We start from the raw sequence: 55,338 nt of genomic DNA, 5'->3' as shown, positions 1-55,338 counted from the left end.
ATATGCTCGAGGCCGGCGCCGTTCGCGACGAGAAGATCAAGGTCCTCAAGGCGCTGCGTCCGATCGTCGGGCCCGACGTCCAGCGCTTCACGGTGCGCGGCCAATACGTCGCCGGCCAGATCGATGGCCAGCGCGTGCGCGGCTATGCCGACGAACTCGGCCATGCCAGCAACACCGAGACTTTTGTGGCCATCCGCTGCGAGATCGACACCTGGCGCTGGGCCGGCGTGCCGATCTATCTGCGCACCGGCAAGCGCATGGCGCAGCGCTATTCCGAGATCGCGGTGACCTTCAAGCCGGTGCCGCATTCGATCTTCGGCGGCGGCTCGTGCGACCGGCTCGATGCCAATCGCCTCGTCATCCGGCTCCAGCCCAATGACGGCGTCCAGCTCCAGCTGATGATGAAGGTGCCGGGCTCGGGCCGGCTCAAGGTCGTGCCCCGCCAGCTCGACCTCCGCTATTCGACCGCCTTCGACGAGCGCACGCCCGACGCCTATGAGCGCCTGCTGACCGATGTGATCCGCGGCGACCAGACCCTGTTCATGCACCGCGACGAGGTCGAGCAGGCCTGGACCTGGGTCGATCCGATCATAGCCGGCTGGCAGGATTACAGCCCGCAGCCGCATCGCTACGCGGCTGGCTCCTGGGGGCCCTCGCAGGCAATCGGCCTGATCGAGCGCGAGGGCCGCTCCTGGGCCGATCCGGATCTCGTGTGATGCAGCCGATCCCTCCGATCGGCGGCACCGTCGCCTGGCATCGCTTCGCCACTTTGGCCGACGCCTCGGAGGCGCTGGCGGAAGCCGTTTCGATCCGGCTGAGCGCGCTTCTGGCAGAGCAGAGCAGGGCGTCGCTCGCCGTGCCCGGCGGCACCACCCCGGCGCGGTTTCTCGCCGCGCTGGGAGAGCGTGATCTGGCTTGGGAGAACATCACGCTGCTGCCGACCGACGAGCGCTTCGTCGCGGCCGATGACGCGGCTTCCAACGAGCGCATGATCCGCGAGCAGTTCGCGCCGCTGCGCGACGGACGCGTCGCGTTCCTCTCCTTCCACGGCCATGGCAGCGACATCGAGGCCGCCGCCGCGGTGCTTTGCGCCAAGCTGGCGGAAGCGCCGCCGCTCGACCTGCTGGTCAGCGGCATGGGCACGGACGGCCATATCGCCTCGCTGTTTCCGGGCAGCGAGTCCGCCTTCTCGGCAGCGCCCGACAGCGGCATCGTCGTCGCCCGCCCGCCGGGTCTGCCGCCGCGCATCTCGCTGTCGCCTGGCCGGCTGACCGGCGCCGGCTGGGCGAGCCTGCTGGTCTCGGGTACGGTCAAGGAAGCGGTGCTGAAGACCGCTGCCGAACGCGCCGCACCCCTGCCGGTGGATCTCCTGCTGGCGCGCGGGCAGGGGCTCGACGTCTATTGGGCGAAAGAGTAGACCCAGCCAAGCTTCGGCCGCATGGATTGCCGTTCAAATCGATTGAAAGACGAGACGATGGACGAGACTGCCGCGATTGCCCGGCTCAAGGCCTGTGGCGTGATTCCGGTCGTGGTGATCGAGGACGCCTCGCGGGCCGTCGATCTCGCCCATGCTCTCGTCGCCGGCGGCATCGATGTCGTCGAGGTCACGCTGCGCCGCCCCGCGGGGCTTGCGGCGCTCGAGGCCATTGCGAAGTCGGTGCCCAAGGCGCTTGCCGTTGCGGGCACGGTCGTCACCCCGGCTCAGGTCGCGCAGGTCAAGGATGCCGGCGCGCAGGCCGTCGTCAGCCCCGGCTTCAGCGAGAGCGTCGACGAGGCGCTGAAGCAGGCCGGCCTGCCCTGGTTGCCCGGCGTCGCGACGGCTTCGGATTGTATGCGCGCCGTCGCCGCCGGCCGCACCGTCGCCAAGTTCTTCCCGGCCGAGCAGGCCGGAGGGCCTTCGGCTCTGAAGGCCCTGTCGGGGCCGTTCCCCCAGATGAGCTTCTGCCCGACCGGCGGCGTCGGTCTCTCCAACCTGTCCTCCTATCTGGCCCTGCCGCAGGTCATCTGCGTCGGTGGCTCCTGGCTCGTCCCGGCCGATGCCATCGCGGCGGGAGACTGGCAGCGCGTGACGCAACTCGCGCAGGAAGCGCACGAGGCGTTCAAGGTGCTGCGGGGATAGTTCAGACGGCCCTCGGAGCCGCCCATCCGAGACGATGGGCGTGGTTGCGGATATCGACCGGCCAGGCTGCGGTCTCCGTCTGGAACCGCGCTTCATCGCCTACGAAAAGCGCCCGGGACGCCTCCTCGAAGCCCGGCTGGTTTCCCGCCATCGCCGACATGAAGCGATAGGACGCCTCCCGTGCGAGGCGTAGGCGGCTTTGCCCGCCGTCACGCAGACGCGCTTCTTCCACCAGCCGCCGCAAGGCATGGGACGCGCCACCCTGTTGCGTCGCCAGCCAGTCCCAATGCCGCGGCAGCAAGGTGATCTCGCGCGCGACCACGCCGAGCTTGGGGCGGCCCCTGCCTCGCATTCCGTTCTCCGGCGCCGCTGTCCCTGCTTCAGCGACCGCAGCACTCGCGTCATGGAAAGCCGAATACCGCGCCTGCACGTCCTGGGCCGAGCCGCGTAGGTCGAGATCGATCACCGCGCCCGTCTGGTCGTCGAAGGTCACGATCGCAGCTTCGGGGTTCTCCGCGATGGCGGCCCGCACGGCGGCGGCGACATCTGCCAAAGCGCCCTCGGCCAACAGGTGATCGTCCTGAAATGCCCAGCAGGAGCGGGGTGGCGGCGACATGGTGTGCTCTGTCATGAATTTTGATCCGGATAAAAATCTTGCGCAATTAATACCCGGGTGATATTTGCCTGTCCAGTGAAAAGCGTTTTAGATGGACAGGGTGCATGACGAGTTTGGATAGGAGGGCTGCGCTTGCGGCCTACAAGGAACGCAAGGTCGCAGCTGGCATTTATCGGGTCCGTTGCCTCGCGAATGGCGAGATGTGGCTAGGTCAGACCCCCAACCTCGACAAGATCGAGAACCGCATCTGGTTCACGCTGCGCCAGGGCAGCCATCGCCATCGCGCGCTGCAGGAGGCGTGGCTGCTGCACGGCGCCGAGAGTTTCGTGCTGGAGACCGTCGAAGCGTTGGAGGAGGAGAGCGATCCCTATCTGCGGGACCGCATCCTGAAGAGCCGTCTTGCGCATTGGCAAGCGGAACTCGGCGCCGCCGTGATCTGAGATCAGCGGACCGCCAGCCGCTCGACCACGAGATCCGCGATCGCCAGCGAACTGGTCAGTCCCGGGCTCTCGATACCCAACAGGTTGACGAGCCCGGCGACGCCATGGACCTCCGGCCCGTCGATGCGGAAATCCGGCATCGGCTCGGTCGGCCCATGCAGCTTCGGCCGGATGCCGGCATAATCGGCGACGAGCGAGCCGTCGGCCAGTGCCGGCCAGTAAGTCCGGATCGCGGCGTAGAATTTCTCGGCCCGCTGGGGATCGACGACCAGGTCCTGGTCGTCATCGACCCATTCGACATCCGGCCCGAACTTGACCCGCCCGCCCATGTCGATGGTGGCATGGATGCCCAGCCCCGCCGCCTCGGGCACCGGATAGACCAGATGCGAGAAGGGCTGCTTGCCCAGCAATGCGAAGTAATTGCCCTTGGCGAAGGACTGCTTTGGAATGTGCTCAGGCGGAAACCCGTCGAGCGTCCGTAGCAGCCGCGGCGCGCCATGGCCGGCCGAATTGACGATCGTCTTCACCGAATAGGTCGTCGGGTCCTCGCCGCCGAAATCGACGCTGAAACCATCAGCCTCGCGCCGCCAGCCGGCGATCGGCGTATTCAGCGCCAGTGACCCTCCCGCCGCCTCGCATTCGCCGAGCAGCGACAGCATCAGGGCGTGGCTGTCGACGACGCCGGTGTCGGGGGAGAGCAGGGCGATCTCGCAGCGCACCTCCGGCTCCATCGCCTTGGCCTCGCCGGCATCGAGCCAGCGCAGCGTCTCGACGCCGGACGCCTGCGCCCGGGCCATGATCGTCTCCAGCGCCGGCTTCTGCGCGGCCGACGTAGCGACGATCAGCTTGCCGCAGGCCTTGTGCGGCAGGCCGCGCTCGCGGAGATAGATGTAGAGTTGCTTGCGCCCCTCGACGCAGACCCGAGCCTTCAGCGAGCCCGGCGGGTAGTAGATCCCGGCATGGATGACCTCGCTATTGCGCGCGGAGGTCTGCGTGCCGATGCCGTCCGCCGCCTCGGCGATGACGACATCGCGGCCGGCCAGCGCCAAAGCGCGAGCCGCAGCGAGCCCGACGACGCCGGCCCCGATCACCAGGCAATCGATGTCATGCATGTAGACGTGCCCCTCAGGTCCGGGCCGGCATCGCGGTCTCGATCAGGTTGGCCCAATAGGTCACGCCGACCGGGATCACCGCATCGTTGAACTCGTAGGCCGGGTGATGGAGGCCGGCCGAGTCGCCATTGCCGATATTGATGAAGGCGCCGGGGCGCTCCTCCAGCATGTAGGAGAAATCCTCCGAGCCCATGGTCGGCGGCACGGTGGTGTCGACGGTGCCCGGCCCGAAGGCGGCCTCGATCGTGCCGACCACGAAATCGGCCTGCGCCGCGTGGTTGAAGGTCACGGGATAACCGAGATGGTAGTCGAGTGTGTAGGTCATGCCGAAGGCGGTCAGGATGCCGTCAGTGATCTCCTTGATGCGCTTCTGCGCGAGCTCGCGCATCTGCGGCGTCAGCGTCCGCACCGAGCCCTTGATCTCGACCGTCTGCGGAATGACGTTGAAAGCCTCGCCGGCGAGCAGCGCCGTGACCGAGACGACGATCGAATCCAGCGGGTCGGCATTGCGTGAGGACACCGTCTGCAGGGCAGTGACGAGCTGGCAGGCGGCGACGATCGGATCGTTGACGCGGTGCGGCGCGGCGGCATGTCCGCCCTTGCCCTCGATCTTGAGGTGGATGCGGTCGGCTGCGGCCATGGTCGGGCCCTTGCGCACGTCGAACTGGCCGACGGCCAAGCCCGGCTTGTTGTGCATGCCGTAGACCTCCTGCACGCCGAAGCGGGTCATCAGTCCGTCGTCGATCATCGCCTTGGCCCCGGCGCCGCCTTCCTCCGCGGGCTGGAAGATTACGATCGCCGTGCCGTCGAAGTCGCGCGTCTCGGCGAGGTACTTGGCCGCACCGAGCAGCATGGCGGTGTGGCCGTCATGACCGCAGGCGTGCATCTTGCCCGGCACGGTCGAGCGATGCTCGAGATTGGTCTCCTCATGGATCGGCAGCGCGTCCATGTCGGCACGCATCGCGACGACCTTGCCGGAACCCTGGTTGCGACCCTTGATGACGCCGACGACGCCGGTCTTGCCGAGGCCGGCCACGACCTCGTCGACCCCCCATTCGGTCAGCTTTTGCGCGACGATGCCGGCGGTGCGGTGGACGTCGTACATCAGCTCAGGGTGACGGTGCAGATCGCGGCGGATCGCGGTGATCTCGGGATGAAGCGCGGCGATGAGTTCGGCTTTGGGCATCATGTCCTCGAATGTCGGGAGGTGGTCCGCAGGCGGCGGAGGCGCGGGTCTTGAAGGCTGGCGCAGGGCCGGTCAGGCATCAGCGGGAACGTAGCGGCGCGACAGCTCGTTGCGGTCGTCATAGGACGCCTCGAAGATCGCGGCGGCCAGCGTCGCGCGCACATGGAGCGTCTCGGTGCCGATGTTCTTGAAGCCGTGGCGGGCGCCGGCCGGGATCAGCACCGACTGGTTGGCGGTGACGACCATGGTCTGGTCGCGCAGATAGATTTCCGCCGTGCCGCCCATGACCTCAAGCACCTCCTCGACGGCATGGATATGCATCGGCGCGCCGAGGCCGGGATCGCAGAACTGCTCGAAGATGCAGAGCTGCCGGCTCTGGACGAGAGCCGAGACCCGCATTTCGGTCATCACGCCGTCGCGCCATTTGTCCTGCGGCTGCGTCTTGTGGTCGAGAATCGTCATGTCATCCCTCACAGTCTGTCCGCGCCCGCCGGAACGGCCCCCGCCTGATCGCGCGGGCACGGCAATATATCTTCCAGAACCCCGAACGCCGCGCAGCGTCAAGACATGGCGCCGCGACCCGGATGCGCGCCATCGGCACGTCAGCCTAGACCCCGAACTGCGTCCGCCAGGCGGCGATGTCGTCGAGCGCCACATTCGAGCCGCAGAGCACGAGGCCGACGCGCTCGCCGGGCTTGAACATCTCCTTGCGCGCCTGCGCTGCCGCGACCACGCAGGCCGCCGCAGGCTCCAGCAGCACGCGCCCATTCTGCAGCACCCAGGTGATCTCGCGCACGGCTTCCGCGTCGGGCACGACGATGATGTCCTCGATGAACTGGCGCGCTGCCGCCATCGTCCGCTCCGTCGCGAAGGGAGCGCCGAGTGTCCGGGCGATCGAGGTCGAGCGGATCGGAACCGGCTTTCCGGCCGCCAGCGCCTGCGTCATCGTGGTCGCGCCGTCCGTCTCGACGCCATGGATGCGCAGCGCCGGATCGAGCCCCTTCATTGCAGCGCCGACGCCGGCGGCAAAGCCGCCGCCGCCGATCGAGATGAAGACATGGTCGAGCCGGCCGCCGGCATCGTTGGCGAGTTCGAGCCCGAGCGAGCCATGGCCGGCGATGATCGCCGGATCGTCATAGGAATGGACATGGATCATGCCGCGTGCGGCGTAGTCGTCCGCCCTGGCGAAGGCCGAAATCGAATCCTCTGTGAGTTCGACTTCGGCGCCGAGCGAGCGGGCCATCTCGACATTGAACGCCGCCGCGTTCGCCGGCATCAGCACCAGCGCTCGCACGCCCATCGTCCTGGCCACCAGCGCTACCGCGATGGCATGGTTGCCGCCTGACACCGTGACGACGCCGCGTCCCAGCTCGGCCTCGCTCAGCGACATCAGCTTGTTGAAGCAGCCGCGTACCTTGAACGAGCCGCCGAGCTGCAGGCTCTCGACCTTGACCACGGTCTCGACGCCGAGCCGGGCCGAGAGGCCGGCGCTGTGATAGGTCGGCGTGCGCCTGATCTTGCCTGCGATGCGCGCCGCGGCGGCCTGGACATCGCCCAGAGTGACGTCGAAATTCATGCCTGCGCCTCTTGCTTCGTCCTCCCCTTATAGGGGCGCATTGCTGCTCACGGAAACGCGCCGTTGGCAGGCGGGCTGCGGAAGCCTACAAAATATATCAGAGACCGGCCGGAAGGCCGTCGGCATGAAACCTGCCTTGGGCCGCCTTTTCTGGAGAACCGCCTCGTGACGATGACACCCCAGAAGATGACGCCCAAGGAGATGCTGGCCAGGCTGGTTTCATTCAACACGGAATCGCAGCGCAGCAATCTCGACCTGATCCATTTCTGCCGCGACTACCTCGCGGGCCTCGGCGTCGAGAGCACGCTGGTGCCCAGCGAGGACGGGCAGAAGGCCAATCTTTACGCCACGATCGGCCCCAGGGTGGATGGCGGCGTCGTGCTCTCGGGCCACACCGACGTCGTGCCAGTCGCCGGCCAGGACTGGACCTCGGATCCCTGGACCCTGACCGAGCGCGACGGCAAGCTCTATGGCCGCGGCACCTGCGACATGAAGGGGTTCGACGCCATCGCGCTCGCGCTTGTGCCGGAGATGCTGGCGGCGCCGCTGAAGCGGCCGATCCACATCGCCCTGTCCTATGACGAGGAGGTCGGCTGCCTCGGCGCGCGCCTCCTGGCCAAGGCGATGACGGCGGCCGGGCTCAAGCCCTCGGCGGTGATCGTTGGCGAGCCCTCGATGATGCAGGTCGTCACCGCCCATAAGGGCGGCACCCGCATGCGCACCACCGTGCGCGGCCACGCCGTCCATTCCAGCCGCGTCGATGTCGGCGTGCCCGCCGTCATGATCGCCGGCGAATTGATCCACTGGCACAACGTCGTCATGGCGGAAAACAAGGCCCGCACTTCGCCCGACAATGGCTTCGAGCCGCCCTACACCACGACCCATGTCGGCACCGTCCAGGGCGGCACCGCCGTCAACATCACCGCCGAGCTCTGCAGCTTCGCCCATGAGGTTCGCGTCGTGCCGGGCGACGAGGGCGTCGATTATGTCGGGCGCTACAAGGCTAGGGTGGCCGAACTCGAGGCGCAGATGCAGGCGATCGCGCCCGAAACCGGCATCACGGTCGAGATCACCTCCTCGACGCCGCCGCTTGGCCCCGAGGTCGATGGCGCAGCCGAGGCGCTGGCCCGCCGGCTGACCGGCGACAATGGCAGTCATGTCGTGGCCTATGGCACCGAAGGCGGGCTGTTCCAGGGCGAGGGCTGGTCGACCGTGGTCTGCGGCCCCGGCGACATCGCCCAGGCGCATCAGCCCGACGAGTTCATCACCGTGGCGCAGCTCGACGCCGGGGCCGTCTTCGTGCGCGGGGTCATCGGGGAGTTGGCGCGGTAGGGTGTTGGGTGGGGTGAAGGACGTGACGACGCGAGCGCCTCGCCCTTGTTGCAGGCGTGGGGAGCTCTCCCTCCAGCGTCGTTCAGGCGGCAAATTCAGGTCTCGGCAACGTCGCCCGGCATGAGTTTCAACCGATTGGACGCCCTCTTGCCGCCTGCGTCGGTGTCTCGCCGAACCGGCGTTGGAAGGCGACAGAGAACCGGGCCATGTTGGTGAAACCGTATCGGCGGGCAACGATCGTCATCGCCACGTCCGAAGGGCCAAGAGCCAGTTCGTCGCGCGCCAGGTCGAGCCGGATTGCGTGCAGCACAGCCAGTGGTGTCTTGGCGCGGAAATGCTTGAACACCGCCGTCAAGGTTCGCAAACTGCATCCGGCAGCCGCTGCGACATCCGTCAGTTGGATCGGCTGCGTGGCTGAGGCGTGCATGAAATCCTCCGCGCGCCGAAGATAGGCAGGAACTGCACTCCCGGCTGTGTTCGCCAGCCGATCAGAATAGTTGTGTGCAGCGCCGCGCAGGGCCAGCGAGACCAGAAAGTCAGTGAAGGATGCAAGCGCCAGCGGGTTGCTGGCTATGCCGTCCTCGCGCTGGAACTCATCCATGACGAAGTCGAGCTGATGTTTCAGGCTGGCTACGAGCCCGTTGCTCCAATCGAGATGAGGCGCGAAATCGAGGGGTTGCTGCAGGCGGTCATCGAGAAGATGTTCGAGCGCGCGCTCCATCTCCGCCACCTTGAAGAACACGTTGGTTCGCGAATTGTCGTCGCTGATCAGGAGGCGGCCGCCCGGGCCAGGACGCCAGGCGAGGCCCGATCGGCGTGTGGCAACCGTGGATCTTCCGTCCTTTTCAAGACTTATGCGGCCAGCGAGCATCGTCGTGAAGCAGTAAAGCCCGCCGTCGTCACCATCGACTGAGACAGCCGTGGCGAAGCGGCTATCAGCGTAGCTCGCAAGGATCGTCCCAGCGTGGCGCGACGCAAGCGTGAAGATCGGCTGACTGAATCGCTGGCACCACAACGTGGGATCCCGCAATTCGTAGGTGTAGATGCGGCTTGATTGTGCGGCCCGTTCGGATACCTGAAACTGTCCGTTCAGCGTCTCTGGATCGCTGGCCCGGACGACATCGAACATCGCCAGCGCGCCGGGATCGATCATAGGCGCGGCCATCGATATCCCCAGTGCCGGCCATGTTCGCCTGAGCTTCAGCTTACTAGACAGATCCGGCAGCCGATAGACAGATCCGGCAGGAAAATACGGCTGGGCTCAGAATGCCGTCGCGCTCGGACGGCGCCCACGCCATAGGTCGGCCTTAGCTCTGAGGATCGAGGACGTACGATGGCCACCTACAACGTTGCAACGGGCTTCACCGTGCCGCTCACGATCAACGCTGGCGACATCCTGAATGTCCAAAAGGGTGGCAGCGTCGCCGTCACGGGGCCAGGCGCCAAAGCGATCACTGGCGCGGGGGGGACGAACACGATTTCGATCGACGGCAATGTCATCAGCGCTGGAGCGGGCACGCGTGCCATTGAACTGAGCGGCGCTGGACAGAAGCTCACGATCGGAGCAACAGGCTTTGTCTACGGCGAATATACCGGTGTGCTGCTTAACAATGGCGGTGCATTTGGCAATAGCGGGACAATTATCGGCGACTTTGAAAATGGCGTCGTCTCGTTTGGCACGACAGCCGACATCACCCTTTTCGCGACAAGCAATATCATGGGCCGTACCAACGGAATGACAGTCGGTGGCGTTCAAGGCATCAGTCTTGCTAACACTGGCGTAATCACGGGCCTGACCAACCACGGGCTCCTGATTGGACCCTCAATGAACGCCGTCATTTACAACGGCGGCAGCATATTCGGAAATTCTCTGGGCATCAGCATAGAATTTAGCGGCATTTATACTATCGTCAACACGGGCACCATAGTCGGATCTTCATTTAGGGCCGTCTTTGCAGAAGATTTTTCTTCTAGCCTTAATGTCACGAATTCCGGAACGATTTACGGTATTGCAGGCATATATTCGCTGGGCAACACGCTCGTGACTAACAACGGCTATATCTATGGCACCTCAGAAGCTGCGATTGTTCTTGGCGGGAACAACGATACGATCATCAATAACGGCTTTCTGCAGGGGCCGGCCGCTGTCGCAATGGGCGCCGGAAACGGCTTCTTCGACGGCCGCAACGGCTTGCAGTTCGGACAGGTCGTTGGCGGAGCGGGCAACGACACTCTGTTCGGCGGTGTTGGCGCCGATGACCTCGCAGGCGGTGACGATAACGACCAGTTGATGGGCGGCGGCAATCTCGACCGGCTCGATGGTGGCAACGGCTTCGACTTCACCCGTTACGACCTCGGAGGTGCCGTCACCATCAGCCTCGCCGATTCATCCGCCAATACGGGCGACGCCGCTGGAGATGTCTTCATCTCGATCGAGGGCGTCATCGGCTCGCAGTTCGCCGACGTTATCGTTGGCGACGGCGCCAACAACACGCTGCTAGGCTTGGGCGGCGGCGATGCCATTGCAGGCGGTGGCGGCATCGACACCATCCTCGGCGGCGACGGCATCGACATCCTGTTCGGGGAGGCCGGCAACGACGTCATCACTGGCGGGGCCGGCGGCGACGTCCTGCGCGGTGGCATTGGCTCCGACACCTTCATCTACAATGTCGGCGATGGCGGGGACTTCATTCAGCAGCTCAACGAAGGCGGCAACAAGGACTTCTTCGACCTGCGGCCTTACTTCGACACCATCGGCTACGCCGGCACCGCCCCACGCGCCGCTGGGCTGCTCCAGGTCCTGCAGAACGGCGCCGACACCGACGTCTATGTCCAGGGCAACTTCATGTTCCGCGTCGGCGGCGTCACCGCGGCCGCCATCGACGACAGCTACTTCCTGTTCCAGTAGCCGACGCGGCTCCCAGCTCCGGTCAAACCAGATCAAGGGCTTCGCCTCGTCTTGAGGGTACTCTTGCTGGATAGATTTGAACACAGGCCGACCACCCGTGCCGCGGGAGAGCTTCTGGTCGCTGCGGACCCTGCGTGCGGTCACCGCCGACCGTCCTTCACTATATACCTCCGGCAAATCCGCTGTCCTGCCGCAACATCGCGCACCGCCTGCTTCCACCCATGCATCCCGCGCGCATTCGACCCGTGACTCGCGCGTGGTCTGCCCCTAACATCGGCGGCTTGTCGGGTCCGGCGATCGATCGCCCAGAGGGAGGCATCACCTTATGAAACCTCGTTTTCTTCACGTGGCCGCCATCCTGCTCGGGGTCTCGACGCTGGCGCTGGGCGCCGCCGAGGCCCGGCCGCTGAAATGGGCGGCAGCGGGCGATGCCCTCACGATCGATCCGCATGGCCAGAACGAAGGTCCCACTACCTCGCTCAACCAGCACATCTACGAAAGCCTGACCGAGCGCGACCATGCCGGCAAGCTCCTGCCTCTGCTCGCCTCGTCCTGGCGGGTGCTGCCCGACGATCCGACGACCTGGGAGTTCAAGCTCGAATCGGGCGTCAAATTCCACGACGGCGCGGCCTTCACGGCCGATGACGTGGTGTTCTCCTATGAGCGCGCCATGCAGCCGACCTCCGACTTCAAGGGCTATCTGACCTCGGTCGAGAAGGTCAGCAAGGTCGACGACCTGACGGTCCGGATCAAGACCAAGGGGCCGAACCCGCTGCTGGTCAACAACACCTCCTCGATCCGCATCATGAGCAAGGCATGGGCCGAGAAGAACAACGCCACCAAGGCCCAGGATTTCAAGAACAAGGAAGAAAACTTCGCCGTCCGCAACGCCAATGGCACCGGCCCGTTCACGCTGGTCTCGCGAGAGGCCGATGTGAAGACCGTGATGAAGCGCAACGACGCCTACTGGAACAAGGCCAAGGTGCCGCTCGAGATCACCGAGCTGACCTTGGTGCCGATCAAGCAGGACGCCACCCGCGTCGCAGCGCTGCTCTCCGGCGAGGTCGATTTCGTCCAGGACGTGCCGGTGCAGGACATCGCCAGGCTCAAGACCCAGCCGAAGCTCAGGGTCAATTCGGGCGCCGAGAACCGCACCATCTTCTTCGGCATGGACGTCGCCTCCGCCGATCTGAAGGGCGACGATGTCCAGGGCAAAAACCCCTTTGCCGACAAGAAGGTCCGCCAGGCGCTCAACATGGCGATCAACCGCCCGGCGATCCAGCGCGTCGTGATGCGTGGCGAGTCGGTGCCGACCGGCGTCATCATGCCGCCCTTCGTCAATGGCTGGACCAAGGAACTCGACGCGGCGCCGCCGACCGACGTCGCCAAGGCCAAGGCGCTGCTGGCGGAAGCCGGCTATCCCGCCGGTTTCTCGACCACGCTGCACTGCCCCAATGACCGCTACGTCAATGACGAGGGTATCTGCCAGGCGGCCGTCGGCATGTTCGGCCAGATCGGCATCAAGGTGAACCTGGTCTCGCAGTCGAAGTCGATCCACTTCAACCTGATCCAGAAGAACCCGGCGGAGACCGAGTTCTACCTCGTCGGCTGGGGCGTCCCGACCTACGATTCCGACTACATCTTCTCCTACATGTATCATTCCCGCACGGGCTCGCAGGGCTCCTGGAACGCCACCGGCTTCAAGGATGCCGAGGTCGATGCGATGATCCAGTCGCTCTCCCGGGAGGTCGATATCCCCAAGCGCGACGCGACCATCGCCAAGCTCTGGACCCGGCTGAAGGACGAGACGATCTACCTGCCGATCCACCATCAGTCGCTGAGCTACGCGATGGGCACCGCGCTCGATATTCCCGTCGACGTCGGCAACAACCCGAAGCTCAAGATGGTGAGCTTCAAGGGGTCGTAGGCGTATCCTGCCTGCCCTCGTGAACCTGACCGTCATCCCGGACAAGCCGCGCAGCGGCGTCGATCCGGGATCCATGCCTGAGCCGTTCCGGCATGGATCCCGGGTCTCCGCTTCGCTTCGCCCGGGATGACGGCGTCTGTTTTGCAAGGACGGGCAGAATGGCCTTGTCGATGATCGGAAAGTAACCCCGCGATGCTCGCCTATATCCTGCGCTCGCTGATGCAGGGGCTGGTGGTGATGCTGGCCGTCGCCTTCATCGCCTTCTCGATGTTCCGCTTCGTCGGCGACCCCGTCGTCAACATGCTCGGCCAGGAGGCGACGCTGCAGGACCGTGCCGAGCTCACCGAGCGGCTCGGCCTCAACGACCCCGTTCCGCTGCAGTTCGCCCGCTTCGTGGCTGATGCGGCGCAGGGCGATTTCGGCATCTCCTACCGCCAGGGCCGCAAGGTCTCCTCGCTCATCCTGGAGCGCTTGCCTGCCACGGTGGAACTCGCGGTACTCTCGGCGATCTTCGCCTTCGTGCTGGGCGTCGCGCTGGGCGTCTACGCCGCGATCCGGCGCGACGGCTGGATCGCCAATCTCGTGATGTCGCTCTCGCTGATCGGCGTCAGCCTGCCGACCTTCCTGATCGGCATCGGGCTGATCTACATCTTTGCCGTCGAATTGCGCTGGCTGCCCTCTTTCGGGCGCGGCGACACCGTGGCGCTGGGCTGGTGGAGCACTGGCCTGCTGACCCTCAGCGGCCTCAAATCGCTGATCATGCCGGTGCTGACGCTCGGCTTCCTCCAGCTCACCTTGATCATGCGCCTCGTCCGCTCCGAGATGCTGGAGGTGATGCGGGCCGATTTCATCCGCTTCGCCCGGGCGCGCGGCATCCCCGAGCGCCGCATCGAGTTCCGCCATGCGCTGCGCAACACGCTGATCCCGGTCATCACCATCGCCGGCGTACAGCTCGGCGGCGTCATCGCCTTCGCCATCGTCACCGAGACGGTGTTCCAGTGGCCTGGGCTGGGCGCGCTCTTCGTCAACGCCGTGCAGTTCGTCGACGTGCCGGTGATGTCGGCCTATCTGCTGTTCGTGGCCTTCGTCTTCGTGCTGACCTCGCTCATCGTCGATCTCATCTATGTCGCGCTCGACCCGCGCCTGCGCAGCGGCAATCCGGCGATGGCGAAGTGAGGTCGAGATGAGCAGCACGCCCCTCCCCAAGCAGATCGCACCCGGCCGGCTCGCGCGCTGGTGGGATTCCGATCTCGCCTTCTCCTTCCGCTCCTCGCCGGTCACGGTCGCCGCCACGCTGCTGGCGCTGCTTCTGGTGCTGGCCGCGGTCGCGGCGCCGCTGATCGCCCCTTACGACCCCTTCGATCCCGCCTCGCTCGATCTCTCGGACGGCTTCTCGCGGCCGATGGAGCCCAACGAGATCACCGGCAAGACCTTCTGGCTCGGCTCGGATGCGCAAGGGCGCGACATCTTCTCGGCCATCCTCTACGGCTCGCGCGTCTCCCTGCTGGTCGGCGCCGCCTCGGTGCTGTTCTCGCTGGTCATCGGCGTCGGCCTCGGGCTCGTCGCTGGCTACCTCGGCGGCCGCACCGAGGCGCTGATCATGCGCGTCGCCGACGTCCAGCTCTCCTTTCCCGCGATCCTCGTGGCGCTGCTGGTCTTCGGCGTGGCGCGCGGGCTGATCCCGCCGGCCTTGCAGGAGCGCATGACGCTGCTCGTGCTCGTCGTCGCCATCGGTTTGTCGAACTGGGCGCAATATGCCCGCACCGTGCGCGGCTCGACCCTGGTCGAGAAGAACAAGGTCTATGTCGACGCCGCCCGGCTGATCGGCCTCAAGGCCTGGCCGGTGATGCTCAAGCACGTCCTGCCCAATGTCGCCGGCCCGGTGCTGGTCATCGCCACGATCAACCTGGCGCTTGCCGTCATCGAGGAGGCGACGCTGTCCTTCCTCGGCGTCGGCATGCCCCCGACGCAGCCCTCGCTCGGCACCCTGATCCGCTTCGGCCAGCAATATCTCTTCTCGGGCGAGTGGTGGATCCTGCTCTTCCCCTCGCTGGTGCTGGTGCTGCTCGCCTTGTCGATCAACCTGTTCGGCGACTGGCTGCGCGACGCTTTGAATCCAAAATTGAGGTGATTATGATTACTCTAAATCTTGAGCCTATTGATGTCATACTTCATTCACATAGTGTCTACAAAGATAGACATAGGAAAGATAATCCAGGAAAGTCAATTCCGCATAGGTTCGGAGCTGAGATATTCGCGAGCGCAATCGTTTTGATGTCAGCAATGATGCAATCATATGTAGAAGATGTATTTAAGAGTTCTGTAAAGAAGAAATTCTTGCATATTAAATCAGATGATGATGTCGAAAAATTCTGGAAATTGGTTGGTCATTGGGGCAATCCAACGAAAGACAATATAAACAGGCTTTTTCTTCGCGTAGGAATTATCAATTTGATGGAAGATTTTTGCTTTGATAGTGAAAATTGCAGTGAAGACATGAAATATCTAGGTGTGTTGAATACGATAAGAAATCGGATTGCTCACGGAAAAATAAACTTCGAATACCAAGTGGGAGGTGATGTTTTTAAGATGACTCAGGGTGAAGTTTGGAACTGGCGCTCGTTTGTCGATAATTTTGGCAAGAAATTCGAGGCGCATGTGGAAAATAAGCTCCGTTGAGCACTCCCGTCCTCTCCGTCCGCGACCTTACCGTCGAGTTCGTCACCCGCCGCGGCACGCTGCGCGCGCTGGATCGCATCTCCTTCGACGTCGCGCGCGGCGAGGTGCTCGGCGTCGTCGGTGAGTCCGGCGCCGGCAAGTCCGTGACGGGCTCGGCCATCATCGGCCTGATCGACCCGCCCGGCCGGATCGCCGGCGGGCAGGTCGTGCTCTCGGGTGAGCGGATCGACAACCTGGCCCCTGAGGCCATGCGAAAAATTCGCGGCAGGCGCATCGGCATGATCTTCCAGGACCCGCTGACCAGCCTGAACCCGCTCTATCGCATCAGCGAGCAGCTGATCGAGACGATCCGCGTCCATACCGATCTCAGCGCCGCGCAGGCCCGCGCCCGCGCCATCGCGCTGCTCGACGAGGTCGGCATCCCCGCACCCGAACGGCGCATCGACTCATATCCGCACGAATTCTCCGGCGGCATGCGCCAGCGCGTCGTCATTGCGCTGGCGCTCTGCGCCGAGCCGGATTTCATTATCGCCGACGAGCCGACCACCGCGCTCGACGTCTCCGTGCAGGCGCAGATCATCGCGCTCATCAAGCGGCTCTGCAAGGAGCGCGGCACCTCGGTCATGCTCGTCACCCACGACATGGGCGTCATCGCCGAGACCGCCGACCGCGTCGCCGTGATGTATGCCGGCCGCGTCGCCGAGATCGGCCCCGTCCGCGACGTCGTGAAAGCGCCGCTCCACCCCTATGCCAAGGGCCTGATGGGCGCGATCCCCTCGCTCGAAGGCGAGGCGAAACGGCTTGTCCAGATCCCCGGCACGATGCCGCGTCTCTCGGCGATTCCGCCCGGCTGCGCCTTCAATCCACGCTGTTCGCAGGCCTTCGCGCGCTGCCATGTCGAGCGCCCCGAACTGATTGCGGTTGGGGACCGCAAGGTCGCTTGCCATCTCTACGATGAGAGCAGTTCGGAGATCGCAGCGTGAGTGAAGCGCCCTTCGTCGAGGTCCGCGACCTGCGCCGCGTCTTCGACGTCTCGAAGCCCTGGCTCAACCGGATGCTGGAGAACGCGCCGCGGCAATATCTTAGGGCTGTCGACGGCGTCTCCTTCGACATCCGCAAAGGCGAGACCTTTGCCCTCGTCGGCGAATCCGGCTCGGGCAAATCGACGGTGGCGCGCATGGTCGTCGGTCTCCTGCCGCCCTCCGACGGCACGGTCACGATCGCCGGCGTCTCGATGAATGACGTCGCGGTCGCCCAGGAGCGCCAGCGCCTGCGCCGCCGCATCCAGATGATCTTCCAGGACCCTTACGCCTCGCTCAATCCGCGCTGGCGCGTCGGGCGGATCATCGCCGAGCCGATCCGCGCCTTCGACATCGTCGCGGGCGAGGCGGCGATCGAGGCTCGCGTCGGCGAATTGCTGACGCTGGTCGGCCTCCACCCCGACGACCGCATCAAGTTCCCGCATGAATTCTCCGGCGGCCAGCGCCAGCGCATCGCGATTGCCCGCGCGCTCGCCTCCAATGCCGAGTTCATCGTCTGCGACGAGCCGACCTCGGCGCTCGACGTCTCGGTCCAGGCGCAGATCCTCAACCTGATGCGCGACCTGCAGGAGCAGTTCGGGCTGACCTATCTGTTCATCTCGCACAACCTCGCCGTGGTCCGGCACATGGCGACGCGGATCGGCGTGATGTATCTCGGCCGCCTCGTCGAGGTCTCGGAGAGCCGCCAGCTCTTCTCGAACCCGCGCCATCCCTATACCCGCATGCTGCTCGACGCGGTGCCCGACCTCGCCATGACCGGAAAGTCGCGCGAAGGCGTGAAGGGCGAGATCCCCAACCCGATCAGCCCACCCGCGGGCTGCACCTTCCACCCGCGCTGCCCGCTGGTCTTCGATCGCTGCCGGGTCGAGGCGCCGCCGGTCATCGACGGCGTCGCGTGCCATGCCGTGAACCAGGGGCGCGAGGCGGCGGCCTGAAGCCAAGCTCAGGCGTTCGTGCCAGCCTTGGGGCGGCTGGTGCCGGCGGGCTTCAGCGGCAGCGGCGCGACCGGGCGATCGGTGCGATATTGCCCGCGCGCGATGGCGCCGAACATCAGCACAACCGCTGTCAGCGTCATCAGCCACCAGGGCTGCAAAGTCGCAAAGCCAAGCGCGCTGAGCGCAAACGCGGTGGTGAAGGCGGCAACGCCGCCGGCCGCCAGCGCGCCGGGCATGCGCCCCGCTGCGCGGATCGCGAAATACAGGCAGGACGAGGCGGCCGCCGCGCCGACGACGCCGAGTTCATACCAGGTCTCGAACAGCAGCGTCGTCGGCGCCGGTTGCGGCAGGGCGCCGATCATCCGGCCGCGCAGCACGGTGTCGAGCCCGTGTCCGGTGACGAGGCGGAAGGGTTCGCGGCTGACGACATCGGCCCAGATCGCCAGCGATTGCGCGAAGTCGCCCGATCCCTGCGGAAAGCTGGAGATGATCGGCATCGCCAGGAAGGGCAGCAGCGGCGCGATCAGCATCAGCCCGGCGATGATCGCGGCGATGATGCTCGAGGCCGTCTCGCGATCGGCGCTGACGGCCCCGAAGGCGACGGCCCCGCAGATCATCGCGACGGCTTCGCCGTCCTCGAAGCGCGTCAGCGCGAGCAGGCCGACGACGAGTGCAAGCCCGACCGCGCTCAGGCCCCGTTCGCGCGAGAGCAGCCAGGCCAGAGCGGGCCAGGCCATGATCAGGATGACGCTGATGCCGCGCTCGACCCCTGCATCGGTGTCGGCGTGGCGCAGTGCCGCGATCACGATCAGTGCCAGCGCGAAGGCCCCTGCAATGCCGGTGCCCAGCGCCGCGAGATTGAGATTCGAGGCGCGCATTCGCTCCGGCAGCGCCGCATTGCCGCAAAAGCCGAGCACGACGGCGAGCACGAGATTGCCGGCCTTCTCTGTCGCCGAGGCGGTGAAGGGGCTCCAGACCAGCGACAGCGCCGCCCAGCCGGCAAGGCCGATCAGGATCATGCCGGGCAGGCTCAGCAGCGAGCGCCTCAGCGTCGCGCCGAACCCGCGCGGGTCCTCGATCAGTGCCGCGATGACCAGCAGCACGACTCCGATCGGCGCGAGCACGACGGCGGCGCGGCGCGAGACCAGCGACGCGATTGGCAGCACGAGCGCCAGCGTGCCGAAGCCGATACGGCGCAGCAGCAGGGCCGCGTCGGCGGCGGGGTCGAGCGGGGTCTGGGCGCGGCGATGGGACATGGATTGAAAGACCGAACGAAGCTCTCCGCCGGAAAAAGCGCCGGAGAGAGAACGGTTTTACCGTAACCGGCCGGCGCGGGCGCGACTGTAGGGCCCGCGCAACACTGCGCCGGCATCTCGTATGACTCCGCCTGCGACGAAAGCGCTCTGGCCGCAGAAGCGCTTTCGTGGCGGGCATTTTCATGGGATGACGTCGTCATGACGCTGCTGGCCGCTATCCCCTATTCCTCCGGGTTCCAGATCGACGATTTCATGGCCGCTCTCGCGCTGCGTCTGAAGGCGCGCGGCCTGCGGCTGGGCGGCGTCGTGCAGCACAATGACGGCACCTGTGAGCAGGGCTGCCTGTCGATGGCGCTGGAGGATCTGGCCAGCGGGCACCGCTTTCCGATCAGCGAGAACCGCGGCGCGGCATCGACCGGATGCAGGCTCGACGCGAGCGGCCTTGCCGCGGCCGGCGGCGCGCTGACGGCTGCTCTGGCCGGCGGGGCCGATCTCTTCATCGTCAACAAGTTCGGCCGCCAGGAAATGCTGGGTCAGGGATTGCGCCAGGAAATCGCAGCGGCGCTGATGGCCGGCATGCCGCTGCTGATCGCCGTGCGGCAGGATTTCCTGGCCGCCTGGCGCGACTTTGCCGGCGACGACTGGACCGAGCTTCCCGGCGAGCCGGACCGGATCGAGGCCTGGGCGCTGTCGCTGGCGCGCGCTGACGCCTGACCGCCGCCGACAGGAGCAGTCATCATGGCGCAGGATATGAGCTTTCTCGACGATTACCTCGTCCGGCCCGATCCGCAGGCGCCGCGGCTGGGCGCGACCGTCTCCGGTATCGACCAGACCGGCGCCGCGGTCGAGACCCGCGTCGTCACCGAACGCGCGCTGACGCTCTATCTGAACGCGCAGGAGATCGTCACGATGATGACGATCGGCGACCACCCGGATTCCCTGGCGCTCGGCTATCTGCTGAACCAGAACATGCTCAAGCGCGGCGATGTCGTCGATGCCGTCGATTACGACGAGGAGCTCGAGGTCGTCGTGGTCCGCACGCCGGAGCGTACCAATTTCGAGGAGAAGCTGAAGAAGAAGACGCTGACCTCGGGCTGCGCGCAGGGCACGGCCTTCGGCGATTTGATGGAGGCGATCGACGAGCTCGAGTTGCCGAAGGCGCAACTGCGCACGAGTTGGCTCTATGCGCTGACGAAGAAGATCAACACCACGCCTTCGCTCTATCTGGAGGCCGGGGCGATCCATGGCTGCGTGCTCTGCGAGGCCGACAAGCCCTTGGTCTATATGGAGGATGTCGGCCGGCACAACGCCGTCGACAAGGTCGCCGGCTGGATGTTCCGCAACGATGTCGATCCGGCGAAGATGATCTTCTACACCACCGGTCGCCTGACCTCGGAAATGGTGATCAAGACCGTGCGCATGGGCATCCCCGTGCTGGTCTCGCGCTCGGGCTTCACCGAATGGGGCGTCGAACTCGCCCGCAAGGCCAGTCTCACCCTGATCGGCCGCGCACGCGGCAAGCGCTTCGTCGCGCTGGCGGGAGAAGAGAACATCGTCTTCGACCAGGATCCTGACAGCGTCGAGGAGGAGGGCGGCAGGAGCCGACGCAAGGGCGCTGATCGCGATGACTGAGCTGCGTTGTCATTCCGGGGCGATCCGCAGGATCGAACCCGGAACCCACGACTGGGTTCGATTATCTGACGGCGTTGTAAAGCGCTCACCCAGTCGTGGGTTCCGGGTTCTTCGCTGCGCGAAGCCCCGGAATGACAAGGTAGGATCAAAATGAGTGCCCCTCCCACCCTCGGCCTGCTCCTCGCGGGCGGTCTCGCGCGGCGCATGGGCGGCGGCGACAAGCCGCTGCGGACCATCGCAGGCAAGACCATCCTCGCCCATGTCATCGAACGCCTAGCGCCCCAATGCGAGAGCCTGCTGGTCAACGCCAACGGTGATCCCGCCCGCTTTGCCGACTACGGCCTGCTGGTCGTCGCCGACCGCGTGCCCGATTTTGCCGGCCCGCTCGCCGGCATCCTCGCCGGGCTCGACTGGATGGCGGCGAACCGACCGGAGCTGGACTGGCTCGTCAGCGTCGCCGCTGACACGCCCTTCATCCCGCATGATCTCGTCGCCCGCCTGCATGCGGCGCGGGAAGCGGAGAGCGTCCCGCTCGCCTGCGCCGCCTCGGGTGGCTGGACCCACCCCGTCATGGGGCTCTGGCCGGTGTCGCTGCGCGAAGATCTGCGCCATGCCCTGACCGTCGAGGACGAGCGCAAGATCGACCGCTGGACCGCCCGCCATGGCTGCGCCAGCGCGGAATGGCCGGCCGAGCCGGTCGATCCCTTCTTCAATGCCAACAAGCCCGATGATCTGGCCGAGGCCGAGCGCCTGTTCGCCAGCCTGCCGCGCGCTTGATCCCGCCCGCGCCCGTCGCTATCTCCTAGGGATAAGGACAGCTTATCGCTGCCAAAAATTGGGGGAAGACCATGAAGTCATTCATCGCCGCCGTTGTCGTCGCCGCGATCGTCGCATTTGGGGCGAGCATCGTGCTCAACGACTTCTTCCAGAAGCCGGTCGAGGTCGCCTTCTCGACGAGCGGCGTCAGGCTCTGAGCCTTTCGCGAGCTGCTGAACCGCTCCGTCATCCCGGGCTTGACCCGGGATCCATCGGAGGGCTCCGGCGCTCTAGGATGGATCCCGGAGCTCCGCTTCACTGCGTCCGGGATGACGATCAGTTTCCGAGAAAAATGAAGCTGCGCTAGTCCTCCAGCAGCGCCTTCAGCGCCACCAGATCGCGTGCCACCATCGCGGCGTCGCGCGCCATCTCCTCGTCGGACATCTCGCGCTGGAACAGCGTGAAGACGACCTCGCTGCCGCTGCCATTGGCCAGGACCCGTAGCGGGTTCAGCATCGCCGGGGCTTCCGGCGGAATCACTGTGTGATCCAGGACGCCGTAGGGGTTGGGCTCGCTGAAGGCGATGCGCATCGGCCCCATCGGCGTCTGCGCCGACCAGACCATCCCCTCGACATGGCTGAAGCTGTGGCCGAGCCCTTCGGCCCATTTCGGGAAGTTCAGCGGCTCGGCAAGGAAGGCGTAGACCTCGTCGAACGGCCGCTCGATCGTGATGCTGATATGGCGAATTTGGCTCATAGACATGGTCTTGCCCCCAAATCTGTAGAACAAATGAAGAACATTCGATTGCCTGTCAATCGCGCTTTAGATTGGCACTCAGGAAACTCCCGCCTGCGATCATGCGGTAGAAAGGTGAAATTCCTGAATTCGGCCGACGGAGCGCGTGAGGACTCGTTAACCATGACTCTTCACAAATCGGAGGAAGATCGGCACGAAAGGGATTTATGCGCGTAGCACGATCCGTGCCAGGCGGTTTTTGCGTCGACTCCATTAACCATGACTCCGGAATCCTGATCTGGCACTTACCGGACTTGTGGAGCAGACTTCACTGTGCTAAGAGGCGTCCATGAACTCGCGAACCTCCATCCACGAACTCATCGGCGCTCGCCACAGAGAACTCACTCTGCGCGTAAAGCAGTTGAGATCAGAATTGGTGGAGGCTGAGACCGAGTTGGTGGCTACATCTGCGGCAGCGGAAGCCGTGGGGCTCGATCTGAATAAGGAACATAGAATCGATCAAGCTTCAGAAAATATCGAGCCTGAAAATGAGCCACCTTATAAGCTAATGAAGCCGATATCTTTGAAGACAATGAAACAGGCAGCGCTTGAAATATTAGAGAAGGAGCCGAACGGCCTGACATCTAGCGAAATTATTGAAGTCATGAACCATCGCTTTCGGATGCCATACCCGCGCTCAAGTCTAAGCCCTCAATTGAGTCGGCTAAAACATGAGGGCGCTGTCGTTCAATATAGCGGCAAATGGCTACTCCCAAAATATGCAAACAACGTCTCCGCCGAAAAGTAACCCAGTTTGTCGACTAACTGAGGCGAATGAGAGTTGCTTCCTAAGTCGAAGCGCGGGGCACGATGTCCGCGCCGCCTACCCCGACTGCAAAAGGCCGTGCGCCCGTTGCAGTCGGCAGCCCGAGGCAAAGCTCGGGCATCATGTGGTCTGACGGTCCACAGAAAATACGGCGAGGGTGCGCATGGTAAGCCCTCGTCGAAATTCGGAGGCGAAATGGAACCTCCAATAGTACGCCGCGTCGCCGAGTTGCAGCTTGGCGACGCGGCAATGTATCAAAGCATTGATCCAAAGGCAAGATTCGACCGCTATTGGCCGCGTGCCGTTGCTAGTTAGTTGCCGAATTTCGCTTGGCTGTCACTCGATCACGATACGCGGCGCTGCCCGGACGGTTCCGCCAGCGAGCGAGGCCATGACCTGCCGCGCGATCATCAGATAGGCCTTGGCATGGGCCGAGTCCGGGTCGCTCGCTACGATCGGCCGGCCGGAATCGGAGGTCTCGCGGATCGGCATGGCCAACGGGACCTCGCCGAGGAAGGGCACGCCGAGCCGTTCCGCCTCATGCCGCGCGCCGCCATGGGCGAAGATGTCCGAGCGGTGGCCGCATTCCGGGCAGATGAAATAGCTCATATTCTCGACGATGCCGAGGATCGGCACCTCGACCTTCTTGAACATTGCGACGCCGCGCCGCGCATCGAGCAGAGCCAGATCCTGCGGCGTCGAGACGATGACGGCGCCGGCCAGCGGCGTCTGCTGCGCCATGGTGAGCTGCGCGTCGCCGGTGCCGGGCGGCATATCGACGACGAGCACGTCGAGCTCGCCCCAGGCGACCTCGCGCAGCATCTGGGTGATCGCCGAGATCACCATCGGCCCGCGCCAGATCATCGGCGTCTCCTCGTCGATCAGGAAGCCGATCGACATGATCTTGAGGCCATAGGCCTCCATCGGCGCCAGCGTCCGGCCCGAAACCAGACGCGGCTTGCCGGTGATACCGAAGATCTTCGGCACGGAGGGACCGTAGATGTCGGCGTCGAGCACGCCCACCTTGAGGCCGAGCGTCGCCAGCGCCACCGCGAGATTGGCCGTTGTCGTCGATTTGCCGACGCCGCCCTTGCCCGAGGCCACGGCGATGATCTGCTTGACGCCGGGAATGCCGGCGGCCTTCGGCGTCGGCCCGCCGGGGCCGGCCGCAGGCCGCTGCGCCTGCTGGCGCGCCTGCATCCCGGCTGAAGGAGCCGCCTTGTCGGCGGTTAGCCCGACCAGAACCTGCGTCACGCCGGGCAGGCCGGAGATGGCGCTTTCGGCCGCTTTTCGCACTGGCTCCATCGCCGCTGCCTCGGTCGCGTCGATGCCGATCGCGAAGATCACCTTGCCGCCATCGATCAGGATATTGGCGACGCGTCCCGATGCCGCTAGCGATTGTCCACTCGCCGGCAGCTTCACGAGTTCGAGCGCGCGCAGGATGTCGGCTTGGGTCAGGGCCATGATGGCGCCTCCGTGCTGCGGCTCAGGCCGTGGCTGCTTGCGGGTTGGCCTTGCGGATATGGAAGACGAGCAGGTCGCCCTCCCGGCCATGATGCTCGATCGCGTCGCCGGTCTCGCGCATCAGATTGGGAATGTCGATCGCTGCCATCGGATCGGTGCATTCCACCAAAAGCAAGGCACCCGCCTCGGCGGTTTTCAACGCCTTGCGCACCCGCAGCGCGGGCAGGGGGCATTTCAGGCCGCGCAGGTTGAGAGAGATCGAAGACATGGGCCGTATCGGTTCGAGTCCGGTGCGCTTCATATGATGGCTTTCGCGCTGGGGGCAACCGCGCTTGATCCTTCTCCACTCGGGGGAGAAGGTGTCAGCGAAGCCGGGTCGGATGAGGGAAGCATGACTGCGCGCCGTTTGTCCTTCCCTCATCCGTCTCGGCTCGACCGAGCCACCTTCTTCTCCGAGGGGAGAAGGAAGATCGCTTTTGTCCTGCTGGCCCTGGCGCTGATCTCTCCCGCCTCCGCCCAGGAACTGCGCGGCCATGGCGGTCCGGTGCGTGCGGTCGCGGTCTCTGCCGATGGCCGCTTCGCCATGACGGGCTCCTTCGACCAGTCGGCGATCCTCTGGAGCCTCGCCGATGGCACGGCCGACGCCGTGCTGCGCTTCCATCAGGGCGCGGTGAACGCCGTCGTCGCCATCCCGGGCCTCGGTTTCGCGACCGGCGCGGAGGATGGCCGGATCGCGCTCTGGCGCGGAAACGCCGCCGAACCGGTGCGGGTTCTCCAAGGCCATAAGGGGCCGGTCGCGGCGCTGGCGGTCTCGGCCGATGGCGGAATGCTCGCCTCGGCGTCATGGGACGAAACCGTGCGCGTCACCACGCTCGGCGACGGCACCGCGCGGGTTCTCGAAGGCCATAGGGGTCCGGTCAACGGCGTCGCTGTCCTGCCGGGTGGCGGCATCGTCAGCGCGGGTTACGACGCGACGCTGCGGATCTGGCCGGCCGATGCCGGCGCCGAGCGCATCGTCACTCTGCCGGCACCACTGAACGGCGTCGTGGTCGCGCCCGATGGCGAGATCGCGGTCGCGGCCGCCGATGGCAGGCTGCGGCTGTTCGGGCCTGACGGCGAGGCGCGCGCCGAGATCGAGATCGGCCAGACGCCGTTGATCGCGCTGGCAATCTCCATCGATGGCGCCATCATCGCGGCCGGTGGTCTGCGCGGCCAGGTCGCGCTGGTCGATCGCAAGGCGCGCAGCATCCGCGCGACGCTGGTCGGCCCGGGGCTGCCGGTCTGGTCGCTCGCCTTCCTGCCGGATGGAAGGCAGCTTCTTTCGGGCGGCACCGACAGGTTGGTCCGGCGCTGGAACGCTGTCACCGGCGAGCATGTCGGTACGGTCGTGCCGCGCGCTGGTCCGGATGTGCTGGCGGCGTTTAATGGCGAGCGCGGCGCGCATGTCTTCCGCGCCTGCGCCGCCTGCCACACGCTGACGCCTTCGGACGGCAACCGCGCCGGCCCGACCTTGCACGGCCTCTTCGGCCGCAAGATCGCCAGCGCCCCGGGCTACGCCTATTCCGACGCCTTGAAGGCGATGGACATCGTCTGGACCAAGGAGACGGTGGCGAAGCTGTTCGAGATCGGCCCCAGCGCCTACACGCCCGGCACCAAGATGCCCGAGCAGACCATCGGCTCGGTGGACGACCGGCAGGCGCTGGTCGACTGGCTGGAGAAGGCGACGCGCTGATCCGCTGAGCGTCATTCTCGGGCGAAGCGCAGCGCAGACCCGAGAATCTCTTGCAGGAGATGCTCGAGTCGAGCCCGAGCATGACGGATTCTATTCGCGCCCTACTGCAGCGGATCTTCCCCCCGCTCCCGGCGCTCGCGCAGGTAATCCTCGGTCGTGCGGACATTCGGCCGCTGCGGCGAGAGATGCGGGTCGAAGCTCTCGTTGACGACGACCTCGACGCGGCAATCCTCGCACATCCGGATCACCGAGATGCGCTTGGCGGCGTCGCCGGAGAACATCCAGTGCTTGTTCTCCAGCTTGGCTGCGATCTTCTCGATCGTGCTGCGGACGCCGAAGGGCTTGGCGCAAGCGATGCAGTGGAAGGGCTCTTCCTGCTTCAGCACGCGCTTGCCGCCCTTCCAGGCAGCGAAATCGAGGCGTGGTTCGAGTGTGATGACCTTCTCGGGGCAGGTCGTCTCGCACAGCCCGCACTGCACGCAGAGATCCTCCTGGAAGCTCAGTGTCGGCCGGTCGGGATCATCAGATAGCGCCTGGACCGGGCAGGCCGAGACGCAGGCGAGGCACAGCGTACAGCCCTCGGTCTCGACATGCACGGTGCCGAAGGGCGCCCGTTCCGGCAGCGCGACGGAGGCAACGGGGGAGGGCGCGGCGGCATGAAGTTCGGTCAGCGTCTGGCGCAACAGCGGGCGTCCGTCGCCCATCGGCCGGAAGCGGGCCGGCAGGGGCGAGACCGTGCCGGGCACGATGCGCGCCAGCGCCGCGGCGAGCTGGTCTGGATCGTCCGTCTCGATCAGCCCGGCGCTGGTTGGGCCGAAGCCGAGCGCGGCTGCCAGCGTGTTGGCATAGGACAGGTTGCGCTGCAGGCCCGAAAGATCGTGCTTGGGCCGGACGCGGCCGAGCACGCGCACGGCGCTTGCGCCGAAGGACAGCGCCGCCGCGAAGGTCTCGACGCCGATCTGGGTGATCTCGTTGATCCGCAGCGGCAGCACGTTGGCCGGCAACCCGTCGCCGAAGCGCGCGAGCGCATCGATCAGTTCCTCGCCATGCTCGCCGTCATGCAGCAGCACGACCGGCTTGGCGCCGCCGGCTTCCGCATAGGTGGTGAGCAGGGTGCGCAGTCGGCGCAGCAGCGCGTCAGTCGGCGGCAGGGCATAGGTCACCGCGCCGGTCGGGCAGATCGCGGCGCAGGCGCCGCAGCCGGCGCAGATTTCGGCCGAGATCGCGACATGGTCGCCATTCGGCGTGATCGCCCCGGTCGGGCAGAGTTCGAGGCAGCGCGTGCAGCCGGTCTTCTGCGAGCGCGAATAGGCGCAGAGGTCCTCGTTCAGTCGGACGTAAGTCGGCTTATCGAACTCGCCGACGAGATGGCCGGCCTCCGCGACGAGCTTTTCGATCGCCGCCGGGCTCGCGGGATCGGCGCGCAGATAGCCGGCGCGCAATTCGCCGGCCGGAAACAGCGGCGTCCCGCCCGAGACGTCGATGACGATGTCGCAATGCGAGGTGGCGCCGTTGCGCGGCTCGCCGAAGACGAGCTTCGCCCGCGAGGACGGGGCCGGCGCGGCATAGTCGTCGATCCGTAGCTCAAAAGCGCCGAGCCAGCCGGTGGCACCGGCGATGGTGCCCTTCAGGACCGGCGTCTCGTCGACGCGCGGCGGCGTGATGTCGCCCGGACGGCTGAGCAGGATGGTGACGTCGAGATGCTCGGCCAGGCGCTGCCCGACGGACAGCGCGACCTCGTCGCGGCCATAGACCAGGGCGACGCCCTTGCTGGTCAGCGTGGTGAAGGAGACCGGCGGCATCGGCTCGGCGGCGGCCGCAAGCAGCGCCGCCATCTTCGGACCGGCGGCCTTTGCTTCCTGCGCCCAGCCGGCGGTCTCTCGGATATTGGCGAAGGTGATCTCGCCGGCATAGTCGAGATCGGCCGCGATCTCCTCGAACAGCGGCGCCTCCTGCGTGCACGCGACGGTGATCTGGGCGCTGTCGCCCAGTGCCCGCGTGAACAGCTCGGTCTGCGTCCGGCAGAGATGCCGCGCGGTGCGGATGTCGCTGCCCTTGCAGCCGCGTGCCAGCGCCGCGCCGTCGAGCGGCATCGTGTCCTCGCACGAGCACACCATCAAAATGCGGGTGGCTTGCGGCGTGCGGGTGGCGTCTTGCATGGCAGGCCTGGTCCTCGGCGGCGGCGTTGTGTCGCCTCTCTTGCGATAATCCATGCTTATATGGAATTGGAGGGGTTCAAAAGAAGCGAACGATGAGCACTTCGTCGCGCCCTTGGAGGATTCTGCGATCATGGCGGTGAATGCCCGGCAATCGGACGATCTGCGCCGCGAGCCGGTCCTGCCGCCGGGCTTCTCGCTGGTGGCTTTGCGCGAATCGGGCGATGCCTTCGCCCATGCCTGCGGGATCGCCCCGGAAGCCGGCGCGGCGACGATGGTCTGGACGCGACGCTTCGACGTCATCGAGTTCGCGGTCGTGCTCGAGCCGGAGAACCCGCTACGCGAAGCGCGGCTTGCGCATTACTTGGCCATGAATGCGCTCGCCGATGCGCTGGCAGTCCATAGCCCGCCCGAGCGGCCGATTCTGTTCCGCTGGCCCGATGCGCTGATCTACGATCTTGGTTTGATCGGCGGCGGCAGGCTCGCTTGGCCGGAATCCTGTGGCGAGGACGAGGTGCCGGATTGGATCGTCTTCGGGGCGATGCTGCGCGCGACCACGATGACGCCCTTCGCAGCCGGTGATATCGGCGTCGGCATGGCCGAGGAGGGTTTCGAGGAGGTCGACGCGGTCGATCTGATCGAGGCCTTCGCCCGCCATCTGATGCTCGGCGTCACGCGCTGGCAGAGCGACGGCCCCAAGGCGACCGCGCTACGCTGGCTCGACCGGCTGGACAAGGTGCCCGGCACGCGCCACGGCATCGAGCCCAATGGCGACCTCATCGCGACGACGCAGGCCGGGACCGAACGCCGCAGCCTGATCGAGGCGCTGGGCCGCACCGATTGGCTCGATCGCGACAGCGGCGGGCCGAAGCTGTGAGTGCTCTGAAACTGCCCCGCGCGATCCGGCTCGACCCCTCCGACACCTTCGTCTTCCGTCGCGCGGCTGAACCCGGCGAATGGCTGGTTACGGGCTCCTTCCTGTTCGATCCCGCAACGATTCCCGGGCTCGACGCCAAGGCGCGCACCGCGTTCCGCTCCGGCTTCCTCGGCGTCGCGAGCTTCGGTTGGAGCACGCTGGCGGTGGTGACGGAAGCGACCGAGGCCGAGCGCGAGGAAGCGATTGCCCAGCTCGCCGACCACCTCATGCAAAAGCTCGGCGCGCCCGATCTCGCGACGGCCCGCGTCGCGGCCGCCGAGGAGATCGCCTTTGCCGCCTCGCTCTGCGATCATCCGGCGCAGACGCTGCTCGCTTTGCACCGGACGCAGGAGGATGGCGAAATCCGCGAGCGCTTCCGCACCCTGACGCCGCGCGACGCCAGCCAGAGCGAGGGCTTCCGCGCCTTCGAGTTTTTGGAGGTGGCGGGTGAGGATGACGGGCCGATCGAGCAGGTCGATCTTCTGAAGCTCGGCAGGACCGCATGATTCTCGGAAAGACCCTGTTGTCATGACGCATTTCTGGGCCACATCGGGCCATCTGCTACTGGACCGCGAGCCGGGTGGCGGGCTGCGGGTCACTGACGATTTCCTCAAGGCCTATCTGGCCCGGCCCGAATTGCTGCCGCCCGACGAGGCCTGCGCCGCCGAGCGCGCTCTGCATGCCAAGCTGATGGAGGCGCCACAGGCCGAGATCGCGCCGGCCGAGATCACTGCCATCCTCGACGAGGATGCCCGCGCGAACTGGCGCTTCATGCTGGGCTGGCGCGAGCGCCTGCTGGCGGCACCAACGCTGGAGGCTGCCTATGCCAGCATCATCCGCGACGGCGTCAAGGATATCCCCCCGCTGTTCCTCGACCAGCTTGTCCACGTCATCCTGCGCGCGGCGCTCGACGAGGTCGACGACCCCTATGTCGTGCGCGCCGCCGAATGCCTGTTCCGGCCGCAGCGTGTCACCCATCACGAGAACACCATTCTGCTTGCCGATGCTGACATCATCGAGGGCCACGAGGCCGACCGTCATGCCTCGCCGCTGCTGGCGATGCTCGGCGGTCCGGCGGCGACCTCGCTCGACATCCTCAAACCCGCCAATGCCGACCAGTACTGGCAGCGCTCCGATGGCTTCGACATAGTGCTCGATCTCGGCGGCACGCCCTCGGGCCGCGCCGCGCTCGGCCAGTCGCTGCGGCATTGGGTGCGCCAGATCCATGGCTTCGATGTCGAGATCGCGCCCCTGGAGAAGGTGAAGGATGCCGACTGGCGCTGGTTCGTCGGTCTCGACGCGCAGGCGACGGCTATCGGCAACGCGCTCTGGACAGGGCAGAGCCTCAGTGAGGACGAGCTGTCGCGCGTGCTCGCGCTCTACACGATGCGGTTGCCCGATGACGTCCCGGTCTTGCCGGCAGCCAAGGGCAAGCCGATCTATCTGGTCATGGCGATGACGCCCGACCGGATGCTGCGGTTGAAACCGCAGAACCTCGTCACCGGCCTGCCGCTCGCGGTCCGCGAAATGGCGAACTAGAGCTGGATGCGAAAAAGTGGGAACCGGTTTTTCGCTCGAATCCTGCTCTAAAACTCTAGCTAGGACAGGCCGATGACCCAGCAGCATATCGAGGTCGGCATCGTCGTCGAACGCCGCGCGGTCGATTCGCCGTGGATCGACCATGCCTGGACGCCACTCTCCGTCCTGCCCGAGCCGCCGCCGCTCGCGCCCTGGACCGAACTGCCGGGCACGCCGGACCGGCGCAACATCTATCTCGGCGCGGCGACGCTGACGCTGCATTCGGTCGACACCGCGCATTTCCGCGAGAACTTTCAGGCTGGCCGCGCCAAGCTCTGGGTCGCGATTCGGCCGACCGGTATCGCCCCGGAGATCGAGTTCGTCGGCGTTACGGCCGACCCCTTCGAGGGCGAGGTCTATGCCGAGAATGTCGGCGACATCGTCGAGGCTCTGCCGATGCCGCAGGCCGTCGCCGAGCAGGTGCTGGCCTTCTTCGAGACGCATCATGTCGAGCGCGAATTCATCAAGCGCAAGCGCCACGAGCATGATCCGCGCAAGGGCGGCGGGCCGCGCCCGGAGCCCGGTACGCGACGGGGCGAGGGCGAGCCATGAGCGCCGGAACGCCCGAGGATGAAGGCTTCCTGAGCCGCTGGTCGCGCCGCAAGCGCGAATTGGCCGAGCCCGAGATTGCGCCAGTGCAGGTCGCGCCCGAGGCAGGGCTGCCTGCCGAGGCGGTGGCACAGCCAGTCGAGACAGAAGCCGCCGAACCCGAGATGGTCGAGCCGCCCTCGCTCGACCTGATCGACAAGGATTTCAACGTCGCGCACTGGCTCAAGCAGAATGTGCCCGAGACCTGGAAGCTTGCCGCGATGCGGCGCGCCTGGGAGAGCGACCCCGCGATCGCCGGTTTCGAGAATCCGGCCCGCGACTACGCGCTCGACTGGAATACGCCGGGCGGCGCTCCGGGCTATGGTCCCCTGACGGAATCGGACGATGTCGCGGCGATGGTGCGGGGCATCTTCGGCGAGACGCCGGCACCTGAAACGCCGCCCATTCTGGCTGACGATGCGGCAGGCGACGCGATGTCGCATAAACTTTCGTCTTATGACGAAAGCTCAATCGGTGATGCTGCAGCGCAAGAAGAGGGAGCCTCGCAGGTCGAGCGGGCCGCCGTCCGGTTGAGCAGCACTGACGCGCCCCCCGTTGATAGCGGCTCGATTGCGCCGGAAAGCCCTCAGCAGGTTTATGCTGCGGTGCAGCATAGTCCAGAGGCGAAGGACATTTCCATGCGGATTCGCAAACGTGGAGGTGGCGCAATTCCAGTCTGAATCCAGATTGGAATGATTGTATTTCTGAGCGATAAGCAGGCATTATCACTGCTCAAGAATTGGTCGGCCGTCCGCCGCCTCTCTTGAAGGACGATGGCCTGATACGAATGCGTGACGCGGCACTGGAAAAGGCAATCGGCAGCGTCGGTGGCGTCAGGGCCCTGGCGCGCAGCCTCGGCATTTCGCAGCCGGCAATTTCGAGTTGGAAGCGCGTTCCGGCCGACCGCGTCCTGTCCGTCGAAGCGACCACCGGCATCTCCCGCAGCGACCTGCGTCCCGACATCTATCCCGATCCCAGCCAGACGGGGACCGCCGACCCATCGGACATCGCGGTGCCGCAGGCGCTCGACGAGATCGACGAGGCGCGTGCCCGCGAATGCGAACTGATCGGCACCCTGCTCTGGCGCGCGCCGACAGCCGAGACGCTGGCTGCGCTGCGGGGCCTGCACGGCGATGCCTCGCCATTGGGGATGGCGCATCTGGCCTTGGCCGAAGCGGCTGACGAGGCGACGCCCGAGAGCCTGCGCGACGAATTCTTCGAGCTCTTCATCGGAGTCGGCCGTGGCGAATTGCTGCCCTACGCCTCCTATTACCTGACCGGCTTCCTGCATGAGCGGCCGCTAGCGCTGGTTCGGGGCGATATGGGCTTGCTCGGTCTGGCGCGCGACGAGCGTGCTGGCGAGCCGGAAGACCATATCGCCGTCCTGCTCGACATCATGGCCAAGCTGATCCGTGGCGAGGTCGCGGGTTCCGGAATCGATGCCGACGGCTTCTTCGCCCGGCATGTCGAGCCCTGGGGCGAGCGCTTCTTCGCCGATCTCGAGGTCGCGAAGGCTTCGAAATTCTACAAGGCCGTCGGCCGGCTCGGCGGCCTGTTCCTGTCGATCGAGACCCAGGCCGCGAGGCTGCCGGCATGACGACTGCCAACACATGATGCGGGAGACGACGATGTCCAAGACGACAAATGAGCCGGGCAAGCCGGCCGTCGATCGCCGCAGCTTCTTCAAGGCGCTCGGCGCCGGCGCGACGCTGGCTGCCACGCCTGCGATGGTCACGCCCGCCGCCGCCGTCGATCCCGGCAAGGAGGAATCCAAGGCGCGCTACCGCGAGTCGGAGCACGTCAAGGACTTCTACCGCGTCAACCGTTACTGAGAGGCGCAAAAGCCATGCTGATCAAGCGCAAAACGGCCGATGTCCAGCGCGGCCGGCTCCAGGCGGCGATCGCCGGCCTGTCCTCGGGGGTCATGGACCGCCGTGCCTTCCTCCGCCGCTCCGGACTGGTCGCAGGTGGCATCGCCGCCGCCGGCGCGCTTCAGATCGGCTCGGTCCGCAAGGCCGAGGCTGCCGGCCTCGGACCCGCGACCGGCACCAAGATCATCAAGAACATCTGCACCCATTGCTCGGTCGGCTGCACGGTCAAGGCCGAGGTCGCCAACGGCGTCTGGGTCGGCCAGGAGCCGGCCTGGGAAAGCCCGATCAACCGCGGCTCGCATTGCGCCAAGGGCGCCTCAGTGCGCGAGCTCGTCCATGGCGACCGCCGCATCAAATATCCGATGAAGCTGGTCGACGGCCAGTGGCAGCGCATCTCCTGGGACGTCGCGATCAACGAGATCGGCGACAAGATGATGGAGATTAGGGCCAAGTCGGGCGCGGACTCCGTCTATCTGCTCGGCTCGGCCAAGTTCTCCAACGAAGGCTCCTACCTGTTCCGCAAGTTCGCGGCCTTCTGGGGCACCAACAACGTCGATCACCAGGCGCGCATCTGTCACTCCACCACGGTCGCGGGTGTTGCCAACACCTGGGGCTACGGCGCGATGACGAACTCCTACAACGACATCCGCAACTCGAAGACGATCATGTTCATGGGCTCGAATGCGGCGGAAGCCCATCCGGTCTCGATGCAGCACATCCTGTCGGGCAAGGAGATCAACCGCGCCAACGTCATCGTCTTCGATCCGCGCCTGACACGGACCGCCGCCCACGCCACCGACTACATCCGCATCCGTTCCGGCACCGACATCGCGGTGATCTGGGGCATGATGTGGCACATCTTCAAGAACGGCTGGGAGGACAAGGATTTCCTCGCCGCGCGCGTCTACGGCATGGATGACGTCCGCAAGGAGGTCGAGAAATACGACCCCAAGACCGTCGAGGACATCACTGGCGTTCCCGAGGCGCAGATGAAGCGCGCCGCCGAGACCTTTGCCAAGGTCAAGCCTGCAACCTTCATCTGGTGCATGGGCGTGACCCAGCACTCGGTCGGCACCGCCAATGTGCGCGCCATCTGCAACCTGCTGCTCGCCACCGGCAATGTCGGCGGCATGGGCAACGGCGCCAACATCTTCCGCGGCCATTGCAACGTCCAGGGCGCGACCGATTTCGGTCTCGATATCTCGAATCTGCCTTGCTATTACGGCCTGGTCGAGGGCGCCTGGCGCCATTGGGCCCGCGTCTGGGACGTGCCTTACGACTATTTCCTCACGCGCTTCGACGAGGTTCCGGCCAAGGGCGGCCGTCCGGCACGCACGGCCAAGGCCAATATGGAGACCTCGGGCCACACCTCGACGCGCTGGTTCGACGCCGCCAACCTGCCCGCCGAGCAGGTCGACCAGAAGGACAACCTCAAGGCCATGTTCGTCATGGGCCATGGCGGCAACACCATCCCGCGCATGCCCGACGCCGTGAAGGGACTTGAGAAGCTCGAGCTGCTGGTCGTCGCCGACCCGCATCCGACCAACTTCGTCTCGCTCGGCCAGCGCAAGAACGGCACCTATCTCCTGCCGGTCGGCACGCAGTTCGAATGCTCGGGTTCGCGTACCTGCTCGAACCGCTCGGTGCAGTGGGGCGAGAAGGTCGTCGAGCCGATCTTCGAGGCCGCGAGCGACTATTTCGTCATCTACAAGCTGGCGCAGAAGCTCGGCTTTGCCGACGCGATGCACAAGAACCTGGAGCTGATCCAGGGCAAGTACGGCCCCGAGCCATCGGCCGAATCGATCCTCAGGGAGATCAACAAGGGCGGCTGGTCGACCGGCTACACCGGCCAGTCGCCGGAGCGCCTCAAGCTGCACATGCAGCACCAGGACAAGTTCGACCTGGTCTCCTTGCGCGGCGCGGTCGGCTCGCCCGTCGAGAACGACTTCTACGGCCTGCCCTGGCCGTGCTGGGGCACGCCGGAGTTGAAGCATCCCGGCACCCACATCCTCTACAACACCTCGCTGGAGGCCAAGAACGGCGGTGGCACCTTCCGTCCGCGCTTCGGCCTGACACGCGAGCGCACCCTGCCCGACGGCAGCAAGGTCAATGATACCCTGCTGGCCGAGAACGGCTCCTACTCGCTCAATTCGGAGATCAAGGACGGCTATCCCGAATTCACCATGGGCGTGCTGAAGAAGCTCGGCTGGGACGCCGACCTGACGCCGAAGGAGCTGGAGACCATCACCTGGATCGGCGGCAACGCCATCGATGCGGTGAACTGGGCCAACGACCTCTCCGGCGGCATCCAGCGCGTCGCGCTGGCTCATGGCTGCGTGCCCTATGGCAACGGCAAGGCCCGCGCCAACGCCTGGAACCTGCCCGATCCGGTGCCGACCCATCGCGAGCCGATCTACTCGCCGCGCGTCGATCTCGTCGCCAAATGGCCGGCGCGTCCCGACGAGCGCACGCTGCGCATTCCCAACCTGCACACCTCGGTCCAGAAGGCCGCGGTCGAGAAGGGCATCGCAAAGTCCTTCCCGATCGTCCTGACCTCGGGCCGCCTCGTCGAATACGAGGGCGGCGGCGAGGAAACCCGGTCGAACCGCTGGCTGGCCGAACTGCAGCAGGACATGTTCGTCGAGATCAACCCGGCCGACGCCACCGCGCGCGGCATCAGGGACGGCGCCTTCGTCTGGGTGTCGGGTCCCGAGAACAACTCGAAGGCGCGGGTCAAGGCGCTGGTGACCGAGCGCGTCGGCAAGGGCGTGGCCTTCATGCCCTTCCATTTCGGCGGCTTCTACCAGGGCCAGGACCAGCGCGGGAACTACCCGAAGGGGACGGACCCGATCGTGCTGGGCGAGTCGGTCAACATCGTCACCACCTATGGCTATGACCCGGTGACGGCGATGCACGAAGGCAAGGTCACGCTCTGTCAGATCGCGGCGGCGTGAGGAGGAACTGAAATCATGGCCCGGATGAAATTCCTCTGCGACGCCGATCGCTGCATCGAGTGCAACGCCTGCGTCACCGCCTGCAAGAACGAGAACGAGGTGCCCTGGGGCATCAACCGCCGCCGCGTCGTCACCATCAATGACGGTAAGCCCGGCGAGCGCTCGATCTCGATGGCGTGCATGCATTGTACAGATGCACCTTGCATGGCCGTCTGCCCGGTGGACTGCTTCTACAACACCGCCGACGGTGTGGTCCTGCACAACAAGGACCTCTGCATCGGCTGCGGCTACTGCTTCTACGCCTGCCCATTCGGCGCGCCGCAATATCCCAAGGTCGGCAACTTCGGTTCGCGCGGCAAGATGGACAAGTGCACCTACTGCTCGGGTGGACCGGAGGTCGATCTCTCGCCGGCCGAGTTCCAGAAATACGGCTCGAACCGTCTGGCCGAGGGCAAGCTGCCGCTCTGCGCCGAGATGTGCTCGACCAAGTCCCTGCTCGCCGGCGACGGCGACATCATCGCCCAGATCTACAAGGAGCGGGTGGTGAAGCGCGGCTACGGCTCGGGCGCCTGGGGTTGGCAGACCGCCTACAAGGAAACGATCGCAATCTAGGAAGCTGCTTGGAAACTCAGCCCTCATCCTGAGGAGCCGCGCAGCGGCGTCTCGAAGGATGCTCCAGAGACTGCTGGATCATCCTTCGAGACGCCATTTTGAGACAAGATGGCTCCTCGGGATGAGGGCTGAGAAGAAGGATCATCGCCATGCGTCTCGGCGCCCATTTCCGCCTTCTGGTGACCGGCTTGCTGCTGAGCTTTGCCGTCGCCTTCGCCGCCCCCGTCTCGGCCCAGCAGGTCAACCCGACCGCCGACTCGGTCCGCGAGCAGCAGTTTCTCGATGCGCTGAAGGGCAACCCTTCAGCCGAGCTGCAAGGCCGCATCACCATTCCCGACCAGAAGGCGGCGACGCTGGAGCGGCCTGCTGGCCGCGACTGGCGCGCCTTCCATCAGGGCACCATGCTGCGCATCGCCGCCATCGCCGTGCTCGGCACGTTGGTCGCGCTGGTCGCATTCTACCTGATCCGCGGCCGCATCCAGACTGAAGGCGGGCCTTCGGGGCGCGCCATCACGCGCTTCAACGCCTTCGAGCGCTTCATGCACTGGCTGACGGCGGCCTGCTTCATCGTGCTGGCGCTGTCGGGCCTGAACGTCACCTTCGGCAAGCATCTTCTCCTGCCGCTGATCGGGCCGCAGGCCTTCACCAACATCTCGGTCGTGGCGAAATGGGCGCATAACTATCTCGCTTGGCCCTTCATGGTCGGCATCGCCATGATGTTCGTGGTCTGGATCAAGGACAACATTCCGGGCATGACCGATGTCCGCTGGTTCGCGGCCGGTGGTGGTATCGTCGGCAAGGGCCACCCCCCGGCGAAGCGTTTCAATGGCGGCCAGAAGATCGTGTTCTGGAGCGTCGTCCTGGGCGGTGCCGCGCTGTCGGTCTCCGGCTTCTACCTGCTGTTTCCCTTCTATGCGGGCGGTGTCCTGAACCTGCAGTTCTGGAACGTCGTGCACGGCATCGTCGCGGTGCTGATGGTCGCCATGATCCTGGGCCACATCTATATCGGCACGATCGGCATGGAGGGCGCCTTCGACGCGATGGGCTCCGGCGAGGTCGATCTCAACTGGGCCAAGGCGCATCATTCGCTCTGGGTCGAGGAAGAGTTGCAGAAGGGCCATGTCTCCGTTGGGCCGAAGCTCCAGCCCGCCGAGTGACGCAAGGCTGACCCACGGATGGCTGACCCAAGGATGGCTTGACCGCGCAGGGCAACCTGACGGATGACAACCGGGCGCTCAGGCGCCCGGTTTTGTTTTGGTACGAAAGCACTCGATGCGCGTGATCGGTCTGGCGGGATGGAGCGGCGCGGGCAAGACCACCGTGCTGACCCGCGTCATTCCCGAATTGGCGCGGCGCGGCGTCTCGGTCTCGACGCTCAAGCACGCCCACCACGCCTTCGATCTCGATACACCGGGCAAGGATTCCCATGCCCATCGAGAGGCCGGCGCGCGCGAGGTGCTGATTTCGTCCGAGCGCCGCTGGGCCCTGATGCGCGAATTGCGGGACGAGCCGGAAGCCTCGCTGCCTGACCTGCTGGCGCGTCTGTCGCCGGTCGATCTCGTCATCGTCGAGGGCTTCAAGCGCGAGCCGCACGTCAAGATCGAGATTCATCGCGCCGCCAATGGCAAGCCGCCGCTGCATCTGGGCGACGAGACGATCGTCGCGATTGCGAGCGACGTGAGCTTCGCCGATGCCGGGCGCCCGGTCGTCGGCATCGACGACATCGCGGCCATCGCCGATATCATGCTGGCGCAAGCCCAGCCGCTCGCTGCCGTATTGGCGCGCGCCGGCTCGCGGGAGTGATCGGACGATGGCGCAACTGAGCCGGGACAGCGAGGCCTTCGGCGGCGCGCTGATGACGCTGGAACAGGCCGGAGAACGCGTTGCGGCGCTGGTCCAGCCGGTTGGCGGCACGCAGGTCCTGATGCTCGCCGACGCAGACGGCCGCGTCTTGGCGCAGGACGTCGTCGCGGGGCTCGACCTGCCGCCCTTCGCCAATTCGGCCGTCGACGGCTATGCCGTGCGCTTCGCCGATCTCGCCGCTGCCGGCGAGACGCGGTTGCCGGTTGCCGGCCGTGTCGCGGCGGGCGCGGATGCAGGCAGTGTCTCGACGCAAGGGGTGGCGGTGCGCGTCTTCACCGGCGCGCCGATGCCGCCGGGCGCCGACACCGTTTTCATGCAGGAAGACGTCGCGCTGGAGGGCGGCGTCGCGCTCCTGCCCGCGGGACTCGCGAATGGGGCGAACGCCCGCCCGGCCGGGGAGGACATCGCGCGCGGAACCGTCGCGGCGATGGCCGGCCAGCGCCTGCGTCCGCAGGACCTCGCCTTGCTCTCGGCGCTCGGCCTGACCGAGGTCACGGTGCGCCGCCGTCCGCGCGTCGCGGTGTTCTCGACCGGCGACGAACTGGCCGAGCCGGGGACGCCGCTCGCACCGGCGGCGATCTACGATGCCAACCGTGCGCTTCTCCGCGCGATGGTCGTGCGCGCCGGCGCGGAGGTGATCGATCTCGGCATCCTGCGCGACGAGCGCGACAGTCTGGCGCGGAATCTGGCGCAAGCGGCGGGCGATTGCGACCTCATCCTGACCTCGGGCGGCGTCTCGACCGGCGAGGAGGATCACGTCAAGGCTGCCGTCGAGCGCGAGGGCGAACTGGCCTTCTGGCGCATTGGCATCAAGCCCGGCCGTCCGGTGGCGCTGGGCCGGGTCGGCGCGACCCCCTTCATCGGACTTCCGGGAAATCCGGTCGCGGTGTTCGTCACCTTCGCCTTCGTGGCACGGGCGATGATCGCACGGCTGGCCGGCACGGAGCCGACGCGGCCGGTGGCACTGCCGGTGCGGCTGGGCTTTGCCTATCGTAAAAAGGAGGGCCGGCGCGAATATGTCCGGGTCTCGCTGGAGCCGGCGGCCGACGGGATCATGCTCGCGCATAAGCATCCGCAGGATGGGGCAGGCGTCCTGACCTCGCTGACCCGCACCGACGGCCTCGTCGAACTGGCCGAGGATCTCACGGTGATCGGGGAGGGCACGATCGTGCCGTTCCTGGCCTATGGGCTGCTTGTCGGCTGACCGACGCTGGACGATTGACGGCCCGCGCTCAGTCGCGCCGGAACACGACGCTGGCGATCCAGCCGAACAGCAGGGCGAGGATCACGGTGGCGAGGCCGTAGAGCAGGGGCTGGTCATGCGCGCCGGATGCCAGACGCTGCTCGATTCCGCTCTTCACCACCTCGAAATTGGTCGTCTGCCGCGCCAGCGGCACGCCGCCGGCATAGAGCACGATGTCGATCTCGTAGGAGCCGGTGGGCGCGGTCGCGGGAACGTCGATCGGCGCGCTGAACAGGGTGTTCGAGAGAAAGGTGACGCCGCGCTCCTCCTGCGAGAACAGCCCCTTCTCGCTCAGGATGCGGATCAGCCCTTCCTGGAAGCGGGCCGTCGTGACGTCGAGGTCAAGCGCCGGATCCTTCATGCGCTGGGCATTGTCGAGCCCGATGCGCTCGCGCCGTGCCGTCTCCTCGCTCATGATTTCGTGCAGCGGACGGTTGCTCGCCACCGTCATGAAGACCGAGCTGTCGGGGAAGCGCCGTTGCGTGCGGTTGATCCAGATCGGCCCGAGCCGCTCCTTTTCGCGCACCAGCAGCATGCGCCGCGGGCCGCGCACGGTGACGATGATGTCGTAGGGATCGCCGCGGGCGGCGGTCCGGCCGTCGCGCTCGACCAGCCCGAAGACGGTCAGCTGGCTGCCGGTGTAGTTCGAGGTGATCTGAATCTGATGGCTCGACATCGCCGCGATCAGCGTTTCGGCCCGCGCCGGCGCGGAGATGGCGCCGCCCGCCATCAGCGCCAGCATCGCGACGATACGTCCGAGCCGGTTCATCGCGCGCTCTCCGGCAGCACGACCGAGAACGGCTCGCTGGGCGCAATGAACAGCTCGATCGCGAAGCGCAGGCCGACCGAGAGGATCAGCAGCGCCAGCAGCAACCTGAAGGATTCGACGTTGAGGTTGCGCGCCGCCCGGCCACCGAACTGCGCGCCGATGACGCCGCCGAGCAGCAGCAGGATCGCCAGGACGAGATCGACCGACTGGTTGGTGAGGGCGTGCAGGATCGTCGCGCCGGTCATGGTCATCAGGATCTGGAACAGCGAGGTGCCGACGACGACGGCGGTCGGGATGCGGAAGAAGTAGATCAGGGCGGGCACGAGGATGAAGCCACCGCCGACGCCCAGCACCGCGCCGATGAAGCCGATCACGACGGCCAGAAGCGCGATCGGGATGACACTGCAATAGAGCTGCGAATGCGGGAAGCGCATCCGCCAGGGCAAGCCCATCCACCAGGGATGCGTGCCTGCCCGGCGCCTCAGCCGGGCCGGCTTGCCGGCCCTGATGCGCAGCATCGCCCGCAGTGCGCCGTAGAGCATCAGCCCGCCGATGATGGTGAACAGCGTCACATAGGACAGGGTGATGACGAGCTCGAGCTGGCCCAGCCGCCGCATCGAGTTGAAGAACAGCACGCCCAGAAGCGTGCCGAGAATGCCGCCCGCGACGAGAATTCCGCCGAGCTTGAAGTCGAGCGCCCGCCTTCGCCAGTAGGTCAGCACGCCGGTGGTCGAGGAGCCCGCGACCTGTGCCGCAACGGTCGCGACGGCCACCGCCGGAGGAATGTCGAGGAAGATCAACAGGGGCGTCAGCAGGAAGCCGCCACCGACACCGAACAGACCCGAGATGAATCCGACCGCTCCACTGAGCGCCAGCACCGTGAGGATGCTGATCGGCAGTTCGGCGATCGGTAGGTAGATCTGCACCTCTGCTCCTCATGCGCCGCGGCGTTGGTCGACGCGTTGACGTCGGCTCCTCCCACCATGCACCGGCCCGGTTAAGGCAAGGTGCCGGGCAGGAACGATGTCGGGCGGGAACGCCCATCGATCACAAAAAACAGTGATCGGGCCTCGAAATCGGGAGCATTGCCGCAGCGAAAAACCGGTTCCTGTTTTTCGCGCAATGCTCTGGCGGTCCGCGCCGGCGAGCGGCGGGGTCCCTGTCGTGATGGCGTGGCAACGCGTCGAAACCATGACCGTCCCGCCTGTCGCGAGGCTTGCGGGAAGCCTTGCGCAGGAGGTCGGCTGGCCCGTCAGGTCCGGGCCGGCCTGGCGGGCTTCTTCGCTGCGGCGGTCGGTGTCTCGTCCCAGCCCTTGGCGGGCGGCGTGACGTCGTTGGCGGCATTGCTGACCGGCTTTGGCTTCCAGGTGCCGGCCTCGGCCCTGGCGGCAGCGAGGTCGGTGGCGCCGAGCCGCTGCGCAACCTCGTCGCGCTTCTTGCCCGCATCGTCGTCGCCCTGGCTCGCGGCGACAGAGAACCAGAGATAGGACTGGGCCAGGTCGGCCGGCGCGCCGAGCCCGCGCCCAAGCAGCACCGCGAGGTTGTACTGGCTGTCGCGCACGCCGAACTCAGCGGCGCGGCGGAACCATTCGGTCGCCATCGCATAGTCAGGCTTGCCGGAGACGCCCTCGGCATGGAGCACGGCGAGATTGTGCATCGCCTTGGCGTTGCCGCGTTCGGCGGCGCGCGTGTACCAGACACGGGCCAGCGACAGGTCCCGTGCGGTGCCGATGCCCTTCTCGAACATGTTGCCGAGGCGGAATTGCGCCGGTGCGAGGCCGGCGACCGCAGCGCGCTCGAACAGGCGCAAGGCGAGCTTGGGATCGCGCGAGGCGGCCGGGCCATCGGCGGCGCGGCTGGCGAGTTCGTAGACGGCGCGCGCATCGCCGTCGAGCGCTGCCTTGCGCAGGCCGGAGCTGCCGAGACCGGCGGGAAGCTCGCCGAGATTGGTCACGGCCTGGACGGGCTCGATCACGGCGGGCGCAGCGGCAGCAGCGGGCGCAACCGGAGCGGCGCTCGGCGGCGGCTGGGTGGTCGAGCCGGTGATGTCCGCAGCCGGGGCCGGGGCGGCTTGCAGCACGGAGGTCTGGTCCTTGGCCGGTGTCTCGGCAGGAGCTTCCTCCTTCGGCGCTATCGGGCTCTGCACGGCTTCGCCGGTTGCCGCCGTGCGGGCTTTGAACGCGCCGGTGACGAGATGGGCCGTGCCCATCGCGAGCACGAGAGCGGCCAGGCCGAGCAGCAGCGGCCGCTTCCGCTTCTCCATGATCTCCCTGAGCCGGCTGCCACCGCTCTTGGTGGCTTCCGGAGATGCCGCAGGAGTGGCAGACGCCGCGTCCGTCGCAGCCTTGGCGGAGCGTCTGGCGGCCGCGATCAGGTTCTGGCGGATCGACTGCTGGTCGTGCCCGCCGGCCAGAACGGATTCTGCACGCGGCCGGCCGGAGCCGGGCTCGAGCGGAAGGTCCAGCGCGGCGTTGATCTGCGTTGTGGCTGCAGGTGCCTCTGCCCGGGTGGGCGCTTCGGCCTTGGGGGCCGCGCGCTCGGGGGCCGCGATCCGGTCCTCCATCGCCAGGCTCATGGCGGCGGGCATCGCCGGCGACGTGCCAGCCATGCGCTCGGCTGCTGCGGCCGCCCGCGGTGGCATCGGCGTGCGGGCCGGAGCGGCAACGGCGGCGTTCTGCCGGTCTGCGACCAGTTCCGCCTCCAGGCTGGACAGCCGCGAGATGATGGTTTCGAGCGTCTGGTGGACGGCGCCGATGGCGTCCTGCGTCTCGCGCCCGGTCGAGGCATGGCTCTCATGCAGCCCCGAAACCAGCGTGCTCAGTTCGGCGATGCCGCTCGGCGGCAGCGCTGCCTTGCCGAGATGGTCCGACATGGCGGCCCGCGCCGCCCGTTCGGCGGTCTCCGTCGTCTCCTCGCGCAGCGAGCGCAGATGGACGACGAGATCCTGCAGCGTCCGCTCCATGCCGGTCTCGGCGGAACGGGTCGCCGCCGCGGCGTCGAGCCGCTGGGCGAGGCCGGAAATCTGCTGTTCGAGGGCATCGAACGCGCCCGAATCCGCGCCGGGGCGGCCGGCCTCGTCGATCTTGTCGGCGAGGCTGCGCAGCATCTCCTCGACGGGACGGAGATCGACATGCGCGACCGGGACGGCCTGGCCGTCGCTGACGAGATGGGTCAGGCTGCTCGAGGCCGCGAGGTTCTCGATGCGCCCCGCCAATGCGTCGATCTGGCGCGTCAGGGCAGTCGGCCCCTTTTCGGCCAGCGTCTCGATGCGCGCCTGCAGAGCGTCGATCCTGTCCTCGATGACGCTGTTGGGCCTCGTGTCGATCTTGCCAGCCAGGCTTTCGATCTGCAGCGAGAGCGCAGCCAGCGGTTCGAGGTCGGCAGGCCGCGCCTGTCCGCGGTCAGCCAGGATGGACTCGCGAATCTCCTCGATCGCCTGGGACAGGCTGCGCATGTCGCGCCCGTCGGGTTGCGCGTCGCGGAGCCTGTTGATCTCGAATGACAGCGCCGAGACCTGCTGCGACAGTTCGTCGAGCTGCGGGTCGCGCGCATGCGATGTCAGCATGTCGCGCAACTCGGCGACGTCGCGCAGGACCGGCGCAAGAATCGCGCGATCGCCGCCGCGGGCGGCCAGCGCATCGACCTTGGCGGCCAGATGCGAAATCTCCAGTTCGAAGCGCTGGTAGCTCTCGCCGGAGCGGTCCTGCGAGAGACGCGACACTTCCGACTCGATTCGTGCCAGTGGCGTCAGGATGGGCTCCATCCGGTCCCGGCTGTCGAGGCGGTCGAAGCGTCCGGCGAGATCGGCGAGCATCGTCTCGATCTGGCGGAACTGCGGCTCGCGCTCGACGGACGGCTGAGGCACAGGCGCCAACGGCCGTTCTGCTCGGGGCGCGGAAAGGGGCGTGGCCGCGGGCGCGATGCGGGCGCTGAGCTGGCGCAGATCGTCGCGCAGCGCCGAGATGCGGCTCTCTGCCATCGCGGGCCGGCGCATGGGCGCGGCCTCCTCGTCATCGAGCATGCGCTGGCGGGTGCGGATATCCGTCACGGCAGCGGCGAGGCCATCGCGGCTGAAGGCGAGCCGCGGTGCTTGCTCGGCGCGGGCGGGGGCCGGCCGGGCCTCGCTAGGCCTGCGTTCCGGGTCTGACTTGCGTTCCAGACCCGACCTCCGCTCGAAATCCGACTTGCGTTCGATGTCGGCCAGGCGCTCGCCCATCGTCTTGATGGCCTCGACGATGACGCTGGTCGCCCGTTCCTGGCGTTCCGCCGCAGCGCGTTCGCCGGAGCTCATCCGGGTCTCGGCATTCTCGATCCAGCGCGCGATCGAATCGAGCGCACCGACGGTCTTGGCACTGGAGTCGCGCGTCAGTCTCTCGATGCTGGCGGCCTGGGCGAGGACGGCGTCGATCTCATCGCGCGACGGCGTCGGCGCGCTCCGGGGAGCGCTGACGGGCTGCTGCGGCGCGGTGTCCATCTGGCCCTGCGAGAGCCTGGCGAGGCGTTCGGAGAGGGCGGCGATGTCGAGTTGTTCGGGTGGCGCGGACTCGGAGGCTTCCTCGTCGCGCAGTTTGTGGTCGAGCCATTCGCCAAGTGTCATCCCGGCGCGCCTTGCAGCGGCCTTCGCGGCGTCGCGGGTGCGGGGATCGACGCCCTTGACGCTCCAGGGCAAGCTTGTGGCCATGTTGACGCTCGCCTACGGGGCTTGTCCTTGGTGGGAAGGCGCAGGCCCCTGAACGCGCTGCCTTCCTTGCGGGCTCGGCGACGCCTGAAGATAGCGTTGCCGTGGTGACGATGCCGATCCGCAAACCCGACTTTTTGGCCGGCGTGGTAAACAGCCGGTTAAGATCAGGCGGCCATCCGTTAATTTTTTGCGAACGGACTGGCCGGGCCGGACGTATGGACCTCCCGGGTAACGGTAACTTACCTGACGGAAGGGGCACATTACCTGACGCAAGGACAGGTCCCGCACTATGTCGCCGGCAAGCCAATTGTTGCCCGCAGAATGCCGGCGACCTGTCTCACACGCTCCTCAAGGATTAAACCGATGTCGCGCCAAAGCACTGCTCTGGCGGCCGCTGCGAATCATGACGGCCGCACTTCCCCATCAGCCCTGTCCGAGTCGGATTCGACCGGCGGCTTCACCATCAGCGATCTCGCCCGGGATTTCGGCGTCACGCTGCGCACTCTGCGCTTCTATGAATCGCGCGGCCTGATCGCGCCGGCTCGCTCCGGCATGACCCGGATCTATTCTGGCCGTGACCGCGCCCGCCTCGCGCTGATTCTCAAGGGCAAGCAACTCGGCTTCACCCTCGTCGAGATCCGCGCCATGCTGGCCAACGAGGAGAAGAAGGGCGGCTCTGATGCCGGCTCTGCTTCCGTCGGCGGCCTGCAGCTCAGCCGCGAGCAGGTGGTCGAGCAGCTCGAACTCCTGCGCGCCCAGCGCGCCGAGATCGACAGCGCGATTGCCGAGCTCGAAGCCTCGGCGGCTCGCTTCGCCAAGGCCTGAGGCACTCCGTAAGGCCTGAGCCCGCCTTCGAGCCCGTCCGCTTGAATTCATACCAACGCCTCGGCCTCTCGGCCGGGGCGTTTTGCTTTTGTCGGATAGCCGGGCGAATGTCGTGGTTGTAAGGCGCCGCGCGAAAATCCTGCCGGCCCCCTTTGCCAAATCGGAGATGATAGTTTATATGTAAACTATTCGAAGCCACTCCACCAAGCGGGTGGCATCGCGACGAGAGGGAGGAACGCCATGCCGGTTTACAAGGCACCCGTCGAAGACACGCTTTTCCTGCTGAACGACGTCTTCAACATCGAGCGCTACAACAACCTGCCGGGCTTTGCCGACGCAACGCCCGACGTCGTCGAGGCCGTGCTGGGCGAGGGCGCCAAGCTTTGCGAGGAGGTGCTCCAGCCGCTGAACCATTCCGGCGACCAGGAGGGCTGCACCCGCAATGCCGATGGCAGCGTCACCACGCCGAAAGGCTTCAAGGCGGCACACAAGGCCTATGCCGAGGGCGGCTGGATCGGCCTTGCCATGGACCCGGAATATGGCGGGCAGGGGCTGCCGTATACGCTGGGTGCCGTGATGAACGAGTTCGCCTCCTCGGCGAACATGGCCTTCGCGATGTATCCGGGCCTGACCATGGGTGCGATCGCAGCGCTCTACGTCCATGGCTCCGATGAACAGAAGCGCACCTATCTGCCGAAGATGATCGAGGGCGCCTGGTCGGGCACGATGAACCTGACCGAACCGCATTGCGGCACCGATCTCGGCCTGATCAAGACCAAGGCCGTGCCGCAGGGCGACGGCTCCTACGCCATCACCGGCACCAAGATCTTCATCTCGGCCGGCGAGCAGGACATCACGGACAACATCATCCATCTCGTGCTTGCCCGCATCGAGGGCGCGCCGGCGGGCGTCAAGGGCATCTCGCTCTTCGTTGTGCCGCGCAACAGCATCGATGCCGAGGGGAATGTGGGCGCCAACAACCACGTCTCCTGCGGCTCGATCGAGCACAAGATGGGCATTCACGGCAATTCGACCTGCGTCATGAACTATGACGGCGCCCAGGGCTGGCTCATCGGCACGGAGAACAAGGGCCTCAACGCCATGTTCGTGATGATGAACGAGGCCAGGCTCGGCGTCGCGATCCAGGGGCTGGCCCAGTCCGAGGTCGCCTACCAGAACGCCGTCGTCTACGCCCGCGACCGTATCCAGGGCCGTTCGCTGACCGGCGCCAAGAGCCCCGACAAGGCCGCCGACCCGATCATCGTCCACCCGGACGTGCGCCGCACGCTGATGTCGATCAAGGCCTTCAACGAGGCCGCCCGCGCCTTCGTCATCTGGAACGCGCTGAAATCCGACATCGCCCATCGCTCGGGCGACGAAGCCGAGCGCCAGGCCGCCGACGACCAGCTCGGCCTGATGACGCCGGTGCTCAAGGGCGTGTTGACCGATGTCGGCTTCGACAATGCGGTGAAGGCCCAGCAGATGTATGGCGGCCACGGCTATATCGCCGAGACCGGCGTCGAGCAGTTCGTCCGCGATGCCCGCATCGCCATGATCTACGAGGGCGCCAACGGCGTGCAGGCGATGGATCTGGTCGGCCGCAAGCTCGGTCGCGACGGCGGCCGCGCCATCATGGCCTTCTTCAATGAGGTCGCCGGCTTCATCAAGGAAAACGGCGAGGACGAGGCGCTGAAGCCGCTGCTGGCACCGCTCACAGCCTCGCTCGGCCATCTCCAGCAGGCGACGATGTGGTTCATGAACAACGCCATGACCAAGCCCGACAATGCCGGCGCCGGCGCGACCGATTTCATGCACCTGCTCGGCCTCGTCTCGCTCGGCTATATGTGGGCGAGGATGGCCAGGGTCGCGCAGGACAAGCTCAAGGCCGGCGCCAATGGCGCGACCGAGCGGATGAACACCAAGCTGGTCACGGCGCGCTTCTTCATGGAGCGCAGCCTGCCCGAGACGGCGGCGCATCTGGCCCGGATCACGGCCGGCGCGGATTCGACGATGGCGCTGAGCGCCGACCAGTTTTGACGACACCCGTCATGGTCGGGTTTGACCTGGCCATCTCTTGCAGAACCTGCCGGATGACGAGATGGTCGGGTCAAGCCCGACCATGACGTCCGGCACGAGAACGAGCCGCCCCAGCGCGGCCAGCCCGGGAGGCCCTTGATGGCTGACGCATTCATCTACGACCATGTCCGCACGCCGCGCGGCAAGGGCAAGGCCGACGGCGCGCTGCACGAGGTCACGGCGGTCGAACTCGGCACCACGGCCCTGCGCGCGATCCGAGACCGCAACGATCTCGATACGAAGCTGGTCGAGGACGTCGTCTTCGGCTGCGTCGATCCGGTCGGCGAGGCCGGCGCGGACATCGCCCGCACCGTCGCCCTCAAAGCCGGCTACGGCAAGGAGGTGCCGGGCATTCAGATCAACCGCTTCTGCGCGTCCGGCCTCGACGCGGTTAACCTCGCCGCGGCGCAGATCATGTCCGGCCAGAAGGACATGGCGATCGGCGGCGGCGTCGAGAGCATGTCGCGTGTCGGCATGGGCGCCTCGGGTTTTGCGATCGCGGTCGATCCCTCCGTGGCGATCGACACCTGGTTCATGCCGCAGGGCATCTCGGCCGATCTGATCGCGACGAAATACGGTTTCTCGCGCGATGACGTCGATGCCTATGCCGTGCGCTCGCACAAGCGCGCCGCCGCCGCCTGGCAGGCTGGCCGCTTCAAGGACTCCGTCATCCCGGTCACCGACGTCAACGGCCTGATCATCCTCGACCGCGACGAGACCATCCGGCCCGGCACCGACATGCAGGCGCTGGCTGCGCTGAAGGCCTCCTTCGTCCAGATGGGCGAGATGGGCGGCTTCGACGCGGTCGCGACCGCAGCGCATCCGGATGTCGAGTTCATCAACCACGTCCACCACGCCGGCAACTCGTCGGGCATCGTCGATGGCGCGGCTGCCGTCCTCCTCGGCTCGAAGAAGGGCGGCAAGGCGGCGGGCCTCAAGCCCCGCGCCCGCATCCGCGCCTTCGCCACCATCGGCTCCGACCTCGCGCTGATGTTGACCGGCCCGGTCGACGTCACTGAGCTGGTGCTGCGCAAGGCCGGCATGAAGACCAGCGACATCGACCTGTTCGAGCTGAACGAGGCCTTCTCCTCGGTCGTCCTGCGCTTCCAGCAGGCCTTCGACATCGACGACGAGATACTCAACGTGAATGGCGGCGCCATCGCCATGGGCCATCCGCTCGGCGCCACCGGCGCGATGATCCTCGGCACCGTGCTCGACGAGCTGGAGCGGACCGACAAGAACACGGCGCTGGTGACGCTCTGCGTCGCGGCCGGCATGGGCGTCGCCACCATCATCGAACGGGTTTGAGGAGAGCCATGATGAACCTCACCAATTTCCGCTTCGAGACCGATGCCGACGGCATCGCGACCGCGACCTGGGACATGCCGGGCCGCTCGATGAACGTCATCACGCCCGAGCTGATGGCGGAACTCGACCAGATCATCGACACGGTGGCCTCGACCGAAGCCATCAAGGGCTGCGTCATCGTCTCGGGCAAGGAGGCCTTTTCCGGCGGCGCCGACCTCACCATGCTGCAGGGCCTGCGCGATCTCTTCGTCAAACTGTCGAAGGAGAAGGGCGAGGCGGTCGCGATGCAGAGCTTCTTCGACGAGAGCCGCAAGCTCTCGTTGCTCTATCGCAAGCTCGAAACCTGCGGAAAGCCCTTTGCGGCCGCGATCCATGGCGTCTGCCTCGGCGGCGCCTTCGAACTGGCGCTGGCCTGCCAGTACCGCGTCGTCTCCGACGATGCCTCGACCCGCGTCGGTCTGCCCGAGATCAAGGTCGGGCTGTTTCCCGGCGCCGGCGGCACCCAGCGCGTGGCGCGGCTGATGCAGACCGGCGACGCGCTCCAGATGATGTTCAAGGGCGAGCAGGTGAAGGCGCTGCCCGCGCGCAACACCGGCCTCGTCCATGCCGTCGTAGCCCGCGACCAGCTCGTCGCGAACGCCAAGGACTGGCTCAAGGCGAACCCGCAGGCGACCGCGCCCTGGGACCAGAAGGGCTTCAAGCTGCCTTCCAACAAGGTCTATTCGCCGGCCGGGATGCAGATCTGGCCGCCGGCCAACGCGATCTATCGCCGCGAGACCAACGACAACTACCCGGCCGCCCGCGCCATTCTTTCGGCGGTCTATGAGGGGCTCCAGCTCCCGATCGATCTCGGCCTCAAGGTCGAGAGCCGTTACTTCGCCAAGATCCTGCGGACGAAGGAGGCGGCATCGATGATCCGCTCGCTCTTCGTCTCGATGCAGGAGCTCAACAAGGGCGCGCGCCGCCCGACCGATGTTCCCCCAAGCAAGCTGAAGAAGGTCGGCGTCGTCGGCGCGGGCTTCATGGGTGCCGGCATCGCCTATGTCACCGCCCAGGCCGGCCTCGAGGTCGTGCTGGTCGATCGCGACCAGGAGGCCGCCGACAAGGGCAAGGCCTATTCGCACAAGCTGGTCTCCGACCAGATCATGAAGGGCCGGGCCAAGACCGCCGACCGCGACGCGCTGCTCGGGCGCATCACCGCGACCGCCGACTATGCCGCGCTGAAGGGCTGCGATCTCGTCGTCGAAGCCGTCTTCGAGGACCCCAAGGTCAAGGCCGAGGTCATCGCCAAGGTCGAGGCCGCCGTCGGCCCCAAGACCATCTTCGGCTCCAACACCTCGACGCTGCCGATCACCGGCCTCGCCACCACGAGCCAGCGGCCACAGAACTTCATCGGCATCCATTTCTTCTCGCCGGTCGAGAAGATGCTGCTGGTCGAGGTCATCATGGCCAGGAAGACAGGGAAGAAGGCGCTCGCCATGGCGCTCGACTTCGTCCGCGCGATCAAGAAGACGCCGATCGTCGTCAACGATGTCAGAGGCTTCTATGCCAATCGCTGCGTCGGCAACTACATCCGCGAGGGCCACCTCATGCTGATGGAGGGCGTGCCGCCAGCGATGATCGAGCAGGCCGGCAAGCAGGCCGGCATGCCGGTCGGCCCGCTCTCGCTGAACGACGAGGTCGCGGTCGATCTTGCCTTCAAAGTGCTGAAGGCCACCAAGGCCCAGCTCGGCGAGGGCGCCGTCGATCCCGCGCAGGAAAAGCTGCTCTCCGACATGGTCGAGAAGCACGGCCGGCTCGGCCGCAAGAACCGCAAGGGCTTCTACGATTATCCCGAAGCCGGCCCCAAGCGCCTCTGGCCGGGCCTTGCCGATCTCGTCGGCAAGCGGCTCGCGCCGGAGCAGGTCGATATGCAGGAGTTGCAGCACCGCCTTCTGGTCACGCAGGCGTTGGAAGCGGCGCGCACCTATGAGGAAGGCGTCGTCACCGACCCGCGGGAGGCCGATGTCGGCTCGATCATCGGCTTCGGCTTCGCGCCCTATTCGGGCGGCACGCTGAGCTACATCGACAACATGGGCGCGGCCGCGTTCGTGAAGCTCTGCGAGGCACTGGCCAAAAAGCACGGCGAACGCTTCAAGCCCAACCGCCAGCTCAAGCGCATGGCCAAGACCGGCGAGAGCTATTACGGCGCGGCGGCGGCCGTTTCGGCGACAAAGTCGGTGGTGAAGTCGGCCGCCTGAGGCCGGCATGGCGATCCTGTCCATCGTCCGGTTCCCCGATCCGCGCTTACGCGCGATCGCGGAACCGGTCGAGCGCTTCGACGCGGATCTGCAGCGGCTCGCCGACGATCTGCTGACGACGATGCGCGCTGCGCCCGGCGTCGGCATCACGGCGCCGCATGTCGGCATGCTCCAGCGCCTCGTCGTGCTGGAACTGTCGCCGGGCGAGGTCCGGATTTACGTCAATCCAAAGCTCCTCTGGTCGTCGCCGGAGACGGCCCGCGCCACCGAGGGCAGCGTCTCGATGCCCGGCGTCACCGAGGAGGTCGAGCGCTTCGCCAGGGTTCGCGTGAGCTATCAGGATCTGTCGGGCGCCGAGCAGACCGAGGAAGCGGACGGCTTCCTGGCCATCTGCCACCAGCACGAAATCGACCAGCTCGACGGCATCTTCTGGCTGCAGAGGCTCTCGCGCCTGAAGCGGGAGAGGGCCGTGGCGCGCTATGGGAAGCTGCAGCGCGGTTAGCTGCCCTCATAGCCAGCTTGTCCAATATCTGGTACATAGTCACTCATGAAAGTCGTGACCTACTCTCATCTGCGCGCCAACCTCGCCAAGATCATGGATCAGGCGGCGGACGATCATGATCCCGTCATCGTCACCCGCGCCAACGGCAAGGCGGCGGTCTTGCTGTCGCTCGAGGATTTCGGCTCCTACGAGGAAACGCGCTATCTCCATGCCAGCCCGGCCAATGCGAAGGCGCTTGACGAGTCGATCGCCGAACTCGACCGCGGGGAAAGCATCACCTTCGGGTCGATCGACGAGCTTGAGGCCTTTGTCGGGAAAGCCGTATCCAAGCGCCAAGACGCTGCCGAATGAATGTCGTCATATCGCGTCGAGCGATGGGCGAACTGGTCGCCTTGGCGGCTGATGAGCCCAAATCGGCGTTGAAGGCGCTGCAACTCATCGAAGAATGCATCCGCACGCCATTCACCGGGCGAGGCAAGCCCGAGCCGTTGAGACACGACAAGGCCGGGTGGTGGTCTCGCCGCATCACCGACGAGCACCGTCTGGTCTATCGCGTCATCGAAGACCGGCTCGAAATCGTGCAGTGTCGCTATCACTATTGATCGGCCAGCGGACCCGCTCGGCCTTGCAACCCGCTGCATCGCTGCTTCAGCTACCCTCGCGCCGGAAGCGCAAACGCTAATCGCCCGTTATCGGGACCTACGCTCTCCTTCATCGAGAATATGGGCACAGCCGGCTTCGTGAATCTCTGCGAGATCCTAGCCAAGAAACATGGCGGGCGCCTCAAGCTCAACCGCCAACTCAAGCGCGTGGCCAAGACCGGCGAGAGCTATTGCAGCGCGGCGAAGGCGGCTGCCTGACCAAAACGAGCAGCCACTCTTGTTGCACAATTTAACATTCACCCAGGAGAGATTAAGCTTCTCTCCTGGGTGAATTTTTTCCAATTCCAGGCATTGACGATAAATATCCCATGGGGTATTTATCGATCTGCGCAACGCGGTCGGGAAACTCGTAAGCGCTATCACTGCTCTCAGAAAAGGATTTCACCAATGTACAATAAACCGGGACAGTTGCCCACCCCACTCGCAGCACAGCATGATCTGGATGATCTCGATACGCTGTCCGGCGGGGGGGACGTCAACGAAACGCCCTATAACGTTTTCATTGGGCATAATCTGGGACACCGCGTCTTTGCTATGTCGGTGCCATTCCGGAAGTTCTTTGAGATATCGGACGTCGCCAATGACAGGGACTCCGGCCCTGTCGCGCAGCGACCTCTCGATCCCAATCATGCGAAGAAGCTTGCCGTGTATATGTTGAAGGGCCTTGTTTCGGCGGCCAGGCTGAAGAGGTCCGTCACTGGTAAGCCAGAGCATCCAACGTTCGATCTGATTCTGAGAGCGCTTGGTGAACAGCCCTATTTCTCGCTTCAACCGATCGTAGCAAATATCCGAAATGTCCCGCCGGGTGGTAACGGAAACGGTGGAATTCGAGGTATGCGGTTGGAGACGATAAGCGGCGAAACGGCCGCTTTTCGAGTTTTCCTATCTGAGCGGCATACGTTGTGGGTCGTTGATGGCCAGCATAGACGCAAGGCGGCAGAGCAATGCATGGCCTTCTTTGATGCAGTAAGGTCAAGTGGCCGATATCCCGCTAAGACGCCGGTTCTTTATCCAGCAAAGGGAGCTGAGATTTCAGAAGAGGAGATGGTAGTGTGGAACGAAGCTTATGACGCTGCCCGTTCATACGCTACCTTAACGGTCGAAGTTCATCTCGGTCTTGATATTCACCAGGAACGCCAACTCTTCCATGACCTCAATCGCCTTGGCAAGAAAGTTGACGCTTCTCTTGCGCTTCAATTTGATGGCTCCAACCCAATCACGGTTTTCATCAAAGAGCGATTGGCGGGTGACTTGCAGGTGCAGATAACGGACCGCGAACCGAAGGATTGGTCGGAAGACACAGGTGCGATCCTCCTCAAGGACGTTGTGGCAATCAACGCGATTGCTTTTCTAAACAAGGGCAACGTTGCGGGAGCTACTCCTGCTGTAGTGGAGCCGAGAGAGCCTGCAGTCCTTCAACTTTGGGAACGAATCATCGAGATTCCCAGTTTTGGAGTTCGCCAAGCAAAAGAAATCACAGTTTCTGCGCAGCCCGTTGTTCTAAAGGGGCTTGCAAAATTGACCTATGATTTGAATTTTTCAAATCGGCGGCCTGAGGACGCGGACCATCAATTCGCGAAATTAATTGACGCAATTTCCGATATGGATTTCACGCATTCGAATCCGATGTGGAATTACTATGGAATGGGCGAAGAGGAACGAAATAGTTCCGGTTTGTCGGGTCTTGCCGCCTATCTACCGCCCGACGATGGAGCAAATCGCGACATCGGCAGTCTTCAAAGCGGCTACATGCGTTTCGGAGCAAAGCACAACGATATTTATCCCCTCATTGCTGATATGATTCGTTGGAAAATCGGGCTGCCTAGTCGTTTTTCAGCGGTTTAATCTACTATAGTACTCAGGGCTGAACCCTTAGGCTCAGCCCTGTTTGCGTTTCGGTTATTCTCTACCCCGCCACCGCCCGGATCACTCGCCGCGTCTTCTCGACGATCTCGCCGATCTGCTCTTCGGTGACGATCAGCGGCGGGGTCAGGGCCAGCGTGTCGCCGGTCAGGCGCACCATCAGCCCTTCCTCATGGAAGGCGTGCTCCATCGCCTCGTAGCCGCGCTTGCCGACCCCGTCGGGGCGTGAGGCGAGATCGATGCCGGCCACCAGCCCAAGCGTGCGGATGTCGAGCACGTTGGGCTCTTCCTTCAGATCCATGACCGCATCGGCCCAGATCGGCTCCAGCATCTTGGCGCGCTCGAACAGGCCCTCGTCGC

54 protein-coding genes (2 of these 54 cut by a window edge) are annotated in these 55,338 nt (G+C 65.7%); 39 read left to right on the top strand and 15 right to left on the bottom strand.

Annotated elements, in window-relative coordinates:
• The 3 genes in view from zwf to eda are tightly spaced (at most 57 nt apart) and all read left to right on the top strand, a layout consistent with a single transcriptional unit that may run on beyond the window.
• On the top strand, positions 1-716 hold the final stretch of the coding sequence (gene zwf / locus AC1DYU_RS10460) for a glucose-6-phosphate dehydrogenase (RefSeq protein WP_476791558.1). It extends 787 nt beyond the left edge of the window; 716 of the gene's 1,503 nt are visible here — the last part of the coding sequence; its start codon lies beyond the left edge, outside the window; it ends in the stop codon at positions 714-716.
• Entirely contained in the window at positions 716-1,417 is a 702-nt protein-coding gene (locus tag AC1DYU_RS10455) for a 6-phosphogluconolactonase (RefSeq protein WP_158482866.1), read from the top strand. Before zwf ends, AC1DYU_RS10455 begins: the two co-directional genes overlap by 1 nt.
• Before the next feature lie 57 nt (positions 1,418-1,474).
• A complete protein-coding gene (eda, locus tag AC1DYU_RS10450; protein ID WP_158482867.1) occupies positions 1,475-2,119 on the top strand; it encodes a bifunctional 4-hydroxy-2-oxoglutarate aldolase/2-dehydro-3-deoxy-phosphogluconate aldolase in 645 nt (214 codons plus the stop codon).
• Position 2,120: 1 nt separating this feature from the next.
• Here eda and AC1DYU_RS10445 read toward each other — a convergent pair whose 3' ends face one another.
• Positions 2,121-2,750, bottom strand: coding sequence for a DUF2239 family protein (locus AC1DYU_RS10445; RefSeq protein WP_476791557.1), 630 nt, complete (start codon positions 2,748-2,750; stop codon positions 2,121-2,123).
• An 89-nt stretch (positions 2,751-2,839) separates the two neighbouring features.
• Here AC1DYU_RS10445 and AC1DYU_RS10440 point away from each other — a divergent pair, with 89 nt between their 5' ends.
• Positions 2,840-3,175 carry a GIY-YIG nuclease family protein gene (locus AC1DYU_RS10440; protein ID WP_476791556.1) on the top strand — a complete coding sequence of 112 codons (336 nt, stop codon included), beginning with the start codon at positions 2,840-2,842 and terminating at the stop codon, positions 3,173-3,175.
• Between the two features lie 2 nt (positions 3,176-3,177).
• Here AC1DYU_RS10440 and AC1DYU_RS10435 read toward each other — a convergent pair whose 3' ends face one another.
• The 4 genes from AC1DYU_RS10435 to AC1DYU_RS10420 all read right to left on the bottom strand — a co-directional run bounded on the left by AC1DYU_RS10435 (position 3,178) and on the right by AC1DYU_RS10420 (position 7,049).
• Positions 3,178-4,287 (bottom strand): NAD(P)/FAD-dependent oxidoreductase, encoded by a 1,110-nt coding sequence (locus AC1DYU_RS10435; RefSeq protein ID WP_476791555.1) that lies wholly within the window; start codon positions 4,285-4,287, stop codon positions 3,178-3,180.
• 13 nt (positions 4,288-4,300) lie between these two features.
• A complete protein-coding gene (locus AC1DYU_RS10430; protein ID WP_476791740.1) occupies positions 4,301-5,473 on the bottom strand; it encodes a M20 aminoacylase family protein in 1,173 nt (390 codons plus the stop codon).
• 72 nt (positions 5,474-5,545) lie between these two features.
• Positions 5,546-5,935 carry a cupin domain-containing protein gene (locus AC1DYU_RS10425; protein ID WP_158482872.1) on the bottom strand — a complete coding sequence of 130 codons (390 nt, stop codon included), beginning with the start codon at positions 5,933-5,935 and terminating at the stop codon, positions 5,546-5,548.
• A 145-nt stretch (positions 5,936-6,080) separates the two neighbouring features.
• Entirely contained in the window at positions 6,081-7,049 is a 969-nt protein-coding gene (locus AC1DYU_RS10420) for a pyridoxal-phosphate dependent enzyme (RefSeq protein ID WP_158482873.1), read from the bottom strand.
• A 171-nt stretch (positions 7,050-7,220) separates the two neighbouring features.
• Here AC1DYU_RS10420 and argE point away from each other — a divergent pair, with 171 nt between their 5' ends.
• Positions 7,221-8,381, top strand: a complete 1,161-nt coding sequence (gene argE, locus AC1DYU_RS10415) for an acetylornithine deacetylase (protein ID WP_476791739.1) — start codon at positions 7,221-7,223, stop codon at positions 8,379-8,381.
• Positions 8,382-8,508: 127 nt separating this feature from the next.
• Here the strand turns inward: argE and AC1DYU_RS10410 are convergent, their stop codons facing one another.
• Entirely contained in the window at positions 8,509-9,546 is a 1,038-nt protein-coding gene (locus AC1DYU_RS10410; RefSeq protein ID WP_476791554.1) for an AraC family transcriptional regulator, read from the bottom strand.
• A gap of 168 nt (positions 9,547-9,714) precedes the next feature.
• Here AC1DYU_RS10410 and AC1DYU_RS10405 point away from each other — a divergent pair, with 168 nt between their 5' ends.
• The 7 genes from AC1DYU_RS10405 to AC1DYU_RS10375 all read left to right on the top strand — a co-directional run bounded on the left by AC1DYU_RS10405 (position 9,715) and on the right by AC1DYU_RS10375 (position 17,870).
• Complete coding sequence (locus tag AC1DYU_RS10405) at positions 9,715-11,289, top strand: hypothetical protein (protein WP_476791553.1); 1,575 nt, start codon at positions 9,715-9,717, stop codon at positions 11,287-11,289.
• Between the two features lie 325 nt (positions 11,290-11,614).
• The gene (locus tag AC1DYU_RS10400; RefSeq protein WP_476791552.1) at positions 11,615-13,216 is read left to right on the top strand and encodes an ABC transporter substrate-binding protein; all 1,602 of its coding nucleotides are present in this window, start codon (positions 11,615-11,617) and stop codon (positions 13,214-13,216) included.
• A gap of 192 nt (positions 13,217-13,408) precedes the next feature.
• Positions 13,409-14,392, top strand: coding sequence for an ABC transporter permease (locus tag AC1DYU_RS10395; protein ID WP_476791551.1), 984 nt, complete (start codon positions 13,409-13,411; stop codon positions 14,390-14,392).
• Positions 14,393-14,399: 7 nt separating this feature from the next.
• Positions 14,400-15,347, top strand: coding sequence for an ABC transporter permease (locus AC1DYU_RS10390; protein WP_476791550.1), 948 nt, complete (start codon positions 14,400-14,402; stop codon positions 15,345-15,347).
• The gene (locus AC1DYU_RS10385; protein ID WP_476791549.1) at positions 15,245-15,895 is read left to right on the top strand and encodes a HEPN domain-containing protein; all 651 of its coding nucleotides are present in this window, start codon (positions 15,245-15,247) and stop codon (positions 15,893-15,895) included. The genes AC1DYU_RS10390 and AC1DYU_RS10385 overlap by 103 nt, the downstream gene beginning before the upstream one ends.
• Positions 15,892-16,878, top strand: coding sequence for an ABC transporter ATP-binding protein (locus tag AC1DYU_RS10380; protein ID WP_476791548.1), 987 nt, complete (start codon positions 15,892-15,894; stop codon positions 16,876-16,878). The genes AC1DYU_RS10385 and AC1DYU_RS10380 overlap by 4 nt, the downstream gene beginning before the upstream one ends.
• Positions 16,879-16,949: 71 nt before the next feature.
• Positions 16,950-17,870 (top strand): ABC transporter ATP-binding protein, encoded by a 921-nt coding sequence (locus AC1DYU_RS10375; RefSeq protein WP_476791738.1) that lies wholly within the window; start codon positions 16,950-16,952, stop codon positions 17,868-17,870.
• Between the two features lie 8 nt (positions 17,871-17,878).
• Here the strand turns inward: AC1DYU_RS10375 and AC1DYU_RS10370 are convergent, their stop codons facing one another.
• Positions 17,879-19,126, bottom strand: a complete 1,248-nt coding sequence (locus tag AC1DYU_RS10370; protein ID WP_476791547.1) for a peptide ABC transporter permease — start codon at positions 19,124-19,126, stop codon at positions 17,879-17,881.
• 198 nt (positions 19,127-19,324) lie between these two features.
• On the opposite strand from AC1DYU_RS10370, the gene AC1DYU_RS10365 reads away from it, so the two are divergent.
• The 4 genes from AC1DYU_RS10365 (at position 19,325) to AC1DYU_RS10350 (ending at position 21,732) form a co-directional block, all read left to right on the top strand.
• Positions 19,325-19,840, top strand: coding sequence for a DUF2478 domain-containing protein (locus tag AC1DYU_RS10365; protein ID WP_476791546.1), 516 nt, complete (start codon positions 19,325-19,327; stop codon positions 19,838-19,840).
• Positions 19,841-19,864: 24 nt separating this feature from the next.
• The gene (locus AC1DYU_RS10360) at positions 19,865-20,758 is read left to right on the top strand and encodes a formate dehydrogenase accessory sulfurtransferase FdhD (protein WP_476791545.1); all 894 of its coding nucleotides are present in this window, start codon (positions 19,865-19,867) and stop codon (positions 20,756-20,758) included.
• 150 nt (positions 20,759-20,908) lie between these two features.
• A complete protein-coding gene (gene mobA, locus AC1DYU_RS10355) occupies positions 20,909-21,535 on the top strand; it encodes a molybdenum cofactor guanylyltransferase MobA (RefSeq protein ID WP_476791544.1) in 627 nt (208 codons plus the stop codon).
• A 71-nt stretch (positions 21,536-21,606) separates the two neighbouring features.
• Positions 21,607-21,732 carry a hypothetical protein gene (locus AC1DYU_RS10350; RefSeq protein ID WP_476791543.1) on the top strand — a complete coding sequence of 42 codons (126 nt, stop codon included), beginning with the start codon at positions 21,607-21,609 and terminating at the stop codon, positions 21,730-21,732.
• A gap of 145 nt (positions 21,733-21,877) precedes the next feature.
• Here AC1DYU_RS10350 and AC1DYU_RS10345 read toward each other — a convergent pair whose 3' ends face one another.
• Positions 21,878-22,270 carry an SRPBCC family protein gene (locus AC1DYU_RS10345; protein ID WP_476791542.1) on the bottom strand — a complete coding sequence of 131 codons (393 nt, stop codon included), beginning with the start codon at positions 22,268-22,270 and terminating at the stop codon, positions 21,878-21,880.
• A 328-nt stretch (positions 22,271-22,598) separates the two neighbouring features.
• Here AC1DYU_RS10345 and AC1DYU_RS10340 point away from each other — a divergent pair, with 328 nt between their 5' ends.
• Positions 22,599-23,057, top strand: a complete 459-nt coding sequence (locus tag AC1DYU_RS10340) for a hypothetical protein (RefSeq protein WP_476791541.1) — start codon at positions 22,599-22,601, stop codon at positions 23,055-23,057.
• A gap of 354 nt (positions 23,058-23,411) precedes the next feature.
• Here the strand turns inward: AC1DYU_RS10340 and AC1DYU_RS10335 are convergent, their stop codons facing one another.
• Entirely contained in the window at positions 23,412-24,539 is a 1,128-nt protein-coding gene (locus AC1DYU_RS10335) for an Mrp/NBP35 family ATP-binding protein (RefSeq protein ID WP_476791540.1), read from the bottom strand.
• Positions 24,540-24,561: 22 nt separating this feature from the next.
• Positions 24,562-24,807 carry a sulfurtransferase TusA family protein gene (locus tag AC1DYU_RS10330; protein ID WP_476791539.1) on the bottom strand — a complete coding sequence of 82 codons (246 nt, stop codon included), beginning with the start codon at positions 24,805-24,807 and terminating at the stop codon, positions 24,562-24,564.
• A 123-nt stretch (positions 24,808-24,930) separates the two neighbouring features.
• Between AC1DYU_RS10330 and AC1DYU_RS10325 the strand changes: the two genes are divergently transcribed.
• Positions 24,931-26,271 (top strand): c-type cytochrome, encoded by a 1,341-nt coding sequence (locus AC1DYU_RS10325; protein WP_476791538.1) that lies wholly within the window; start codon positions 24,931-24,933, stop codon positions 26,269-26,271.
• Between the two features lie 101 nt (positions 26,272-26,372).
• Here the strand turns inward: AC1DYU_RS10325 and AC1DYU_RS10320 are convergent, their stop codons facing one another.
• A complete protein-coding gene (locus tag AC1DYU_RS10320; protein ID WP_476791737.1) occupies positions 26,373-28,364 on the bottom strand; it encodes a 4Fe-4S binding protein in 1,992 nt (663 codons plus the stop codon).
• 196 nt (positions 28,365-28,560) lie between these two features.
• Between AC1DYU_RS10320 and AC1DYU_RS10315 the strand changes: the two genes are divergently transcribed.
• From AC1DYU_RS10315 to AC1DYU_RS10260, 12 genes are all read left to right on the top strand, one after another.
• The gene (locus AC1DYU_RS10315) at positions 28,561-29,304 is read left to right on the top strand and encodes a biotin/lipoate--protein ligase family protein (protein WP_476791537.1); all 744 of its coding nucleotides are present in this window, start codon (positions 28,561-28,563) and stop codon (positions 29,302-29,304) included.
• Positions 29,301-29,849 (top strand): DUF6505 family protein, encoded by a 549-nt coding sequence (locus AC1DYU_RS10310; RefSeq protein ID WP_476791536.1) that lies wholly within the window; start codon positions 29,301-29,303, stop codon positions 29,847-29,849. Before AC1DYU_RS10315 ends, AC1DYU_RS10310 begins: the two co-directional genes overlap by 4 nt.
• 22 nt (positions 29,850-29,871) lie before the next feature.
• Positions 29,872-30,882, top strand: a complete 1,011-nt coding sequence (locus AC1DYU_RS10305; protein WP_476791535.1) for a DUF6352 family protein — start codon at positions 29,872-29,874, stop codon at positions 30,880-30,882.
• Positions 30,883-30,954: 72 nt separating this feature from the next.
• Positions 30,955-31,473 (top strand): DUF3305 domain-containing protein, encoded by a 519-nt coding sequence (locus AC1DYU_RS10300; RefSeq protein WP_476791534.1) that lies wholly within the window; start codon positions 30,955-30,957, stop codon positions 31,471-31,473.
• Positions 31,470-32,189, top strand: coding sequence for a DUF3306 domain-containing protein (locus AC1DYU_RS10295; RefSeq protein WP_476791533.1), 720 nt, complete (start codon positions 31,470-31,472; stop codon positions 32,187-32,189). The genes AC1DYU_RS10300 and AC1DYU_RS10295 overlap by 4 nt, the downstream gene beginning before the upstream one ends.
• A gap of 107 nt (positions 32,190-32,296) precedes the next feature.
• A complete protein-coding gene (locus AC1DYU_RS10290) occupies positions 32,297-33,106 on the top strand; it encodes a Cro/CI family transcriptional regulator (RefSeq protein ID WP_476791532.1) in 810 nt (269 codons plus the stop codon).
• A gap of 31 nt (positions 33,107-33,137) precedes the next feature.
• Complete coding sequence (locus AC1DYU_RS10285; protein WP_158482889.1) at positions 33,138-33,341, top strand: formate dehydrogenase; 204 nt, start codon at positions 33,138-33,140, stop codon at positions 33,339-33,341.
• A 14-nt stretch (positions 33,342-33,355) separates the two neighbouring features.
• Positions 33,356-36,334, top strand: coding sequence for a formate dehydrogenase subunit alpha (locus AC1DYU_RS10280; protein ID WP_476791531.1), 2,979 nt, complete (start codon positions 33,356-33,358; stop codon positions 36,332-36,334).
• 15 nt (positions 36,335-36,349) lie between these two features.
• Positions 36,350-36,946 carry a formate dehydrogenase FDH3 subunit beta gene (gene fdh3B, locus AC1DYU_RS10275; RefSeq protein WP_054207303.1) on the top strand — a complete coding sequence of 199 codons (597 nt, stop codon included), beginning with the start codon at positions 36,350-36,352 and terminating at the stop codon, positions 36,944-36,946.
• Positions 36,947-37,095: 149 nt separating this feature from the next.
• On the top strand, positions 37,096-38,103 hold the full coding sequence (locus AC1DYU_RS10270; protein ID WP_476791530.1) for a formate dehydrogenase subunit gamma: 1,008 nt from the start codon (positions 37,096-37,098) through the stop codon (positions 38,101-38,103).
• A 115-nt stretch (positions 38,104-38,218) separates the two neighbouring features.
• Positions 38,219-38,749, top strand: a complete 531-nt coding sequence (gene mobB / locus AC1DYU_RS10265) for a molybdopterin-guanine dinucleotide biosynthesis protein B (RefSeq protein ID WP_476791529.1) — start codon at positions 38,219-38,221, stop codon at positions 38,747-38,749.
• 7 nt (positions 38,750-38,756) lie between these two features.
• Entirely contained in the window at positions 38,757-40,013 is a 1,257-nt protein-coding gene (locus tag AC1DYU_RS10260; protein WP_476791528.1) for a molybdopterin molybdotransferase MoeA, read from the top strand.
• A 28-nt stretch (positions 40,014-40,041) separates the two neighbouring features.
• Here AC1DYU_RS10260 and AC1DYU_RS10255 read toward each other — a convergent pair whose 3' ends face one another.
• The 3 genes from AC1DYU_RS10255 to AC1DYU_RS10245 all read right to left on the bottom strand — a co-directional run bounded on the left by AC1DYU_RS10255 (position 40,042) and on the right by AC1DYU_RS10245 (position 45,502).
• Positions 40,042-40,821, bottom strand: a complete 780-nt coding sequence (locus AC1DYU_RS10255) for a TIGR02186 family protein (protein ID WP_476791527.1) — start codon at positions 40,819-40,821, stop codon at positions 40,042-40,044.
• Entirely contained in the window at positions 40,818-41,747 is a 930-nt protein-coding gene (locus AC1DYU_RS10250; RefSeq protein WP_476791526.1) for a sulfite exporter TauE/SafE family protein, read from the bottom strand. The genes AC1DYU_RS10255 and AC1DYU_RS10250 overlap by 4 nt, the downstream gene beginning before the upstream one ends.
• 326 nt (positions 41,748-42,073) lie before the next feature.
• Positions 42,074-45,502: a hypothetical protein gene (locus AC1DYU_RS10245; RefSeq protein ID WP_476791525.1), complete on the bottom strand. Its 3,429-nt coding sequence runs from the start codon at positions 45,500-45,502 to the stop codon at positions 42,074-42,076.
• A 363-nt stretch (positions 45,503-45,865) separates the two neighbouring features.
• On the opposite strand from AC1DYU_RS10245, the gene AC1DYU_RS10240 reads away from it, so the two are divergent.
• The 9 genes from AC1DYU_RS10240 (at position 45,866) to AC1DYU_RS10200 (ending at position 54,960) form a co-directional block, all read left to right on the top strand.
• Entirely contained in the window at positions 45,866-46,327 is a 462-nt protein-coding gene (locus AC1DYU_RS10240) for a MerR family transcriptional regulator (RefSeq protein WP_158482897.1), read from the top strand.
• Positions 46,328-46,567: 240 nt separating this feature from the next.
• Positions 46,568-48,364 (top strand): acyl-CoA dehydrogenase C-terminal domain-containing protein, encoded by a 1,797-nt coding sequence (locus tag AC1DYU_RS10235; RefSeq protein WP_476791524.1) that lies wholly within the window; start codon positions 46,568-46,570, stop codon positions 48,362-48,364.
• A gap of 138 nt (positions 48,365-48,502) precedes the next feature.
• The gene (locus tag AC1DYU_RS10230; RefSeq protein ID WP_476791523.1) at positions 48,503-49,711 is read left to right on the top strand and encodes an acetyl-CoA C-acetyltransferase; all 1,209 of its coding nucleotides are present in this window, start codon (positions 48,503-48,505) and stop codon (positions 49,709-49,711) included.
• Between the two features lie 11 nt (positions 49,712-49,722).
• Entirely contained in the window at positions 49,723-51,951 is a 2,229-nt protein-coding gene (locus AC1DYU_RS10225; protein WP_476791522.1) for an FAD-dependent oxidoreductase, read from the top strand.
• 7 nt (positions 51,952-51,958) lie between these two features.
• The gene (locus tag AC1DYU_RS10220; protein ID WP_476791521.1) at positions 51,959-52,453 is read left to right on the top strand and encodes a peptide deformylase; all 495 of its coding nucleotides are present in this window, start codon (positions 51,959-51,961) and stop codon (positions 52,451-52,453) included.
• Between the two features lie 45 nt (positions 52,454-52,498).
• Positions 52,499-52,804, top strand: a complete 306-nt coding sequence (locus AC1DYU_RS10215) for a type II toxin-antitoxin system Phd/YefM family antitoxin (protein WP_476791520.1) — start codon at positions 52,499-52,501, stop codon at positions 52,802-52,804.
• Entirely contained in the window at positions 52,801-53,055 is a 255-nt protein-coding gene (locus tag AC1DYU_RS10210; protein WP_476791519.1) for a Txe/YoeB family addiction module toxin, read from the top strand. The genes AC1DYU_RS10215 and AC1DYU_RS10210 overlap by 4 nt, the downstream gene beginning before the upstream one ends.
• Before the next feature lie 120 nt (positions 53,056-53,175).
• The gene (locus tag AC1DYU_RS10205) at positions 53,176-53,313 is read left to right on the top strand and encodes a hypothetical protein (RefSeq protein ID WP_476791518.1); all 138 of its coding nucleotides are present in this window, start codon (positions 53,176-53,178) and stop codon (positions 53,311-53,313) included.
• A gap of 189 nt (positions 53,314-53,502) precedes the next feature.
• The gene (locus AC1DYU_RS10200; protein WP_476791517.1) at positions 53,503-54,960 is read left to right on the top strand and encodes a DNA sulfur modification protein DndB; all 1,458 of its coding nucleotides are present in this window, start codon (positions 53,503-53,505) and stop codon (positions 54,958-54,960) included.
• A 61-nt stretch (positions 54,961-55,021) separates the two neighbouring features.
• Here the strand turns inward: AC1DYU_RS10200 and aptA are convergent, their stop codons facing one another.
• Positions 55,022-55,338, bottom strand: the 3' end of a protein-coding gene (gene aptA / locus AC1DYU_RS10195; RefSeq protein WP_476791516.1) for an omega-aminotransferase AptA. 1,024 nt of this gene lie beyond the right edge of the window; only the last 317 of its 1,341 coding nucleotides appear in the window; its start codon lies beyond the right edge, outside the window; the stop codon is at positions 55,022-55,024.

The organism is Allobosea sp. P2_B12, from assembly GCF_056404835.1.
The sequence above is the reverse complement of the archived record's forward strand: the minus strand, read 5'-3'. Positions and strand labels throughout refer to the sequence as shown.

What these genes read in the sequence shown, in the direction of transcription:
- AC1DYU_RS10270 (WP_476791530.1), top strand. Translation starts at nt 37,096, where the DNA reads ATGCGTCTCGGCGCCCATTTCCGCCTTCTGGTGACCGGCTTGCTGCTG.
- AC1DYU_RS10425 (WP_158482872.1), bottom strand. Translation starts at nt 5,935, where the DNA reads ATGACGATTCTCGACCACAAGACGCAGCCGCAGGACAAATGGCGCGAC.
- AC1DYU_RS10260 (WP_476791528.1), top strand. Translation starts at nt 38,757, where the DNA reads ATGGCGCAACTGAGCCGGGACAGCGAGGCCTTCGGCGGCGCGCTGATG.
- AC1DYU_RS10395 (WP_476791551.1), top strand. Translation starts at nt 13,409, where the DNA reads ATGCTCGCCTATATCCTGCGCTCGCTGATGCAGGGGCTGGTGGTGATG.
- AC1DYU_RS10370 (WP_476791547.1), bottom strand. Translation starts at nt 19,126, where the DNA reads ATGTCCCATCGCCGCGCCCAGACCCCGCTCGACCCCGCCGCCGACGCG.
- AC1DYU_RS10445 (WP_476791557.1), bottom strand. Translation starts at nt 2,750, where the DNA reads ATGACAGAGCACACCATGTCGCCGCCACCCCGCTCCTGCTGGGCATTT.
- AC1DYU_RS10410 (WP_476791554.1), bottom strand. Translation starts at nt 9,546, where the DNA reads ATGGCCGCGCCTATGATCGATCCCGGCGCGCTGGCGATGTTCGATGTC.
- argE (WP_476791739.1), top strand. Translation starts at nt 7,221, where the DNA reads ATGACACCCCAGAAGATGACGCCCAAGGAGATGCTGGCCAGGCTGGTT.
- AC1DYU_RS10255 (WP_476791527.1), bottom strand. Translation starts at nt 40,821, where the DNA reads ATGAACCGGCTCGGACGTATCGTCGCGATGCTGGCGCTGATGGCGGGC.
- AC1DYU_RS10210 (WP_476791519.1), top strand. Translation starts at nt 52,801, where the DNA reads ATGAATGTCGTCATATCGCGTCGAGCGATGGGCGAACTGGTCGCCTTG.
- AC1DYU_RS10360 (WP_476791545.1), top strand. Translation starts at nt 19,865, where the DNA reads ATGGCGCAGGATATGAGCTTTCTCGACGATTACCTCGTCCGGCCCGAT.
- AC1DYU_RS10325 (WP_476791538.1), top strand. Translation starts at nt 24,931, where the DNA reads ATGACTGCGCGCCGTTTGTCCTTCCCTCATCCGTCTCGGCTCGACCGA.
- AC1DYU_RS10230 (WP_476791523.1), top strand. Translation starts at nt 48,503, where the DNA reads ATGGCTGACGCATTCATCTACGACCATGTCCGCACGCCGCGCGGCAAG.
- AC1DYU_RS10300 (WP_476791534.1), top strand. Translation starts at nt 30,955, where the DNA reads ATGACCCAGCAGCATATCGAGGTCGGCATCGTCGTCGAACGCCGCGCG.
- AC1DYU_RS10335 (WP_476791540.1), bottom strand. Translation starts at nt 24,539, where the DNA reads ATGGCCCTGACCCAAGCCGACATCCTGCGCGCGCTCGAACTCGTGAAG.
- AC1DYU_RS10455 (WP_158482866.1), top strand. Translation starts at nt 716, where the DNA reads ATGCAGCCGATCCCTCCGATCGGCGGCACCGTCGCCTGGCATCGCTTC.
- AC1DYU_RS10390 (WP_476791550.1), top strand. Translation starts at nt 14,400, where the DNA reads ATGAGCAGCACGCCCCTCCCCAAGCAGATCGCACCCGGCCGGCTCGCG.
- AC1DYU_RS10245 (WP_476791525.1), bottom strand. Translation starts at nt 45,502, where the DNA reads ATGGCCACAAGCTTGCCCTGGAGCGTCAAGGGCGTCGATCCCCGCACC.
- AC1DYU_RS10315 (WP_476791537.1), top strand. Translation starts at nt 28,561, where the DNA reads ATGGCGGTGAATGCCCGGCAATCGGACGATCTGCGCCGCGAGCCGGTC.
- AC1DYU_RS10205 (WP_476791518.1), top strand. Translation starts at nt 53,176, where the DNA reads ATGGGCACAGCCGGCTTCGTGAATCTCTGCGAGATCCTAGCCAAGAAA.
- AC1DYU_RS10240 (WP_158482897.1), top strand. Translation starts at nt 45,866, where the DNA reads ATGTCGCGCCAAAGCACTGCTCTGGCGGCCGCTGCGAATCATGACGGC.
- mobB (WP_476791529.1), top strand. Translation starts at nt 38,219, where the DNA reads ATGCGCGTGATCGGTCTGGCGGGATGGAGCGGCGCGGGCAAGACCACC.
- mobA (WP_476791544.1), top strand. Translation starts at nt 20,909, where the DNA reads ATGAGTGCCCCTCCCACCCTCGGCCTGCTCCTCGCGGGCGGTCTCGCG.
- AC1DYU_RS10305 (WP_476791535.1), top strand. Translation starts at nt 29,872, where the DNA reads ATGACGCATTTCTGGGCCACATCGGGCCATCTGCTACTGGACCGCGAG.
- AC1DYU_RS10330 (WP_476791539.1), bottom strand. Translation starts at nt 24,807, where the DNA reads ATGTCTTCGATCTCTCTCAACCTGCGCGGCCTGAAATGCCCCCTGCCC.
- AC1DYU_RS10440 (WP_476791556.1), top strand. Translation starts at nt 2,840, where the DNA reads ATGACGAGTTTGGATAGGAGGGCTGCGCTTGCGGCCTACAAGGAACGC.
- AC1DYU_RS10350 (WP_476791543.1), top strand. Translation starts at nt 21,607, where the DNA reads ATGAAGTCATTCATCGCCGCCGTTGTCGTCGCCGCGATCGTCGCATTT.
- AC1DYU_RS10400 (WP_476791552.1), top strand. Translation starts at nt 11,615, where the DNA reads ATGAAACCTCGTTTTCTTCACGTGGCCGCCATCCTGCTCGGGGTCTCG.
- AC1DYU_RS10340 (WP_476791541.1), top strand. Translation starts at nt 22,599, where the DNA reads ATGAACTCGCGAACCTCCATCCACGAACTCATCGGCGCTCGCCACAGA.
- AC1DYU_RS10375 (WP_476791738.1), top strand. Translation starts at nt 16,950, where the DNA reads ATGCTGGAGAACGCGCCGCGGCAATATCTTAGGGCTGTCGACGGCGTC.
- AC1DYU_RS10295 (WP_476791533.1), top strand. Translation starts at nt 31,470, where the DNA reads ATGAGCGCCGGAACGCCCGAGGATGAAGGCTTCCTGAGCCGCTGGTCG.
- AC1DYU_RS10200 (WP_476791517.1), top strand. Translation starts at nt 53,503, where the DNA reads ATGTACAATAAACCGGGACAGTTGCCCACCCCACTCGCAGCACAGCAT.
- fdh3B (WP_054207303.1), top strand. Translation starts at nt 36,350, where the DNA reads ATGGCCCGGATGAAATTCCTCTGCGACGCCGATCGCTGCATCGAGTGC.
- AC1DYU_RS10365 (WP_476791546.1), top strand. Translation starts at nt 19,325, where the DNA reads ATGACGCTGCTGGCCGCTATCCCCTATTCCTCCGGGTTCCAGATCGAC.
- AC1DYU_RS10235 (WP_476791524.1), top strand. Translation starts at nt 46,568, where the DNA reads ATGCCGGTTTACAAGGCACCCGTCGAAGACACGCTTTTCCTGCTGAAC.
- AC1DYU_RS10220 (WP_476791521.1), top strand. Translation starts at nt 51,959, where the DNA reads ATGGCGATCCTGTCCATCGTCCGGTTCCCCGATCCGCGCTTACGCGCG.
- AC1DYU_RS10420 (WP_158482873.1), bottom strand. Translation starts at nt 7,049, where the DNA reads ATGAATTTCGACGTCACTCTGGGCGATGTCCAGGCCGCCGCGGCGCGC.
- AC1DYU_RS10345 (WP_476791542.1), bottom strand. Translation starts at nt 22,270, where the DNA reads ATGAGCCAAATTCGCCATATCAGCATCACGATCGAGCGGCCGTTCGAC.
- AC1DYU_RS10430 (WP_476791740.1), bottom strand. Translation starts at nt 5,473, where the DNA reads ATGCCCAAAGCCGAACTCATCGCCGCGCTTCATCCCGAGATCACCGCG.
- eda (WP_158482867.1), top strand. Translation starts at nt 1,475, where the DNA reads ATGGACGAGACTGCCGCGATTGCCCGGCTCAAGGCCTGTGGCGTGATT.
- AC1DYU_RS10280 (WP_476791531.1), top strand. Translation starts at nt 33,356, where the DNA reads ATGCTGATCAAGCGCAAAACGGCCGATGTCCAGCGCGGCCGGCTCCAG.
- AC1DYU_RS10215 (WP_476791520.1), top strand. Translation starts at nt 52,499, where the DNA reads ATGAAAGTCGTGACCTACTCTCATCTGCGCGCCAACCTCGCCAAGATC.
- AC1DYU_RS10290 (WP_476791532.1), top strand. Translation starts at nt 32,297, where the DNA reads ATGCGTGACGCGGCACTGGAAAAGGCAATCGGCAGCGTCGGTGGCGTC.
- AC1DYU_RS10320 (WP_476791737.1), bottom strand. Translation starts at nt 28,364, where the DNA reads ATGCCGCTCGACGGCGCGGCGCTGGCACGCGGCTGCAAGGGCAGCGAC.
- AC1DYU_RS10225 (WP_476791522.1), top strand. Translation starts at nt 49,723, where the DNA reads ATGAACCTCACCAATTTCCGCTTCGAGACCGATGCCGACGGCATCGCG.
- AC1DYU_RS10285 (WP_158482889.1), top strand. Translation starts at nt 33,138, where the DNA reads ATGTCCAAGACGACAAATGAGCCGGGCAAGCCGGCCGTCGATCGCCGC.
- AC1DYU_RS10435 (WP_476791555.1), bottom strand. Translation starts at nt 4,287, where the DNA reads ATGCATGACATCGATTGCCTGGTGATCGGGGCCGGCGTCGTCGGGCTC.
- AC1DYU_RS10405 (WP_476791553.1), top strand. Translation starts at nt 9,715, where the DNA reads ATGGCCACCTACAACGTTGCAACGGGCTTCACCGTGCCGCTCACGATC.